Raw genomic sequence first — 50,265 nt, 5'->3', positions numbered from 1 at the left:
GCAATGGCACAAAACCCGGTCTAGTGTGACGGAATCTATGTTTAACCAACAAAATCAAGAACTTTCCGCTGGTCAAGAACAAATTCATTCCCTGTATCAGCAGTTAGAAAATGCTGTCCAAACAGTTCAACAACAAGAAATTTGTATTGAAAATTATCAAGCTAATTTGCAAGTTAGCCAACAGCGGTTAGCGCATTTGGAAAGAGAATGTTCTCTTTTGCAAGCTAACTACAGTCAAGAGTCTCAACAGTTATTACACTCGGAAAATACTTGTCGTGAATTGCGGTCTCGGCTAATGCGTCAACAACGACAAACTATGCAGTTTAAATCGGCTTTGGAAAAATGTCTAGATACTCCAATTCCTAGCCATGAAAATTTAGAAGATCATATCCATCATCCCCATGATGTGATTCACAAACAAACGCGATTCTCCAGAAAAGCCCGGTCTTTGTTTCCCAATGCTCAACCTATTCGACCTTGGACAGGAGAACCGGATTCTGTGAATGAGTCTGTAAATAATTCCTGGGTTAAGCCGACAGCAACAACTTCTGAAAATTATCCCCATGATCCAGAACCAGTAATCTCTCAGCCTACACAAGTTGATGAATCAACAACTCCATCAACAACTGAAGATGATTCTGGGGTATTATCCCTAGACCAGCAATTAGAAGGGATAATTCATCGGTTTTTTATTACACCATCATCTGACACAACGGAGGAGGGGACCCAGGCAAAAGTAAATATTCATCAAGGTGATATATCTGTTTTAGAAACTTTAGTATCTACTTCGGAAAATTATGCACAACCAGAAATAATAATTAAACAGGATTTGCAGATGGAAATTGATCCTTATGGTACTACTGAAAATTCTGGAAAGGAAGATTTTCCACTATCACTAATAGAGGAATTTCCAATCATTTCCACCGCTCTTAGCCATCAGATCAATACTGTGGAAATGGAAGATTATTGGTTGGATATTTCCCCGACAACGGAATCAAATTTACCCACTAATGATGTTTTGCCAAAGTTATTGGATGAAAATACATCTGACCATAAATCGCCTTCACCATTGATTTATCCCCAACGACCACCCAAGGGACGCAAATCTTTAGCATCTGTAGAATTGCCGAATTTTCAACCTAAGCACAAGTAGATGATTAAGACTTTATTTCTGGTCACGCATTTTATAAGTTAAAGTAGAAAACTAATTTCTAGAGATTTAGTTAAGATTTGGGTTTAATCTCAAATTCAAGTTTTGAACGATAGAAAGAAACATCAAATTCTAGAAAAAAGTTAGTTTGTCCAAGAATTAAGGGCGCATTTGGTCTACTTACCCATGCAAAAGCCAATTTAACTGAGGGAAATTCACCTATTTCAGCACGTGCAAAAAACGGTATGGCTGCCTGACTAAGATTACCTGCTAATTGGATAATAGCTTTATTTTCATCCCATACTCCACCTAATTGAAGCCCTATTTCATAAGGTAAAACATTGACGGTAGCACCACTATCAACTAAACCCAGTGCTTCTACGATTTTATCACCATGACATAAAACCAGTGGAACTCTAGGCAAACTATCAAACTCGTTTTGGCTGGGGTTATTTGTTGAATATTTGAACCGCATAAATCTTAATCACTAAAGGTTGATTGATTTAATGTTTCCATCAAAATTTCTCCAGCCCCGAAGTTATCATAAGGCGTTGCTAGGTGATATGTTTTGAAGGGTTCTAGTGGAGAAATATTTTCAGATGAATCTAAATTTTCTGCAAGAATGCGAATTAATTTGAGTTTTTCTGGTGCTGAGAGTTGTTGAATTGATGGGAGTAAATCGGTTAGTGTCATATTTTTCTCTTGATATATCTGAGGGATAGAGTCAAAATTACTTTATTCTATTTTATCTCAAAGCGATTTCTAGGTTGTGGTTTGTGATCACTCATTTTATCATGGTGGGATTAAAAAATAAGACTTGTGTAAAACTATACAAACATCACAAATATTATATAATAGCTGCGATATAGTGAGAACATTGTTTATAACTCAAAGTAGTTTACTATTTGATAATTAAACTAATGTTGCAGTCAATTGAAGGTAAGTACCTGGACAGAATTAATTACATATTATTTATTTACCAATCCTTTGTCCATTAGAGGGTGTTTGAAAAGTTATGGTTGATGTATCAAATATTTTTTACCCGGATTTTTATTGTTTCCCCCCTTTACAAGGGGAAAGGGGGGTAGCAATGTGATGAAAATTACGGAATACCACTTTTCAAACATCCTCTAAGGGTGCGGAAGGTGGGTTCTAAATCAAAACTTTTATCCGAGGATTATTCAAAAGCTCCTGACTATCTTTTATCAACTTATCACCCCAATTATTCTTTTTCAGAAACTCAATCTTTCCAAAACGTTTATCTAATTTTAAAGCCGTTTCTCCCGATTTCAAACCTGCTTCCTTATCGCCTTTGGCATACAAAGCTACACCTAAAGCTAGATGTGCTTCTGCAACATTGCTATTGATTTTTATCGCATTTCGCCAATAATTAATTGCTGTTTCTACTTCTCCCATTTCATAGGAAACTATACCCAAGTTCGTGTAAGCTTCGGTAAAGTCGGGTTTTAATTTAATGGCTTGATTCCAATCATTTATTGCTTGTTTATAGTCTTTTAAGAAATAGTGAGCAATACCCCGAACATAGTAGGCTTCGGTAAAGTCGGATTTTAATTTAATGGCTTGAGAGTAATCATCAATCGCTTGTTTATAGTCTTTCAATTGAAAGTAAGCATCACCCCTAGCACTATAGTATGTTGCATTTTTAGGGTCAATTTTAATAGCTTGAGTATAATCATCAATCGCTTGTTTGTAGTCTTTTAATTGAAAGTAAGCAAAACCCCTACCACCATAGTATGTTGCATTTTTAGGATCAAGTTGAATGGCTTGAGTATAATCAGCTATGGCTTGTTTGTAGTCTTTTAATTGTAAATAAGCAAGACCCCTAAAATCATAGTATATTGCCTTTTTATGGTCAATTTTAATGGCTTGAGTGTAATCATCAATCGCCTGTTTGTATTCTTTCAGGAAAGAGTAAATACCACCACGAATAGCATAATACTCGGCATTTTGAGGGTTAAGTTGAATGGCTTGAGTGTAATCATTAATCGCCAGTTTGTATTCTTTTAATGTCACGTAAGCACCACCTCTATCTGCGTAAGTCGTAGACATTATGGTAGTGTAAGAGATAAGGATGTCTTTATTATCTTTAAATTCAGAGTATCTGAAACCTCCTACAGTGTATGGTGCATTTTTAGGGTCACGACGAATAGTTTCTGTTAAATCAGATATAGCTTGTTTATAGTCTTTTAATTTTGAGTAAAGACCACCCCGCAAGGAGTAGTAGATTGCATCTTTAGGGTCAAGTTGAATGGCTTGAGTTAAATCAGCTATGGCTTGTTTATAGTCTTTTAATATTGAGTAAACACTACCCCGCAAGGAGTAGGATCTTGCATCTTTAGGGTCAAGTTGAATGGCTTGAGTGTAATCATCAATCGCTTGTTTGTAGTCTTTTAATTGAAAGTAAGCAAAACCCCTCACTAAATAGTATGTTGCATCTTTACGGTCAAGTTGAATGGCTTGAGTATAATCAGCTATGGCTTGTTTGTATTCTTTCAATCCTCTGTAAGCACTACCCCTGCTATAGTAGTAGAAAGCATCCTTAGGGTCAAGTTGAATGGCTTGAGTTGAATCAGCTATGCTTTGTTTGTATTCTTCTAATTGTCCGTAATACAAACCCCTTAGATTGTAATAGCCAGCGTCTTTAGGGTCAAGTTGAATGAACTGAGTAAAATCAGCTATGCCTTGTCGATATTTTTTTAACTCTCCATAGGACAAACCACGCCCAGAATAAGCCGATTTAAACAGAGGATCAATTTTAATAGCTTGATTATAAGCCTCAATTGCTTCAGGAAACCGCTTTAAGTAACGAAGCGTTAAACCTCGCAGGTAGTAAAGAGCAAATTGATTAGGACTTAGAGCAATGGCTTTGTCAAAAGATGTCAAGGCTTCGGAATATTTATCTAATCTAAACAGCGCTCTACCCCGCAATTTCCAAGCTTGAGCAAAGTTGGGATTAATTCTAAGAGCTTTATCATAAGCAGCAATTGATTCTGGGTATTTTTTCTCACTACGAAATATCATCCCCTTGAAATACCAAGCTTGATAAAAATCCGGTTTTTTCCCAATCGCTTTATCAACAGCTTTTCTCGCTTCTGCATATTTTTGAGAACGCCATAGTTGATTAGCATAATTTAGCCATGATATTTCATCATCGCTATTTTTAGGAACTTGATCCAATGGTAATAAATATTCACTAATTACATCCTCTTCCGATTTTTTTAGTGTAGCTGGTGTAGTAGTTTCGACTTTTAAATCTGAATCTATTCCTACCTGTTGAACCAAATTTAAAAATGTGCTAATGGGAATACCAGAACTACTACCTAAATTGATTTTACCATCAAAATCGAGTGATGTTTCACCTTCCACTCTGCCATGAATACCAATTAATCTTCCTTGGGTATCTAAAACCGCACCGCCACTCATTCCTCCTTTAGTAATATTACTATAAAGTAGATCATAACCATCACTTAAAACAGTTTGTATTCGCACAGGTATCAGAGAACTTTGATTATTAAAACTTAGATAAGTAGTCAACTTGATTAATTCTTGTCCACTCAAAACTCCCGCTGTTAAAATCCGGTGAGGTTTGTTTTTATTTTGTTGTTTATTACCAGGAAAACCAGAAACAAACACTTTTTGATCTTTAGTATTTAAACTATAATTTGCTAAAGTTGCAACTTGATATTTTTGATTACTGGTAAATTGAACAACGGCTAAATCAACTCCAGGCATTCTTTTCGCATTGCTGACATTTATAGCATATCTTTGATTATCTGGTGCGACTATTTCTAACTTATCTTTTAATTTTTTTTCATCACGATTCCAGATAACATGATCTGCGGTCAACACATAATAAATATTACCTTTCTGGGCAATAATTACCCCAGAACCGATATCTGTGGGGTTAGCATTAGGAATTAACACCGTAATTTCTTGGGCAATTTTATCAATATTTTGGATTAAACCTTTTTTCGCTATCAAAGCAGAATCATCACCCTTTCTAGGCGATTTAGCCACAAATTCCGGGACTATCTTAGCGACGGCGTAAATCGGTAAACCCCAACTATATTGACGCATTTGCTGACGTTCGGCTGCACTGGGTTTACTATTGTCAATATAAGTATATATTTTATCAGAAATAGGATAAGCATGAACGGCATTAATACCAATAACTTCACCTTGATAATTTAATATGGGTCCGCCACTCATTCCTGGTTGAACTTTATTGCTGTAACCAATGCGATAACCTCTTTGAAAACTCTTATCTGGTAATAGAGAAATTTGTCCTTCTGTGAAAACCAATTTAGCACTATCACTCACAAATCCAGCCGCGACAATTTTTTGTTCTACTGCTATAGGTGCGGAAATTCCTAAAGTAGCGATGGTATATTCTGCTGTTGATTGAAACTGGAATAAAACTACATCTTGATTTTTTAAAGATGGTGGTTTTTCTTTAATGACATTAGCAGGATATATTTTTCCATCAGGTGTTTGAATGCGATAAGATGCACCTGGATTCATCACATGATCATTAGTTAAAATAGTGTAATTATTACCATTTTTGGCAATTAAAGTTCCTGAAGCACTGCCATTTTTAGTTAATATTTTCACAGTGATAGATTTGGCTAAAGCTTGTAATTGTGCTGAGGTTAATAGTTTTTTTGTAGGTTATTTTGCGGTAACTGGTTGAGGAGAAATCAATAACAATTGCTGAGGAATAGTTAATAAAGCAGTTGTGCAAATGAGGGTAAAAAATAGGTGTTTCATGATCTTTTTTTGTTTGAGTAAATTAGGAGATGAATATAAGTAGGTTGGGTTGAGGAACGAAACCCAACACTTCTTGACAACTTCTTTAAGTAGGTTGGGTTGAGGAAAGAAACCCAACACTTCTTGATAACTTCTTTAAGTAGGTTGGGTTGAGGAACGAAACCCAACATTTCTTGATAACTTCTTTAAATTAGTTGGGTTTCACTTCGTTCTACCCAACCTACAATCTTTGAGAATCTGGTGCTTGAATGCGATAAGATTCACCTGGATTGATTACATGATCATTAGTTAAATAAGTAGGTTGGGTTGAGGAAAGAAACCCAACACTTCTTGATAACTTCCTTAAATTAGTTGGGTTTCACTTCGTTCTACCCAACCTACAATTTTTGAGAATCTTCTTTATTGCATTTTATTCGCTGGTGGTGTATTGAGGAATTGGCGAATATCAATGTAAAATTTATCTTCTCCAGAAGCTTGTGGAATAGGTTCTGTCTTAACACTACCAAACCAGAGTTTATTTAACCGTTTGAGAACATCCTTAGACTTGTCCTGAGGTCGCAATGTAAATAACACAGTATCACAACCACCATCAATTGAACTCACAGAACAAATTACTTTGCTCCCATTTTGAAAAGCATTGGTAACGTAATTAAGACTGCCGTTATTAAAAGCTGTTTGGAAGTTATCAGAAACTTTTTGACAACGTTGTTGTGGTTTAACTCCTCCTAAAACAGATGTCCAAGTCACCATTGCTTTTTGGAAATTTGGTGTCCAAAGAAAAGTGGTAGGAACAGACTTTCCATTTTCGGAGTAACGACTTGTAGAACAGATAAAGCGAATTTGATTATTAGCGTCTTCTTGAGCAAAAACAGGAGTAGATGCTAATGTGGTGGTTAAGAATAGTGTGGTTAATAATGTTAATTTCATCATTTCTTAAATCTCCTAATTTGGGAAAGGTACATTTAATTTCTGTGGGGTGGGCATCCTGCCTGTCCAGATAGACAAACTAGCTAGAAGCCTATACCAATCTAAATTCTCAACAGACTATTAGCGCCGTAAACGGGAAATATTTCCCTGACGAATTGCCGTTAAGAAAGGTTGTATTTTATTTACCAGGATGGCAATACTAATACCACTATTGCTGCCATTTCTATCAAGTTGAATAGCAGTATTTACGCCAATAACTTGGGCTTGGGAATTGAGAAGTGGACCACCAGAATTACCGGGATTAATTCTAGCATCATGTTTAATTATACCATCTTGCTCGTCAAGATTGCTCAAAACACCGGCAGTAAAATTATTTAGATTGCCATAGCCAAAGGGACTACCAATAGCATATACAGACTGTCCCACTTGGGCTGATTTTGCTAAAGATAATGTGGGTAAATTCTTCTGATTACGAATTTTAATGGCTGCTAAATCTACTCCATTTTTAGCAAAGCCAATCACGTTAGCAGGAAGCCGTTTCCCGTCTTCTAAAACTACAGTAACGGTTGCGGGTGCATCTTGCAAAACGTGAGCATTGGTAATAATTAACCCGTCAGAACTAACAATAAAGCCACTGCCGCTTGATTTACCTGTGTTGATATAAACTACGGCTGGACTGGCTTTTTGATTCACTCGAATGCGTGTTTGTTCCTCCGAGTTTTGGGCTATGACAGGGTTGGAATGATGATTTGGTTGGGGAAATGCCAAGCCATTTGGTGATGCTAGAGCCTGTATGGATAAAACAGCAAGCCCTGTAACTGCTATCAGATATGGTTTTCTGTTCATTGGTGAACTTGGTATAGACTAAGGTAGCTATGACAGTGTATTTAGAAGATTATCTAGGATAAATGACAAAATTCAACTGTCGTTACCATTTTTGTAACAGCCTCTTTGATGATGATTGAGAATTGATTATAACAAAACCCTTGTCCCGCAAGGGTTCTGAACAATTATCTCTATATTTCTGATCTAGAATTAGAATATCCAAAAAGGGCGCAGACCCTGCGCCCCTACGGAATGATTTTGATTAATATTTTCGCTCTTTTGGTGCAAACATTGTGATTGTCACGGGACGATATTGAATGTCAATTCCTGTTTGTGAATAATAAGCCATTGTGTGTTGTAAGAACTTATTATCGTCCCTTTCGGCAAAGTCTTCTCTAAAGTGTGCGCCGCGACTTTCTTGGCGGTTGAGGGCGGAAGTTAAAATGGTTTGTCCAACTACCATTAAACTTTGCAATTCTAAGGCTTCAACTAATTCTGTATTCCAGCTTTTTCCTTTGTCATCTAAATATATTTGTGAATATTTTTGTTGTAGTTGGGCGATTTTTTCCAATCCCTGACGCATGACTTCATCAGTGCGGAAAACGCCACAATTTTCAGTCATATTATCTTGAAAAGCTTGACGAATTTGATTAATTCTATACTGTCCTGGTTGGTCTATTAAGAGTTGTATTTGTTGTTTGGCTTCCTGAATATATCTGGCTTCATCTATGGATGGTAATTGCCGATTTTGGACATAATTAGCGATCGCTGCTCCAGTCCTTTTACCATAAACTACACATTCTAATAAGGAGTTACTACCGAGACGATTTGCACCGTGAACCGACACGCAAGCAGTTTCCCCAGCAGCAAAAAAGCCTTCGACAAAACTATCATTATTACTTCTAACTTGTCCGTCAGTGTTGACAGGAATACCACCCATACAATAATGATTGGTAGGACGCACAGGCATCGGTTGAGTCACAGCATCTACACCAAGCAAACGATGGGCTTCTTCCCAGCAAAAGGGAACACGACTCATGATTTTTTCCTTACCTAAATGGCGTAAATCCAGATAGACAAAGGGACCACCCGCGCTACCATCAGTATTTACACCGCGACCAGCCCGGATTTCATACGTAATCGCCCGTGAGGTAATATCACGAGGGGCTAATTCCATGCGACTGGGGGCATAATTAGCCATAAAGCGATCGCCATCGGCATTAATCAAATATGCCCCTTCACCGCGCACAGCCTCGGAAATCAGCACACCCACAGGATACAAACCGGTAGGATGAAATTGGACAAATTCCATATCTGCCAAAGGCAAACCAGCCAAAGCGGTCATTGCCAAACCGTCACCAGTGGAAGCATAATCATTGGAAGTCGTGTTATAAACGCGACCATAGCCCCCGGTGGCAAACATCACAGCCTTTGCTCGTAATACCTCAATATGTCCATCCAAGAGGTGAAACATCACCACACCCTTAGCCTGACCATCCTCCAAAATCAGGCGCATTACATACCATTCTTCGTAAATTTGCACACCATAACGGCGCAAATTATTCACCAACTCATGTAAAATTGCATGACCGGTTTTATCAGCCGCGTAACAAGTGCGGTTGTGAGAATGACCACCAAAAGCCCGTTGAGCAATGCGACCATCAGGTAAACGAGAAAATAACACCCCCAGATGTTCTAAATCAATCACCACATCTGGGGCTTCTTGGGTCAAAATTGCGACTGCATCTTGATCTGCCAAATAATCAGAACCCTTAACAGTATCAAAAGCGTGTGCTTCCCAAGAATCGGTATCATCCACATTCTTTAAAGATGCCGCCATTCCACCTTGAGCAGCCACTGAATGAGAGCGAATCGGGTGAGTTTTGGCAACTACCGCTACCTTTAAACTAGGGTCAGTCCTGGCGATTTCCAGCGCAGCCCGACATCCAGCTAAACCGCCACCAACAATAATTACATCATGTTCGAGCATTATCAACCACCGATTATAAAAAAATTCCCCATCTACAAGACAGGGTAATAGAGAAATTGATAAAATTCCTTTTAGCTAGTTGCTTGGACTGGGTTTTGTTGGGGAATATTATTTGAGATTGATTCTGTCTTTGTTTTTGGCTCTACAGCATTGAGTTCAATATTATTTAATAAAGTCGTCACAAAGGCAAAAAGTAAAAAAGGTAGAGATAAGAGAACAACAAGACCTACTGTAGCTAAAGCGTATACTGGTCTTTTTGCACCCATCAGTGCTAAAGCTGAAGCCAAGCTAATGGTAATCGTAATTAACCAAATAATAATTTGACCGTAAATATCACCAAAAGTTAAGGTACAGACAAAGCGATAGTTTTGAATATTATTTGTGTTCATTTTAAAACTGGCCTGAATTTTGTCCTCTAGCTTCTACCTTAAATCTATGTTTGCCTCCAGAACAATTTCTCAATATTTTTCCAAGGTTTGTAATATTACTTTACAAAAAACTAATTTTTCAGTCACATCTTCTGCAAAATTGTCAATCTGTATATTTGATCATATTTGCAGGATAATTGATTTACGCCTCTAAATACCTGTGTTTTTATCTGACTTTTTAAAGATGCAGAGTAGTACACAACAGCGTAAATCAACCACCCATCCTCTCAATCAGCAATCTACAAAATAGCAAAAAAGCTAGATTAATTAGCTGCTTGACTAAGACATACTTTCATCATTCCTCAGCAAAAGCGAACAGCAATTAACATCATTTAAACAGACTTTACCCCATTCTAAAGCCCAACGCACCAAAGCCACACGGTTATCAGTTTTTGTCTTGGTGAGAATATTACTGATGTGGTTATCAACTGTCCGTTTACTAATTTCCAGTTTGACCGCAATTTCTTGGTTAGTTAAGCCTGTGGCCACTAAGTCGATGATTTGCAGTTCTCTGTCTGACAGACTAACACGGGTCCCAGGCTCACTAGTAGCCATGACTTACTATTTCTCCCTTAGTATATGTACTCAAATCTTATTCCTCATTCTAGAAGATTCTTTCCGAGGTAGATAGTTTTAAATGTTACTAATAATACTAATATCAAGATTTTCTTTTAATTTTAGGTTTGTAGTCACAGATGCTACAGATTAAAGGTATTCATTTTAACTTTACACGTAATTTATCTGCGTTTATCTGCGTTTATCTGCGTTAAATAATTCTGGAAACCTGATGATCTGGAGCTTCATTTTCAATTAGTGTCAAACTAAATTTAGATCATGCCCCATCGAAAATCAAAAATGCAATGAGTAATCCCTCTATTTTATGTCTTGGTGAAGCCTTGTTTGATTGTTTAGCTGATCAATTGGGACTTGAGTTAGATGCAGTGAAATCATGGACTCCCTACCCCGGAGGAGCGCCTGCTAATGTGGCTTGTGCTTTGGTGAAGTTGGGAACATCAGCGGGATTTATTGGTGCTGTGGGTGAGGATGAAGCAGGGAATACACTGGTAAAATTATTAGAAGATGTTGGTGTAGATATAATAGGTGTACAACGTCATTCTATAGCACCAACTAGACAAGTATACGTGGTTAGAGATTTGGGGGGCGATCGCACTTTTGCAGGTTTTGGTAAATATGATACTTCCGAATTCGCTGATACCCGTCTAGAATCTGCAAAATTGCCACCGGCGCTTTTTAATGAAGCTGATTTTTTGGTAGTGGGAACTTTAGAACTAGCCTATCCTGAAAGTGAAAAAGCTGTTTTGCGGGCTTTAGACTTAGCAGAACAATATGACCTAAAAATTATTCTCGATGTCAATTGGCGACCAGTATTTTGGCAAGATGAAAATACAGCTAAAAGCAAAATTCTGGCATTATTAAAGCGATTTGATTTTCTCAAACTAACCAAAGAGGAAGCACATTGGCTATTTGATACTACTGATCCAGGAGCAATTACTTATAGACTCAATTCCTTGGAAGGGGTTTTGGTCACAGATGGTGAAAATGGTTGTGCCTATTGTTTAGGGGAAAATGAAGGTAAAATCCCGGCGTTTTCCATGTCTGTAGTGGATACCACTGGTGCAGGAGATAGTTTCTTGGCTGGGTTTATTCATCAATTACAACAAGTTGGGATTCACAGCCTTAAAGACGGAGATACAGCAAACAGGATTGTCACCTATGCCAGTGCTGTGGGAGCATTAACTACTATTAAACCAGGTGCGATCGCATCCCAACCCACTGCGGCGGAAGTTGAGGCTTTTCTTGCTTCCCATAGACTTTAAATACTAGCACATTCAACGGGAATATCAGTTACAATCACAATCGGCTGATATTCCTGCGGCATCTCATCTAAGTGCATACCGCTATCTTAACAAGATTAATATTGTGCATTGTGATTGACATTGTAGTCGCATATACCTTAGAGTAAAAAAAGTAAATTTTTAGAATTTCTGTTGTAGGTATGATTAATCTGAATCCAGAGTACGAAATTAGTTGCCAACATTTTGCTGATTTGAAGGAGAAATACCAAGCTGCTAAGTATGAATATTCTTCTCCTTCTAGTCCACTGTATTTCATTCTCAGAAAAGCTGATTTAGGAATTGAACTTACTGATTTAGAATCTATTTATTTGCAGAAAGAACAACTTTCAACAACTTTCAATATTATTCAAAAAGAACAGCAACAGAGAAATAAAGAAAGGATAAGTTTAGGTGTTGAATTTACGAAGTTAAAATCTAAATATAAAGTTGAGAACTATAATATTTCTTGGATAACAAGCGATTTATATTTTATTCTCTGTAAAATAGATTCAGGTAATTTTCTCACTGAAAAAGAATTTAATTGGTTACTATCCCATGGTTGGAAAGCAACAACATCAATTGCTATTGAAACTCAAAAAGTTACTAGCTTAAAGTCTAAGTACAAAGCTACTCGATATCAAGATTTTCATCCTGATAGTCCACTTTATCCTATTCTCAAAAAAATAGATAGATCAGAACGTTTAAATGAGACAGAATATAAATGGTTAATAGAAAAGGGACTTTTAGAAACTTTAGAATTTGTCAAGCAGCAAGAAGCAGAAGAACGAAATGAGTTTATTCAGTTAAAGGAAAAATATCAGGCTACTAAATATAAAAGTGAATATTTATCAAGTCCATTATATGCAATTCTGCAAAAACTGGAAGCGGAAGAAACGTTAATGGATACGGAAATTAACTGGTTGCAAGAACAAGAACTGATTGAAACTATTGCTATTGCTGAAGAAAGAGAACAAATAAAGGAATTTGCAGCCTGGAAGATTAAGTACAAAGCCACCGAATATGAGGATATATCCCCGAAATGTCATCTTTATAAAGTTCTGAAAATAATTGATTCCGGTAATTTTTTAGGAGAACAAGATATTAACTTTCTGAAAAAGCGTAAATTCCTGGAAACAATTAAAGTAGCTCATGATCAATATACCAAGCATTTGAAATCTAAAATTGAAACCGATGAATTATTGACTAATTCAGAAATTCAATGGTTAAAAAATAATGGACGTGAAGATATTATCATTTTAGTTCAAGAACGGCTATTTTCTATTTTAAAATCAAAATATGCTGTTTTAGATGATAAATATAAATCACCAAGCAGTCCTTTGTATTCTATCTTACAAAAATTAGAACAAGATGAAAGAATAGAACCTCAAGACGTTGCTTGGTTACAAGAAAATGAACTTTTTTATGATAAAATTCGGACTAAATACCATATTATTGAAGCTGATTTTTATCAACAGGAATTAAAGCGCACAGGTAATCAATGGAATTTGGTAAATGCTAGTAGCCATTTACGCAAAGCTGATAAATCAAAATTAGCATTACAGTTAACCAATAACTTACCATTAAACAAGATTGAAGATAATAAACTCAAATCAGCCTTATTAACTACTAGAGGTGGAGCATTTCGAGATTTTGATAAATTAGATGATGCGGAAATTTGCGCTCGTCAAGCAATGAAGTATCAACCAGATAGTCATCACCCTTATACATTAATGGGAGCTATTTGTTATCAACAAGGTAAGTATTTTGAAGGCGATAAATGGTTTAGTGAAGCAATCAAACGAGGTGCTAAACCTTTAGATATGGATTCAGAAATTAAATCAGTTTTGAAAAAGACAAACGATCAAAAACAGCGTCAAGAGTTAGTTAATTATCTCTTGAAAAAAGATTCATATCGTTATGCTTGGGCTAAAGATTATCTAAAAAAACAGAAGGATAAAAAATAAAAGGTTTGAATTTAACACAAATGTCTCTACAATGTGTTAAATTTGAATAGAAAACAGGAAAATCTCAACCTTTGCTCCTTTGTACCTTTGCGCGTTCGCGCAGCGTGCCGTAGGCATAACATAATTCATACCACGATTATAAAGTATTGCGAAGTTATTAAAAAAAAGATTTTGTTTAGTATATATATATGAAGAATATGGGCAAAGAGATCATCACAGTATTAAAGTGCAGATATCACCAATTAAAAGACTTAAAAAAGGGGCTATAGTATTATGACTATCTCCAAAATGTTTATTGATATGGCTCAGTTTATTTCTGAAGCCTTCATGCGGATTTTCACCCCTGCTAATGATGCCTATCCTGTGACTGGGGTACAGCCTTTTACAGGTAGTATATATAAAAAAGGTAAAGCAGCTTGGTAAGTATTGACTTGAGAAAAGTCATACCATTTCTTTGGGTGGCATTCCCAAGGTTTTAACAAGGAACTGGCAAATAACGAGTTCTAGATTTGGTGAATAAAAAGATCCCCGACTTCTTGAAGAAGTCGGGGATCTGAATCCTATGAGCTGCTTTTAACCGCCTATTTCTTGCAGCATTGTTTGTATTCTGGCAGCGCCTTCTGTGTCATTTCCCCGCTGATATAAATCTAATGCTTTCCTGAGAACTTTATTTGCTTGTGGAGTTTGCCGTTTTTGTTTGAACATAGAACCAATTAACTCATAGGTGCGGGGATTATTTTTATCTAAATTAACTGCTTGTTCATAAGCCCACAGGGCTGATTGATAATCACCTAAGCTAGTTTGAGCAACTCCTAATCCTAAATAGGCGTTGACATTATTGCGATTTAACTGGATAGCCCGACGGTAAGCTTCTTTTGCACCTTTGTTATCTCTCGTACTGCTTTTAAGATAACCCACAGCATAGTAAAAATCACTATTATTAGGATTAATGGCAATAGCTCGACGATAAGCATCTAAGGCTGAGGTAAAATTGCCTTGTTGAGTATATAAGTAGCCAATACCAGCATGAATTCTCTCATTTTTGGGATCTAATTTTGCTGCTTGTTGATAAACAGCGATCGCTCCATTATAATCTTTAGAATCTACCAGTCTCTTCCCCTCATCTATCAAGTTTTTTAACTCTGGATTATTCGCCTGTGTCACTAAGACATCAGCTTTCGCTACTACAGGTGTACTAATAAATAAACATCCTAATAATAAAGCAGTTAACAGAAGTGATGTTTTTTTGTACATAGTAAATTTTCCTAAATTCTCTTAAACCGTTTTTATTCGTACATTAAAACAAAAATATTAATCTTTGTAATCTGTATTTATTCACATTTATACAATATTAATAATTTCTTAAATCACTTGACACCTTCGGAATTATAGCAATAAATTAATCTTTTCGCCAATCGGTACTGATAAATTACACAAAATTACAGGTATAATGAAGTATGAACGGATATTTGTCCCTAAATTTGGCCATAATTACCTATTTTACCTAAATTTATGCTTTTAACTACTACTGATGTTATTCAAGGTGCTGTAATTCAATCATACTTAGGTATTGTTACAGCCGAAGTTGTCTATGGTAGCAACTTCCTGCGGGATTTTTTAGCGAGTATTCGAGATATTGTCGGTGGCCGCACTGGTAGCTATGAGCGTCTCTTTGAAGAGGGACAACGGAAAGCAATGGAAGAATTAGAACAAAGAGCGCAACGTTTAGGCGCAGATGCGGTTGTCGGTATTGCCGTTGATACAGGCACAATTAATGTTGATCAATCTGGTGTTTTATTAGTCATTACAGCCACAGGAACAGCCGTAAAAATTCGTTAATATTTCGTTAATATTTTGCTGATTTTGTAGCAATTTATGACCAAAGAAAGAGTAAACAACTCTTGCGGTTAATAATTCTTGATTTGACAATTTTTAATGTTTCATTTTTCAAGTTTTGGGAAAATTTGTGGAAATTCTCCTTGATTGAGAGTTGCAAAATACATTTCAATTTCAATATCAGAATAGCGACTGCGAATTGATGAATACGCTTGATTTAAATAATCTGTATGTACTTGCAACTCTCGTTCTGGATCTTTACTTAAATTAGGATCAATCATCATTGCATAAGCCCCACAATCTTGATGATCAATAATAATAACTTTGTTGATATGATGGAGTTTGTAGGAGATATCTAACTGATCCCAAAATGCTTCAGCATCAGATGGGTGGGGGAATCCTGTTAAAGCTAATGAAGCACCTGCTAAAGCTGTTAAATCATATTTATCTGTGAGATTTTTATTCCTTAAAAAAGACTGTTCTGCTGTTAAAAACCGAAAGTCAATACAACTGAGAACTAACGCTTTTGTTTGATGAACTTCGGCCTTAGCTGATTGCGCTGATTGCAGGACAGTAAAGGCTATTACTCCCGGAAGAAAAGATATCAGAAAATGACGACGACTAGAACAACAAAGACACTGATTGATATTTTTATTCATATTTGATTAGTCATTTAATTCCATCAATTCTTTTGATTTTAAATCAGTTGCGCCCGGTTGCAAACATCCGACAATCTGGGGAGAAATAGAACAAATAGCATCTGTGGTTGTTTCAAAACAATTTGATAAACCAATAGTTTCTAACAATCCTGAACGTTCTAGCAGTTGTTTAACTTCCGGTTGTAAACCTGTGAGAATTAAACAGCAATTATGGCGTTCTAAGTCGTGGTAAATATCCTCTAACGCTACTAACCCAGTGGTATCCATATTTGGCACAAACCGCAACCGCAGAATTAAGTATTTTACCTCTGGTTCATCTCGAATAAAGGTAGCAAATCTCTCCGCAGCCCCAAAAAATACCGGACCATCTACTCGATAAACAGCAATTTCTTTCCCTAATTCTAGCGAAGTTCCGGGGGGGAATACTTCGGTTTCGGGAATCTTCACTAAACTTAAATCACTCATGCGTTTGATGAACAAAGCGCCGGCAGCAATTAATCCTACCTCGACAGCGAGAACTAAGTCAAATAAGATTGTTACCAACCAAGTCAGAATCATCACCGCAAAGTCAGAATAGGTAGCCCGCATTAATAAACCAATGGCTTCCCATTCAATCATTCGCACACTAACTACCATCAGGATTCCCGCTAATGCCGCTAGGGGAATCTGTGCCGCTAGGGGTGCTAAAGTTAGCACAATCATGGCTAATGCAGCACCGTGAATTACTCCAGATAGTCGGGTTTTTCCACCAGAACGGACATTAACAGCAGTTCGCGCAATTGCCCCCGTGGCAGGAATACCAGCAAAAAATGGGACAATGATATTTGCTAACCCTTGACCAATTAATTCGCGATCGCTATTATGTTTCTCACTAACAGTCATCCCATCAGCCACCACCGCTGATAATAAAGATTCAATACTTCCCAATGCTGCCAAAGCCAAAGCTGGATTAATTAGTTCTCGAATTACACTAAAATCATTCCAGTGGGGAATCCCTTGGGGCATGGGTAAAGATTGGGGAATCGCGCCAATTGTGGGAATATTCAGATGGAAATAAGTAGCTATTCCCGTCGCTAACACCAACCCCACCAAAGAACTGGGTATGGTATTATTAATCTTCGGCCACAAAACTGTAGTGACAATTACCACAATTGCCAGTCCCACTGCTGACCAATTTAAAGCTTCTACATGAGTTAAACTTTGCCAAACTCCCGGCAAAAAATGTTCACTTCGGGGTAGTTTTAAACCAAAGAAATTATTTAATTGACCACAAAAAATAATAACAGCAATCCCATTAGTAAAACCTGCTGTCACTGGGTAGGGAATAAACTTCACTAGCTGTCCAAGTTTGGCCACACCCAAAGCAATTTGGATCATACCAGCCATTACTCCAGCAATCCAAACTTTCTCAATCCCGTATTTAGCAACAATTCCCACCAAAACCACGGCCATTGCCCCCGTTGGTCCGGTAATCTGGACTGGAGAACCGCCAAAAATGGCCGCCACAATTCCCGCGACAATAGCGGTATAGAGTCCCGCTTTTGGTTCGACTCCACTGGCTACAGCAAAAGCTAAAGCCAAAGGTAATGCTACTACTGCTGCTGTTAATCCTCCCGTCAAATCGCCACGCAAGCTACTAAACCAGCGTCCTAGACGGGAAAGTTTTGATTCTTGCAGGGTATCAGAGATTGCCATATTGTTATTTCAACTCTTATACAAAATTAGTTGATACACGCAGTAATAGTTATTTACTTGTTAGTAAGGTTTAATTTTGCTCTCTAAAACATCGCTGTCTACCAAACACGCGATTTCTTATGGTATTTATTACAAGATAGTTCTTCCTTATCGAAACCATCATAGCAAATTTTAAATCAATTGTCAACCCCCAATACTTTATATTGGCGTTGAACAGTGAAAAGATTACTGCAAGACACAACTTACCACTTCAAAAACGCTTCCTCAATCCCTTTCTCTCTTCTAATTTTGGCATCAATCTCAAACCAGGTAATAATTTGCTTTGTCGTCAATTCCTCAATAGAAACATCATATTCCTTGGCAATATGTTGTAAAATCCGCAAAGAGGAAATTGTCAATCTACTTAAAAACTTTTCAGGAGAAGATAACAAAGCCGCGTCAACTTGGGCTGATTCTTCTGAAGATAAAAATTGAGTTGATGATTGATTAGGGGCGATATCCATAAAAATTCAAAATTCTGTTTAATTGCCTTTCTACCATTAAATCATATTATTGTAATCCCTGAGCAATAAAGATTGACCAATAACGGGGATGTGCAAAGGAAAATTCTCCTTTTAATTTTTGGATATGATTATATTTAAGCTTAGAGGGTGTTTGAAAAGTTTTGAATGTATAAACAAACCCCTCTTGTAAACCTCTCCCCGAAGCGGGGAGAGGCTTTGAAACCCCCCTTCCCAGCCTTCGGCACGCTGCGCTAACGTAGGGAAGGGGGGCAGGGGGGTTAGGTTTTTGGAGATTATCGGTTTCATCTAATACTTTTAAAACATCCTCTTAAATATTCCTGTGCTATGCTAAAATGGCATATATTTACTTCTGTTGCTTATCAAATAAATTCTGGCTCTACCGCTCCCTTTATGATATTTTCGGTAAAATATCCCTGAAACCCCTACACCGATTGGAGATCGCTTATTAATTTAGATTAAACCCATGTACACCAATGGTTTTGGATATATTAAAAGGATGTTTGATCATAAGGGGAACGGTAGAACCTAAATTCTTAAATTATGCTATATTAAATCTAGTTGAGTTAATTTGAGGTTAATATATCAATGACACAGGAATTAATAGACCTCAGAAATAGTATTTTAGAACAGCGTTATAGTGATGCTTTAGCTATTGTGGATGATTTGGAGGGGATGAGTAAAAAAGCAATCATACAACAAATAAAGTCTTTTTTAAAGATTTTATTAATACATCTAATTAAAAATCAAATTGAACAACGGCTAACTAACTCTTGGGCAGCTTCTATCAGAAATGCAGTGGTAGGAATTCAGGATATCAACTTAAAAGAAAATAAAAAATCTTATTATATTAATGTTGATGAATGGGAAGATTTAATTTTAGAGGAAGTGATAGAGAAAGCTATAGCTGATGCTAGTGATGAGGTTTTAAATGGTGCGTACAATCAATTTCAATTAGAGGAAATGATTGATAAAATGGAGTTGATAGCAAAAGGGTATCAATTTTTAACTTTGACTTATGAACATTCAGCTAAAAGTTTACCGAAAGCTACAACGGAAGTTTTAATACAGTTACCAGGTGGGGAAAGTTGGTTTAATCGCAAGTAGTTAAATATCCCCGACTTCTTAATTTAATCAGGAAATTTGTGTTTTTAACCAACTCCGAAAATTCTTAATCATTGATACCTCACCCACTTGTAAACTAGAAGCCAAAAACTGAGGAACTTCTGTATTTAAAGGTAAATTCGCAAAGGTTGGTGAACCATTGCAAGGAATATATTTATCCTCAGATAAACTATAAATTTGCATCACAGGTTCTTCATAACGCCAAACTTCAGGAACACCTAAAGCTAAATAAATCGGTAATTTATCAATAGAAGAACTAGCATAATCAACTTCTATGACTAAATCAGGTGGGGGATCTTGAGTTAAATCTAAACTGGTTTTATTTCTCATAATTGGTTCATTTTGAATATAGAAACTAGAATCAGGTTCTACACCTCTAGCTAAATCTTCTCTTTTACAAGTTAATGAACCAGTGCTTTTGACATTGAGATTTAACTCTTCAACTAAAACAATAATTAGATTTTGTAACAAACGGTTATTGTGTTCATGGGGCATTAATGGAGTCATAATTTCTAAGATTCCCTGATTATAAGTAAACCTGTTATGGCGATCATCACCTGTTTCTAATAAAATTCGTTCAAAAGTATTCCAAGAAATATTATGGAGGATAACGCTATTGGTGTGAGTGTCGCTGTAAGTAGGTGTTAGAGTTACCATAGAAATTCACCTCGCAGTTTTAATTATTCTATTATATCACTATCATCAATTTCAATTAGAGAAAATGATTGATCAAGCGGAGTTGATAACAAAAGGTTGTCAATTTTTAACTTGATATTATTGTAATCCCTGAGCAATAAAAGCCGACCAATAACGGGGATGTGCAAAGGGAAATTCTGCTGTTGATTTTTGGATGTAATTAATTGTATTTAGTATTTTTAGGGATTTTTTATGTTGGAAATCGCACTCTAAATATTCTTTTGAATCTTCTGGGTATTGTTTTTTTTGATTTCTAGCTTGTTTACGCTGATTTTCTACTGCTTGGGATATTTCTTCTAAATCTGCTTTTCTTAGTTCCCGCAGTTTAATTTGTGCTTGTTTTAGTGCTTCTGGACGATTTTTACCTTCTTGTCTTTGTTGATAGTAAAATATAGAAAATAGCGCAGTGGCTAAATCATCAACCTGCCATAAGGAACTAATTACACTTATCGCACCAGCACATAAAAAACCAGTGGAAAGTGTGAGTAAATTATCAGTTATATCTGGGTTATCTAAATTAGTTTCGCAACAAGAAAGAAACACATCTATAAGATTAGGTAAACGCCACTCAGGAGACATCAATTGACCTAAAGTAATACTACCATCACCTAATTTTAACTGAGATTCTAAAGGATTATATAAACAAGATTCAGCATGGTGACAACTGTGAAGAATTTGCACCTGTTCAGCTAATTTTCGGTAATTTTGAACTGTAGCTTGACTACTACCTATTAACCTTTTATCTGCTGGAATATTAAACATTTTAGCAATTTGTTCATCTTCCCATCTGGAAAAAGGTAGAGGGTCATTATCTACGGTGTCTGCCACTATACCATATTGTAAATCTTGAATATCTAAATTTAGGCGTTTCTTATTTTTGTTTTGATGACAAAAATCTAAAATTTGACAACTGGGAGTATAACGAATTAAAAATCTATCTACCAAATATTCTTGATATTCTCCTGTAGGTAAAGCAGCAAAAGGTATTTGATGTAATAACAAATGAGGTTCTATAATTAATTCTTCTATGTCTTGAAGATATTGATAGATTATTTTTGATAATTGTAATCTCTCTCCAAGTTCATGGAGAAAATGTTCCATTTCGTTTTTCCATTTTTCAGGATGATGGATATAGTTTAATAACCAATTTTGTGCAATCCAGTTTTGTAATCTTTCTAAACCTTCACCCATACAGGTATGCAGATAAATTGAATTTTGGGTAATCATAAAAATATGGGTGTCAGAGTTGGTAGTGTAGAAACTGAGGATAGCGGTTTTGGGATAATCAATCAATTGCTGAATTTCTGATAAACTTAGAGGTTTAACTTGAATTTCACCTGCTAAAATGGGATCTTCTTTTCTGAGTTGTTCCCAAATTTCTTGTTTTGCAATTTCTAATGATTTGATTTTTTCATTATTGTCTGCTTTCCAAATAGCGCGGGTTTCACTACGCTTATTTTCTGATTTATGATTTTGGCGTTCTATGTCAATTTGTTGTTGTAATTCTTCGTATTTTTGTAATAAATCTTGGACTTTTGGTGGTATATTTTCACCTTGGGAGATATGAGAACTCGCCATTAATTCTACCAGACGTTGAGAACGGAAACGTTCTGAGTATTCAAAAGCTTGATCTAGTTGTCCAATATTGATGCTGGCTTCTACAATGTTTTCGTAAATGTCTATAGTTCCATGTAAAATCTGTTGACGACGAGTTTCTGATCTACTCCAAGAACGTATTTGTTCCACTGATTGCACAGCAAAATTATATCCTTCAATGGCTTCTTTCCAATATTGTGAGGCAAAACATACATCTCCAAAATTACCACCATAATCAAGGCAATCTGTAGGCAATGTCGTAGGTGTACACACTTTTAGAGATAACCGGAAACAAGCTATTGCTTGCTTAATATCTCCTTGTTCAAAATAAAACATACCTAAATTATTTTGAACTCTTGCCCAGTCTTCTGGAAAATCTTCCAGTTTATAAACTTCTAAAGCCTGACTATAGTGATAAAATGCCTGTTCTAAATAATTTGTTCCTTTTTCTTTACTCAAATCAACATAAGTATTACCCAGACTGTCTTGTATTCTAGCCCAGTCTTCTAGGTAAACTTCATCACGTTTATATATCTCTAAAGCAGAGTTATAATAACTGATAGAAGATTCTAAGTTATCTTGTTTATCCTCTTCTTTTCTATTTCTATGAATAGAACCTAAATTATTCATAGCCCTTGCCACATCTTCTTGACAATTTTCAAGAATATAAATTTCTAACGCATTTTCACAACATAATTTCGCTTTTTCTATATTTGCTTCATCAATAACAACTAAATCAGAATACGCAGTTGCTAAATTATTTTGAATATCAGCCCACCTTGGTTGAAAATCCTTACGATTATAAAATTCTGAAGCACTTTCAAAAGCTTCAATTGCTTTTTTTCTATTTATTACCCAATCATCACCTCTAATACGGTCACAGTAAGCATTACCCAAATCGTATTGTATATTAGCCCTTATTTCAGAATATGAATCTTGAATCAAACTAAGTAGTGCAACTTCATAACCAGCAATAGTAATTTCAATATATATAGCCTTTTTGACTGGGTTATTTTCTGGAATTTCTTGTATTATTTTGCTGAAATCAGCAATATTTAAAGCTCTTTCATCAGCTTTATCTGCTTCTAGCTGCGGCAGAGTTTCAGTTGCCCAATCTCTGAATATAGATAGAAAATTCTGATCTAGTTTATCTAAATTATCCTCTATTATTTTTCTTGCTACATCAGCTTTATTATCTCTAATTGTCCCTAAACTTTGGTGTAAAAAGTCTAAATAATCTCTGCGCTTTAACTTACATCGTTTTTGTTTTTTACCAAATCCATTAGCCATATTTATTGCACCTTAATTAAATAAAAATTAACCCAAAATCTCCTTCAACCTCTCCATCAAATCCTCCGCCAACGCCAACAACTCAACCTCATCAATATAACTACTATTACCAGAAGCGCGACAACTTTCAGAAACCACAACATCACCAAATAAAAAATCCTTAGCAGCAAAAATTCGATCCTCTTCTTTTAACTGACTCAAACAATATTCTAAACCACCAATAATTTCATCAAGAGACTTATCCTGTAACCGTTCCCGTACCTCCACCGCAACCACATCATCACTTTCTAAGAAAGTAGTAAGTTTCTCAATATAACCGGGTTCATCGTCATCATCCCCCCAAGTTTCCAACCAATCACCATCTATATCTTCAAAATATAAATCAGCCGCTTCTAACCCATATTTCATAATATCATCTTCTAATTGACGGGCTGATTCTAAATGCTGTAAAAACTGTTCTAGTCTTTTTTGATGTTCAGTAATTTCTTGGTTAATCATAATTACCTCCGTGAGAATTTTTGCTATACACAATCAAACTAACCAAACACTATAAATTTATTTTTTGATAAATACCATTATTCAGATTATCACTCTTATCTAGTGCTAAATTAACTATTTGATTGATAAAATCACTTTCACCAGGATTAAAACTTAAAAATAATCCTCTTGCTATTCCCCAAGAAATCAAAGTATTTTCCCAATCATCAGATTTTGCTTGTGTAAATTCTTGAGATTGGCTAGTTAGTTGAATACAAAGGGGTTGTTCTTGAATACTACTAACTATTATATCACTTGCCATAGATAAGTCTATAATATAGCGTTGTAAGGCTTGACCACCATTCCGTTTAATCACATCAGCAATCAAATTAATTAATTTTTCATCCTCCTGATTGAACTCACCAGACATTAATTTTTTTCTCCAAATATGAAATTTGGGATCATTTTTACTTAACCATCTAGGAAACAATTCACCATACCAGTATCTTTCAGAAGGTGTCATTAATTCATAAACGTCTTGTCTTTCTGCTTCAGAAGTTAAACGTTTTATATCAAGTCTAATTTCTGTATCTCGAATAAATTGTTGTAAAAACAAAAGCACAAAACGTTTAGACATCAGTGTACCAGGTCTAACATCTTTAATCCAGTTATTAATCTGATTTAACCTAATTGCTAAACTGGGATCTATGGTTGATGCTTCCTCAATTAATAATTTGAGTTGTTCCTTAATCTGTTGTGGATGCAAAATATATACCTGAAAAATAATAAAATTTTTTATTTAGTTTATATATTTTTAATGGTTTTGTAAAGTAACAATTTATTTAGTTAACCAGAGTACGTTTTAACGTACTTAAACTATTAGCCCGGAAATTGATTTCCGGGTGGGTATAGAAGCACACAAATAACCCCCACCTAACTTTTTTCCACCAAATAACCACAACGATGTTCACCATGAATCAACCAGTGAGTCCGTTCCACAGTACAATCTGGGAGAATAGCCGCAAACATCTCCAATTCATGACCACAAACGCTGGGAAAAGATTCCGCAACATCAGAAATAGCGCAGGTATGTTCCACAAAAATGAATCTTTCCGCACCACTAGCATCTGATTCCACAGCGTGAAACTCCGCCATAAAACCTTCAGCCTTTCGCAATTCTATCAAATTTGCGACCCGTTCCTGCAAAGAACCATTACCCACCCGTTCATGATATTCTTGGGCTTTACGTTCCCACTGTTTCCGTAAAATAGACTTTACTTGGTCACGTCCCACAGTTTCCGCTAAGGTATCCAAGAGAGAAACCGCAAACTCACCATAACCATCACCTAAGCGGTTAGCACTTTTTTGCAAATGTGATCTTCCCCCCCGACTCAAATGATAAACGTGCTGGGGTCTGCCCATACTCGGTTGTTCTGATACCGAATATATAACTAGCTCCTCCGTCTCTAAATCCTTTAAATGACGGCGAATCGCTTGGGGACTCACATCCAAAAAGTTAGCCAACTCGACAGCCGTTGCTTGTGATTGTTTCAATAGATACTCTAGGATATCCTGCTTAGTTGAGGTCTGCTGGGTAGTCGCCATCTTCTCTACTAGACGCTTCGCAAACGTCCCAAAATAAAAAACTTTTTTTTCTGAAAATTTAACTTAAACAACATTGTTGTTGTTAATCTATCGTACAATGAAAATAGATTAAACAACAGCCGAATTGTTTTAGTCGTTAAACCTATTCTAGCAGTCCTGTTAGGAATTGGTAACAGAAAACGGGAATTAGCTTTGTGCAACCCGTCGCCCGTCCTTTAAAGAGAACAGAAGAGAACCGATGAGCGCATCCGTCACCACCTTAGTCAACCAACCTTACAAGTACGGCTTTGTTACCGATATTGAAGCCGATACTATTCCCCGTGGGTTAAGCGAAGATGTTGTCCGCCTAATTTCCGCCAAAAAGAATGAGCCGGAATTTATGCTGGAATATCGTCTCCGAGCATATCATCAATGGCTGAAAATGACAGAACCAACTTGGTCTCATGTCCAATATCCGCCTATTAATTATCAGGATATTATTTATTATTCCGCACCGAAACAAAAGAAAGCAAAACTCAACAGTTTAGACGAAGTTGATCCAACTTTATTGGAAACCTTTGCAAAATTAGGTATTCCTTTAAATGAACAAAAGCGATTAACGAATGTTGCTGTTGATGCGATTTTTGATAGTGTTTCTGTTGCGACTACATATAAAGAAAAACTTGCCAAAGATGGCGTAATTTTCTGTTCTTTTTCCGAAGCTTTACAAGAACACCCAGAACTGATTAAAAAATATTTGGGTAGCGTTGTTCCCATTGCTGATAATTATTTCGCAGCTTTAAATGCGGCTGTGTTTAGTGATGGTTCTTTTGTTTATATTCCCAAAGGCTTAAAATGTCCAATGGAATTGTCTACATATTTCCGCATTAACACCGGCGATACAGGACAATTTGAACGGACTTTAATTGTCGCCGAAGCAGGAAGTTATGTTTCTTATTTAGAAGGTTGTACAGCACCAATGTACGACAGCAACCAATTACACGCTGCGGTTGTCGAATTGGTAGCTTTAGATAATGCGGAAATTAAATATTCTACTGTACAGAACTGGTACGCTGGTGATGTTAATGGTAAAGGCGGAATTTACAACTTTGTCACCAAGCGTGGTTTGTGTCAAGGTGTCAATTCTAAGATTTCTTGGACTCAAGTAGAAACCGGTTCTGCTATTACTTGGAAGTACCCTAGTTGCGTTTTGATTGGTGATAATTCCGTCGGTGAATTTTACTCGGTTGCATTAACAAATAATATGCAGCAAGCTGATACTGGAAGTAAGATGATTCACGTTGGGAAAAACACCCGCAGCACTATTATTTCTAAAGGAATTTCTGCTGGTAAATCTAGTAATAGTTACCGGGGTTTGGTGAAGATTAATCCCACTGCAAAAGGTGCGAGAAATTATTCTCAATGTGATTCGATGTTAATTGGAGATAATGCTCAAGCTAATACTTTTCCTTATATTCAAGTTCAGAATAATACGGGAAAGGTGGAACATGAAGCTTCTACTTCTAAAATTGGTGAAGATCAATTGTTCTTTTTTGCTCAACGGGGTATTTCTTCGGAAGATGCTATTTCGATGATGATTAGCGGTTTCTGTAAGGATGTTTTTAATCAGTTACCTATGGAGTTTGCTGTTGAGGCTGATAAGTTGTTGAGTCTGAAGTTGGAAGGTAGTGTGGGTTAAGAGAAACGAACCACGAAGACACGAAGAGCGCGAAGAAAGAAAGAAGAAGAAGGAAGAGAGAGAAAAGATGATTATTGAGAATAGTGATTTGATTTTGTCGGTTAAGGATTTGACGGCTGATGTTGATGGAACTCCGATTTTAAAGGGGTTGAATTTGCAGGTTCGCGCTGGGGAAGTTCACGCGATTATGGGTCCGAATGGTTCTGGGAAGAGTACGTTTTCTAAGGTTTTGGCGGGACATCCAGCTTATACTGTTACTGGTGGTGAGGTGGTTTTCCAAAACCAAAATCTTTTGGAAATGGAAGCAGCAGAAAGGGCTAGGGGTGGTGTGTTTTTAGCTTTTCAATATCCTCTGGAAATTCCTGGTGTGAGTAATTTAGATTTTTTACGAGTTGCTTATAATTCTCGCCAGAAATCTAGAGGTTTGGAGGAGGTTGATGCTTTCGATTTTGATGATTTGGTTGAGGAAAAGTTGGATATTGTGAAGATGAATTCTTCTTTTCTTAATCGCAGTGTGAATGAGGGTTTTTCTGGTGGGGAAAAGAAGCGGAATGAAATTCTGCAAATGGCGATTTTAGAACCAAAGTTGGCGATTTTAGATGAAACTGATTCTGGTTTGGATATTGATGCTTTGAAAATTGTTGCTAATGGAGTTAATCAGTTAACCAATGCTGAAAATGCCACAATTATGATTACTCACTATCAGCGTCTTCTTGATTATATTGTTCCTGATTTTGTTCATGTTATGGCGCAAGGACAAATTATCAGAAGTGGTGGTAAAGAGTTAGCACTTGAGTTGGAATCTCGCGGTTATGATTGGGTTCTCGAAGAAGCTTTGGGAGTGGGTGTGTAATGTCTATTCCAGTTTCTCTTACTTCTATTCCTAATTCTCTATTAGATAGAGATCCTTTTTTAACTGGTTTGTTAAATCAGGTAACTGTATCGGAAAAGGATGATTGCTTAAAACAACTTCGTGACGGTGCTGCTAAATGGGTTCGTCATTCTGTTATTCCCAATACCCGCGAGGAAGAATGGCGGTTTACTGATTTATCATCTTTGAAACAGGTAGATTTTAAGTTAGGGATGTTTCAGGAAACATCTTTAGAATCTGATATTTTACCTGAAGTTTCTCAGCAGTTAGTGTTTGTTAATGGTGTGTATTCACCTGATTTATCTAATACTGAAAATTTACCTGCTGGGTTAATTGTTGGTAATTTGGATGTTTTATCCAGTGAGATTGTAGGGGAATATTTAGCTCAAGCGGAAGGTGCGAAGGAAGTTTTTACGGCTTTAAATACTGCGGCTTTAAATGATGTCGCTGTTGTATGGGTTGGTAAAAATGTGGTGGTGGAAAAACCAATTCATCTATTATTTATTTCTGTTTCTGGTGAGTCTGCGACTATTTCCCAACCTCGCGTTTTAGTAGTAGCTGAAAGTAACTCTCAAGTAACTTTAATTGAAGAGTATATTGCATCTTCACAAAATGAGGGTGTTTACTTCACTAATAGTGTGACGGAAATTTGGGTAAATGAAAATGCTCAGGTGAGTCATAATAGAATTGCGCGAGAAGGTGCTGCGGCTTTTCATGTTGGGAAAACTGCTGTTACTCAGGCGCGATATAGTCGTTATAGTTGTAATGCTGTGACGGTTGGGGGTAAAATCTCTCGTCACAATTTGGAGATTTTGCAAACTGGTGAACAAACGGAAACGACGCTGAATGGTTTGACTGTGATTGCTAATAATCAATTGGCTGATACTCACAGTGCTTTGTCTTTAAATCATCCCCATGGTGTGAGTAAACAGTTACATAAGTGCATTATAGGCGATCGCGCTCATGGTGTCTTCAATGGTAAAATATTTGTTCCCAAACTGGCGCAATTAACTAACGCATCTCAATTAAATCGCAATTTGCTATTATCATCTAAGTCCAGAATTGACACCAAACCGCAATTAGAAATCACTGCTGATAATGTTAAATGCGCTCACGGTGCTACTGTCAGTCAGTTGGAAGATGATCAAATATTCTACCTGCAAAGTCGCGGCATTGATGAAAATAATGCTCGCAAATTATTAGTTAATGGTTTCGCAATGGAAGTTATTAACTTTATTCCTGTTGCTTCTTTGCGTGAGAGTTTGTTGAGAACTGTTACCAGTCTCATGAATAAATAAATGCCTTGCACTAAAGTACAAGTCTAATAGCTAAAGTTCGTTAAAACGAACTAAATTTCTGAATAATTAATAGTCGGTTAAAACCGACTTCTGCTATTAGCCAGGGAATTCATTCCTTGGCGGTTTAAAATTCTCCTGAACTCTTTATTAAAAATGGTCATCACTTCTACCAAATCTCTCGCTGATAAAGTTCGTTCTGACTTCCCTATTTTACATCAGGAAGTCCACGGTAAACCCCTGGTTTATCTCGATAATGCGGCTACTTCTCAAAAGCCTTTATTCGTATTAAATGCTTGGCGTGATTATTACGAACAATATAATTCTAATGTCCATCGTGGCGCACATTTTCTCAGCGGAAAAGCTACTGATGCTTATGAGGGTGCGCGTGATAAAATCGCTAAATTTATTAATGCTAAATCACGCCAAGAAATTGTGTACACCCGCAACGCAACTGAGGCTATTAACCTAGTCGCTTACAGTTGGGGAATGAACAATTTACAGCGAGGAGATGAAATTATTCTTTCGGTCATGGAACACCATAGTAATATCGTTCCTTGGCAATTTGTCGCTCAAAAAACGGGTGCAATATTGAAGTTTGTCGAATTAACACCAGAAGAAACTTTTGATTTAGGACAGTTTAAAAAACTGATTTCTGAAAAAACAAAACTGGTGTCTATCGTGCATATTTCTAATACTTTGGGTTGCATAAATCCAGCTAAAGAAATAGCCGAAATTGCTCATAAATACGGTGCGAAATTCTTACTTGATGCTTGTCAAAGTGTCCCCCATACTCCTATTGATGTTCAAGAACTTGACTGTGATTGGTTGGTAGCTTCTGGACATAAGATGTGCGCTCCCACTGGCATTGGCTTTTTGTATGGTAAGTTGGAATTACTGGAAGCAATGCCGCCATTTTTCGGTGGTGGTGAGATGATTGCAGAGGTATTTTTAGACCATTCCACCTATGCAGAATTACCCCATAAATTTGAAGCTGGTACTCCGGCTATTGGGGAAGCGATCGCCCTTGGTGCAGCCATAGATTATCTTACTAATATCGGTATGGATAAAATCCATGCTTATGAAGCGGAATTAACGGCTTATTTATTCGCGCAATTAGCACAAATACCCCAAATTAGAATCCACGGACCAAAACCCAATGCTGAAGGGGAAGGGAGAGCCGCATTAGCAGCTTTTACGGCAGAAGGTGTTCACGCTAATGATTTAGCAACTTTGTTAGATCAAGAAGGTGTGGCAATTCGTTCTGGACATCATTGTACTCAACCATTACACCGTCATCTAGGTTTAGCAGGAACTGCACGGGCAAGTTTATCTTTTTACAATACCCGTGAGGAAATTGATGTTTTCATCAAAGCTTTGAAGGAGACTTTGGACTTTTTTGCTGGTGTGTTTGCTGAGTAAATGTAGGGTGGGAAGGCTTAATTATTTGATTTAAGCGGGTAGGGGTTTAGCAATGCTAAACCCCTACAAATCTAGGTTTTTCGTGATTTTACAAAAGTCCATGTCTGTCGCTTGCCAAATTATTTGACCACTTGACAAATTAATGTCCACAAAAATATTAACGCCTAAAACCTTGCTATGTAAGGGTTTTGTTATTTTAGCCTATATTGAGCCTCTTCAACATCAATTGACAAAATAAGTGTCCGAGTTTAAAAACTTGACAAATTAGTTGTCCTATATTAAAAATCATGCTTTTTCCAACCTTGACTTTACTTGACAAATTAATTGTCCTCCGATAGAGTATAATTCAACTATGTTTTTAATAAACATATATGCTAGAAACACAAAATGATAAACCCAATGACGATGAAGTAGAAGATAGCGAGATCCAGTTTAATCTCAGAAGAAGACTTGCGTATTTGTTTGATGAAACAAACTCGACGCTCGATTTACAGGGGTGGATATCTGCAATTTGAAAATCTTACCTATCGGGGTGAAAACTTGGCTGGTTACGCTGGGGAAAGCGTAGTGTTGCGATTAATTGCAAGTCTTGTATCTATACTGATGATGTATCAGTAGGGGCTGGGGCAATTATTTTTAATAGTAAATGGTGACATCTAAAGTTCACCGGATATAACTTTCCTGAAGGAACTACTCGCTGGTGATCCGAGGTTTTGTGATCACGAGTTGGAAAATCTGGATGATCATTTAATGTGCATGGTACTTTAGTCTCAATATTGGTAAAAGCTTTGTTAGGATCACCGGAAAAAATATAACCGAGCATTCCTCCTTCATAAGAAAAGGGTGCATACTTGCAAGTTATAAAATTTTCATTTATCTCTTTTACATATTCACCTACTGCGCCATCTGTTTTTAAAACTTTAGCTTCTAAAGGCCATATAATCCTTCTATTCTTTCTAAGAATAAATGCAATGTCATACTCTTTTGGTTGTGCTGGTGCAACTTGACGAGTCTCCCTTTCATAAGAACCATGTTGAACATAATATGGCTCATCCCCTGTCATAACGCTGCGAATTTCTGGCTCAAGCAGTTGAGTGATATCTCTTTCAATATCATCTTCAGCTTGACTACAATCAATTTCTGAGAATACCTCGTTTACTAATAAATCATATCCTTTCCACACAAAAGTAAGTATATTGATTGATGCTGTTTCACACCAATCCTTAGAAATCGCCATGAATTCATCTGTCTCTGGCCATCTTAATTCCGAAATTGTCTGCCGTCTTCTAATCAAAATTTAACTCCTGTACTACTAATATTTTGCGTTTAAATTTAGTTAATTAATCTCAGATATATATCTAAGTCATAATATCTGCGGCTACTTCGTCAGCATCTCTTAAAGCCATAGAGCGAGTCCAATAACGAATTTTGTCAGGTTTGATTAAATAAATAGTAGGAATTTTTACTCCATTCAATTCTACAGAATCATAAATCCTGGCAACACGCTGATAAAAGATGCCACCGTCTTCTATACTTCCTCTTTCTAGATACAACTTATTTAAATTTTCTAAGCGTTCCATTAAATCAGGGGAGTCAATAGGTTTAATATGAACACCTTCAGAATCAGGCTTATTAAGATAAATAGCCACTAAGCGAATAGGAAGAAGAGTGTTAGTTTGTTCCTGAAATATGGTGGCACAAACTTGTTTATCTTGTCCAAATCCTGCTTTAAGAACTCGCAAGAAATACTCACAATATGCCGTAAGTTCAGGTTCAGTATTATTCTGAGATTGACTATTATCTATACGGTGAGTTCTTTTGCGTCCTGGAGAAGCACCATCTCCTTTAAAGTCTGGCAGGGTGTAATTGAATAGATCATTAATTAGCACCCATTCACTATCTTTGAATTCAAAAGCTTGTCGTATGCGCTCATCTATATCATCAATTGTTTTTATATTATGTAATTCTCCTACTGATAATTCAGGTATTGGCACATCCAGTAAATCGCTTGGTTTTATTTCAGGAATATATGATGCAAAACGACCATTAGAAAGTAGTAGATAGTAGACAGCTAACTTACTGTTGTATACTAGACAAGCAGAATTTAATTGTAAAATATACTCTTCGTCAATATGTATGCTCACATAACTTTCAGAGCAGATAATTCCTTGATTTGTACTCTCAGGATCAATTATTACTGAACGAAATCTGCCGCTACTTTTCTGCCAACTTTGTTTTACAATCATTTGTGGAAGTTGGAATGCAGATAGGCTACTTAAACCAGTACCAGAGTGAATGTATGGATCATTATTTATAGGAAGTATTTGAGCATTGAGGTAGAGAAAACTGCTATCAAGTGGTTTAGACGATTTCAGAATTCGTTTATTCACTAGACTATTTTCTACTTTTCTTCTATCACCTTTTGTTACTCCTTGGCGTGTTTTAGCAATGCCACGGGATTTAAGTTTTTCAATACTTAATTCTTGATTCAATCTTCTTACCAAGGATAGATCACGTTTACCACCCCACATTAAAGCTGTCCAAACTAATGGGTTTGCGATCGCTTCTTGTGGGTAAATTGTATTAACATAATCTGGCTCAATTACTATATGATAGTCATCCTCATTTGTCATAACGGGCTTGGGACAAATGTATGTCAAAGGCTCACCATCAGGAGGTATTATGGACATTGTAATGATACAAGCAGGAGAAATAGCATCTTTGAAAAGTCCAAAACGTAATGCAGACAAATTAACTATCTCTTCAATTTTGAACTCTGAAAAAAGCCTAGCTCGAAATTCTTGAGCAGTGCCAACCTGATTAAAAATCAAAGCCATTGCAGGTTGCATCATTGCTACTTGTCCACCAGATTTAGTTAAAGTAGCAGCTTTTGGCAGAAAAAGTGGACCGATATTACCGTAAGTTATTGTCCAAACATCTCCAGCCCAAGATTTTGCTGCTGGAGTAACAGTATTTCTACCCCAAGGTGCATTACCAACGACTAAATCATATTTACCAGCATCTTGAACAGAACGAAAACCTTCTTTATCTTCTTCAAAAAAATCAGCAGCAATTAGTTGACGTTCACGTAATCTAGGAAAGCGAAACTCATTCTCCCAATAATATTGAGGTTCAACTTTATCAAGCATGGTTAAATAAAGACTAAAAGATGCTACTCTTACTGCTTGTGCATCTACGTCAACACCAAATAAATTATTTTCTAATAAATATTTTAAATCACTTGGCTGAATTGTTTTCGGATGAGCTTGTTCCCATCTATGAATTAAACGCTGAAATGCTTTAACCAGAAAAATTCCTGAACCACAAGCAGGATCAAGAATCTTGATATCCCATTCTTGACTATCCCAAGGTAAAACACCATCTAGTACAAAGTCAACTATATGTTCTGGTGTGTAATGAACTCCTGTGCCAGATTCTTTACTAACAAACTCCTCATATATACTGCTAATAAACTCTAAAGGTATAACGTCAAAATGGTAGTATGGCCATAGACTTAATTGTCCAGTTTCAATGTCTACATGACCACTGACAAAATCAGCAAGTATATTTAGATGAGGTTGTTTAACTTTTTGTTCTTCTGTTTGCCATTCAGCTTCACGTTCTTCTTCTGTAGCACCTTTACCTGGGAACAAATCACCATTGAACTTGCCGTTGAGCCAACGGAAAAACTGATAAGTATCTATATGATTTCTTAATATGTCAGCTAAACGAGAGTATCTAGCCGATAATAATTTCTCAGTTATATATAAATAATCCAGTAAAGTTGTATTTAAGCCCGGATTACCTTCAGAATCTTGACGGTCAAAAAGGAATTGAATGAAAATAATTCTTGCTAGTAAATCATGAATTGTATCATCATCAAGTTTATTTTTTTGAAGTCTTTTCCGAACACTTTTCAGATTTTTCAATAGCATCTGGTCAGCAGCTTGACTACGTTGAAATCGCTGGCTATGTTCTTGAAAAAATTGACCTGATACTAAATCAGCCCAGTGTAACCGCAAAGTTTCAGCAGCTTGACCTGAAAGAGATACCTGATTAAATGACTCAATTTCCCGTTTAGAAACATCAACTACAGGATTGATAATATCATCTTTGTTTGGAGGTTCTTCATAGCACGTCCAAATTCTTAAGCGATTAGGTTCTGTTGTAATTAGTGATGGTGTACGAGAAAAACTCCAAGCAAGTTGATAAGTTTTCTTTAATGTTTCCTCTGATACTTCTCCTGGAAAATCGCACACTAAGGCAATAGGTGTTTCTGTTGAGTCACCTTGAGAATTTCCAGCCAGCACGCCTATTTGCACACCATGACCATCTGAAAGTTTGCTGATAGTTCTACCTAATTTTTCTTTAGCAATTTGTGCATAAACACTTGGACCAGCACCAGATGGCTCCAAAATTTCTTTTGGAGTTGGCCAGTGAAGCTTTTCATGTGCTAGTTCAAGTAGTCCAGACTGTGACATTCCGTTTTTTATGCTGCATTAAAGTATAGTTTCACATTTCAACCATCACATTGTCATGATATTGATTGATATTCTTCAAGAGTACAGGAGTATTATCCACTGCTGCAATAATAATATTTAAATATAGTTCATAAAATTTTATTTAGAGCGATAGCGAAGCGCTCCGTAGGAATCGCACTTTCATTAAAAGCAAGCGATTGGCAGAGAAAAACACCCCACTGATTAACGAACTACTGAGTCAAATTGGTAAACACCCAGAATTTGAAACATGGCGACAAAAAGGTAAACACCCCACAGGTATAGTCAAAGAACTGTGTGAACCCTTGAAAATAGATCCGCGCTTCATCGGGCAACCTGCAAGGTTTTACACCAGTGCCACAGCATCAGTAAACTATATTTATAAATCCTGGTTTGCCTTAATGAAGCGGTTTCAGTCCCAACTAGACGGCAAACTGCGCTGGTTAGAAATGCTCAATAGTGATACTGAATTAGTAGAAGCCAGTGGAGTCTCCTTGGATATACTTCAGACTAAATCTGCCGAAATTTTGGCTCAATTTGCTCCCCAAAATCCTGCTAAAACTCAGCCATAGTTTAGGTATACAAAAAAGACGCTTAGTAGCGCCTGTTCTGTATGTCTAATAAATTCTATAATTTCTAGAAACTAATTTGAGAAATCAATTCATTGTTTTGGCGTAGCAAAAATCTTTGTTCTTACTAAATGAGGAAGAGGTTCATTAATTTTCTTCATTGTCTCCGTAGTTCGCCGAAATTGTTCCTGGTGTATCTTCTCTGTCGCTTTCTGAATTTCCACCGTTGTGGCTGTTTGTGTCATCGCTAGAATTTTTCTCATTTTCTCCACCTTCACTGTTGTTAAACGTTGGGTCAATCCATTCAACTATCCTATCAGCAGGTAAAGGCCATCGCGTCAAGGGCAAGAGCAGTTTTTCCAAAGACTGTTCGGTTTCTGTCAGTTCTCTAACCTCTGTAAATAAGTCCTTTGCTTCTTCATAGTCTATTACAAAACTGTGTGAATGATATCCGGAGGTTAATGTAGCGATAGTCTTATGTGTTTGAGGATTTGAGTTTCTGATACTTAATCTTTGACCGTAATCACGGGCTACTTGCAAGTCTCTGTGGGTCTCACCAAGGCGCAGAGGATCAATCTGTGCCGTAATAGGCGCAAGTAAACCTACAGCCATAGAGCTTGCTATATCTGCTGCTGTTTTGATAGTAATTATCCCATCACTACCTTCAAGAATTTTAGCAAAGCAGTATTCATAAACTATATATGCCTGAATACCAATAACGTGCAAGGATTGATGTATATCTAGTCCAGATGAACGCGCAAACTCGTCACTTTTGTAAATTTGAACATCCAATGGGCCAAATTCGCCAAAGTCTGACATTACTATTTCGTCAGCACCTAAAGCCATTAGTGTTCCTGCGCTTTTGCAAAAGCCAAATACGTACAGTATTACCTTTTCATATTTTCTTTGCAGGAAGCGCATTATTCTAAAAGCAGCATCTGCATTTCCTCCAGGTGTTGTTAGTATTAAGGCGGCATTTTCTTGTTTTTCAGGGATTTTGCGGGCTTCTTCTATTAAGCTATCTGCTGTTTGATTTGATATTTCTGCGTTAAATAGGAAAAAGTCCGCTTCTAATTTTGCAGATAATACACCAACTATTTTTTTAATTTGTTCGATATCTACGGTCAAGCTGCACCACACCTGTATATTAGTTTTTGCAATGGATTAATACCTTCTCCATGTTGGAGAAAATTAACCTTCTTCTAGTTTATAAGATTTACAACTACTTTGTGAAAATTATTACTCAACAGACAACGACAACAAAAACACCTGTTATCCCACGAACGCCATATCGCTCAAAGGATGTCAGCACCAAATCAATTTGGCGATTCAGAGTTAGGAGAGTATATAGATAGATTACTAGCAAAAGAAATTATTGCAGTTGCCCAAACATATAAAGCTGGCAGTATTGTTATCCCAAAATTGGGAGATATGCGAGAGCAAATTCAGAGTGAAATTCAATCTAAAGCAGAACAAAAATCAGATATAATAGAAGTTCAAAAAAAATATGCCAAACAATACCGAGTTAGTGTCCATCAATGGAGCTACGGTAGATTAATAGCCAATGTTCAAAGTCAGGCAAATAAAGCAGGAATCGCTATAGAGGAGGGAAAACAACCAATTCGAGCGAGTCCACAGGAGAAAGCCAAAGAATTAGCGATAAATGCCTATCAATCCCGAAAAGCCTGATTGACAAAATACCGAACCTTGATAATAGAATAGGAAATAACAATAGCGCCGCAGTTCATGTTTTTTATAAACCTCTGTCCTGTGACAGCGTTAGTGCAAAGATACAAAAAATATTTAGGTGGGTTGAAAGATCGGAAGGTCGTCGGTTTAATTTGGACGGAGCTTATAATAGTAAACAAACTATTGACCGTGAGGGACAATAATTTGGCAATGCGGACACCAATTTGTCAACGCGGTCAAATAATTTGGCAGGTGACATTCGTTTTGAGTCTAATAATAAAGGCCAGCAGTTGGATTTGAACCTACGACCTTCCGATTACAAGTCGGATGCACTACCACTGTGCTATGCTGGCGATTTTGGTAAGAACGTTTTTGATTGCCTCACCGATTCCATATTATAACATGAGGACATGATTTGTCTAGGGGGTAAGCAAAATATTTTTCTGATTGCCAAAAATCGGCAAAACTAGCCGCTAGGTTGTAGATTGATGCAAAAATATTTGGTACAGTGCAATTGGAGTATTCCTGGTGACACGGTTATACAAAGGCGCAGAAACATTTGTTCTTTATAGATAATCAAGCATGGCAGCATTGATAGGCAGAGATTTATTAAGTCTAGCGGATCTGAGTTCTGGGGAACTGCAAGAACTTCTGGAATTGGCTACTCAACTAAAGTCGGAAAAACTCAAGTTGCATTGTAATAAAGTTTTGGGTTTGTTGTTCTCCAAAGCTTCAACACGCACTAGAGTGAGTTTTACAGTCGCAATGTATCAACTGGGGGGACAGGTAATTGATCTTCATCCTCATGTCACTCAGGTAAGTCGAGGAGAACCTATCCAGGATACTGCTAGGGTGTTAGATCGTTATTTGGATGTTTTAGCCATTCGCACCTTTGCTCAACAGGAGTTGGAAACTTTTGCGAAGTATGCGAAAATTCCTGTAATTAATGCCCTCACAGATTTAGAACACCCTTGTCAAATATTGGCTGATTTACTCACCATTCAAGAAAAATTTGGAACTTTGGCAGGTTTAACTTTAACCTATGTCGGTGATGGTAATAATGTCGCTAATTCCCTGATGTTGGGTTGTGCTTTGGTGGGAATGAATATCAGAATAGCTTTTCCGTCAGGATATTCCCCAGATGCGGAAATTGTGGAAAAATCTCGAGAAATAGCCAATAAAAAAACTGAAGTTCTCTTAACCCATGATCCCGAAGCAGCAGCTAAAGGTGCATCTGTACTTTACACTGATGTTTGGGCAAGTATGGGACAAGAAACACAGGCAAATAACCGGTTCCCTGTTTTTCAACCTTATCAAATTTCTGAACAATTATTAAGTCTTGCAGATCCAGAAGCAATTGTTTTACACTGCTTACCAGCCCACCGTGGTGAAGAAATTACTGAAGAAGTAATTGAAGGTTCACAATCACGGGTTTGGGACCAGGCAGAAAATCGTCTCCACGCTCAAAAAGCTTTACTTGCAAGTATTCTTGGGGCAAAATAACGGTATTGGGGATTGGGCATTGGGCATTGGGCATTATTCAGTTGTTATTTTTTCCCTGTTACCTATTACCTATTAACATGAATATTTAATTAAAGCTTGTTAAGGGAAGATTTTTGTAGTACCAATGTTCTATGGGCATTTATTATTTACTTCCCGAAAAAAATATGGAACGTCTCACAGATCCTCAAAAAGAACTATACGAATGGTTGGTTGAATATATCAGGTTGAATCAACATTCTCCCTCGATTCGCCAAATGATGGAAGGGATGAATTTGAAATCTCCAGCACCCATTCAAAGTCGGTTGGAACATTTACGCAATAAGGGTTACATTGGTTGGAATTTAGGTAGGGCCAGAACTTTGCGGATACTTCATCCTGTTAAACAAGGTGTACCAATTTTAGGAACTATTGCCGCAGGTGGTTTGATTGAACCGTTCACAGATGCCGTCGAACATTTGGATTTGGCTAATTTATCATTACCACCTCAAAGCTATGCTTTAAGAGTCGCTGGGGATAGTATGATTGAAGATTTGATTGCAGATGGTGATGTGGTATTTTTGCGTCCTGTTGCTGAACCTAACCAGTTAAAAAATGGGACTATCGTGGCTGCGAGAGTGGAAGGACACGGTACAACTTTAAAACGTTTTTACCGCCATGATGATCTTGTTACTCTCAAACCTGCAAATCCTAATTACAATCCCATAGAAGTATCGGCTATGCAAGTAGAAGTGCAAGGTTCTTTGGTGGGTATTTGGCGTAATTATAACTAAAGGATGTCGGTTGTCAGTTGTCAGTTGTCGGTTGTTAGTAGGGGCGAAGCATTTGGAAGATAAATTATCGATCATTGCCAAAAATAGTTCTCCAAATGCTTCGCCCGTACAGTTGTCGGTTGTCAGTTGTCGGTTGTTAGTTGCAAATAAAAAACAAGTAACTACTGATTCTTACCAATTACTAATTTATGTACCTAACGCGAAATGCAGTACCGAAATTGCCTACTTTTAAACTCAAGTTACCTTATGCGGGGGAGAAAAAGGGCAGCTATCAAGTTAAGCAACCATTACCGGGATTTCCGAAAATGCCTTTATCTCTGCAATTGCGGGGATATCAACGTCAAGCTGTGACTAGCTGGTTTGCTAATCATGGTCGGGGGACATTAAAAATGGCTACTGGTAGTGGTAAAACTATTACTGCATTAGCGATCGCTTGTGAATTGTACCAGCAAATTGGTTTACAAGTCTTGTTGGTGGTGTGTCCCTATCGTCATCTTGTTACCCAGTGGGGCAGAGAATGTGAGAAATTTAACTTACAGCCGATTTTAGCCTTTGATAATTTACGCAGTTGGCAAAGTCAACTTTCTACACAAATCTATAATCTGTGTTCTGGTTCTCAAGATTTCGTGACGATAATTACCACTAACTCGACTTTAATTGGTGATGGTTTTCAGACACAACTTAAATATTTTCCGCCGAAAACGTTGATTATTGGTGATGAAGCTCATAATTTAGGCGCACCGAAACTAGAGGAAAGTTTACCCCGAAATGTGGGTTTACGTCTAGCTTTATCAGCCACACCGGAAAGATATTTTGATGATGATGGTACAGAATCTTTATTAGATTATTTTGGTCATATTCTCCAACCTGAATTTAGTTTACAGGATGCGATTTCTCAAGGTGCATTAGTTCATTACATCTATAATCCGGTATTGGTAGAATTGACAGAAACGGAGAGTATCGCTTATTTAAAATTAACCAAAAAAATTGGGCGTTCTCTTCTTTATCGAGATCGAGATATGGGGGAAATGGGGGATTTTGAAAACAACGAAGATATCAAATCATTGTTAATGCAAAGGGCGCGGTTAGTTGGCACTGCGGAAAATAAATTAACAGCCTTACAAGAGTTAATGGCAACTCGTCGAGGAACTACCCATACACTGTTTTATTGCAGTGATGGTTCTCAAGAAATTGGACAGCGTTATTCTTTGCGTCAACTCAAAGCAGTTGCTCAAATTTTGGGAGGAGAATTAGGTTATAAAGTCAGTACCTACACAGCAAATACTTCTTTGGAAGAAAGAGAAATTTTACGTCGTCAATTTGAAAGTGGAGAATTACAGGGTTTAGTCGCAATTCGGTGTTTAGATGAAGGTGTGGATATTCCCGCTATTCAAACCGCAGTAATTTTGTCAAGTTCGGGAAATCCCCGGCAATTTATCCAACGTCGGGGACGGGTTTTGCGTCCTCACCCTGGTAAAGAACGAGCCACGATTTTTGATATGATTGTTTTACCGCCAGATTTGGATAGGGAAACTATTGAAGTAGAACGGAATTTATTAAAGAAGGAATTACGGCGGTTTGTGGAATTTGCTGATTTAGCTGATAATGCTGGGGAAGCAAGAATGAAGTTATTAGCATTGCAAAAAAGATATGGGTTATTGGATATTTAACAAAGTTAAAAAACTCCCCAAAAAAAAACCTCAACAATTCGCAATATTTAGTGGAAGCTTGAGGTAAGTGAGGTTAAAATTACAAGCAATGTCTAAATCTGAAGTAGAACTATGAAGACGGCTGAAAAACTGGCTGCTGGTTGGTTACTCACACTCGGATTCATGTTTTTGGCGATATCAGTATCAGAAATAATAGATAAATCGGCGCAGTCAGGAGTAACGGTATATCCTGTGGAGGGGGAACAGGTATTTTCACCTCCCAATGCGGCTCAAGAGAGTAAAGATACGATTGTGGGAGGGATAATTTTTGGTGTTCCTAGTGCGATATTGGGGAGTTGGTTAGCATTAGGATTGTATAAACAAAGTCAACAAGAGAAAAAAGCCTTAAAGCAGCAAAACAGCGAACAATTGCAAGCGCAGTTTTATCAAATGTTACTAGAAAATCAAGGACGAGTAACTTTGTTAAGTTTTGCTATGCAGTCTCAATTACCAGCAGCGGAAGCTAAACAATATTTAGATAAGAAAGCTAAAGAATTCAATGCGAATTTTCAAGTAACCGAAGAAGGGGCTGTATCATATCATTTTGATGTTTAATAGGTGAGATGACACAATTTTTCTTAACTATAGCCGCCATTTTTGGCGGTTTGTCTGTTGCTGGTGGTGCTTTTGGCGCTCATGCTTTGCGGGAAAAAATTAGCGAGCGCTCTTTAGAAATATTTGACACTGGCGCTCGTTATCAAATGTACCACGCTCTGGCACTTTTGTTAGTCGCCATGCTCATCAGTCGTTTAGACAGTCCACCGACGACGCTTTTAGTCAGTGGTTGGTTATTTATTATTGGTGTGGTGATTTTTTCCGGTAGCTTATATGCTCTCAGTTTAACAGGTATCAAGTCTTTAGGGGCAGTTGCACCATTGGGAGGATTGGCATTAATGCTGGGTTGGGCTGCTTTAGCTGTAGCTGGTGCAACCATCAAGTTTTAATCAGTAGCAAATGGGAAAATGAGTCTAAATTATCACTTAAAATTCCCCGTTTCCTCTTGCCTGTTACCTTTTCTCTCTTATCTATTGAAAAATAGTATCATCGGTTGGTGACATCAAGTAGGTAGAATATTACCACAGTCTTATGAAATAGGTGTAGCCAGCACGTGAAGATATTTATATATCACACTCCCGAATTGACCCCAAATGATACAGTTCCAGAATGTGCGATCGCCGTTGATGTTCTGCGAGCAACTAGTACAATGGCCACAGTATTAGCCGCTGGAGGTGAAGCTGTACAGGTTTTCAGCGATTTAGATCAACTGATGACAGTGAGTGAACAATGGCCTTCAGACAAGCGACTTAGGGCTGGAGAAAGGGGTGGTGCTAAAGTAGCTGGTTTTGAGTTGGGTAACTCACCCTTAGATTGCACAGCCGAATTAGTTGCGGGAAAAAGGTTATTTATTAGTACCACCAATGGGACAAGGGCTTTACAGCGGATACAAAACGCCCCCATTGTTCTCGCAGCAGCTTTGATTAATCGGGCAGCAGTAGTTAAATTTCTGTTAGAAAAGCAACCGGAAACAGTCTGGATTGTTGGTTCTGGCTGGGAAGGAAGTTATTCTTTAGAGGATACAGTATGTGCGGGGGCGATCGCTCATAGTATTTGGCAACAAACTAATTGTTCCCTAGAAGAAATTAGTGGTAATGATGAGGTGGTTAGTGCGATCGCTCTTTATTCCCAATGGCAAAATGACCTATTAGGATTATTACACAAAGCTAGTCATGGTCAACGATTATTACGCTTAGAATGTTTAGAAGACCTGAAATATTGTTCCCAAACTGATACTTTAGATATTTTACCGATTCAAACAGAACTAGGAGTATTAAAAAGTTACACCAAATAACCAAAAAATTCTTTTTGGATAAGGAGTCAGGAGTCAGGAGAAAGGAGAAAGAAGAAAGAAAGAAGACAGAAGACAGAAGAAAGAAAGAAAGAAAGAAAGAAAGAAAATTTCTTCACCTCTCTCTTCTCTGTTAGATCAAACATAATAATCTGGAATATTTCATCCTGTTAATCCTTAAATCCTGGACATCCTGATTCAGACAATTAATCCTTAAATCCTGGACATCCTGATTCAGACAATTAATATTACTGAATACTCGACAAAGGTACACCTAACCACCCGGCAAAATTCTCCATTTCTGTGAAAGAAGGATTTTCGACAACTTTAAGTTGATACTTACTAGGAATTGATGCAGCTAGAGTCACAGAATAAGTCCGCAATTCATCTTGATGAAAAACAGTAACTTGAATAGAATCATTTTCCTGGTAATCCTTCAAGCGTTCATTTAATTGATTTCCCACCCTAATCCTATCAATCGCTAACAATTCATCCCCAGCATCAATTCCCGCAAATTGTGCCGGTGAACCCGCTTCCACAAACTTAATTATCTCCCGTCCATTTTCAGTATTTATCCTCACACCCAAATAAGGTTCTTCATTCTTTTCCTCAACTAATTGCAAACCAAAAGGTTGTAAATATTGATTAAAAGGTAAATCTTCCAAACCATGAAGATAGCGTTTAAAGAAATCTCCTAAATCCATACCCGCTACAGACTCAATCACACCCTCTAATTGTTCAGGAGTATAACCAACTTCATCCTTGCCAAACTTCTCCCACATTTGCCGCATCACATCATCTAAAGAAAGCTGATTCCCGTGATGAACGCGAATTAATAAATCTAATAAAAGTGACACCATTTCCCCTTTGATATAATAGGAGATTTGAGAATTACCACTATTAGCATCTGGACGATAAAGTTTAATCCAAGCATCAAAACTTGACTCCGACAAAGGTTGAACTTTTCGTCCTGGAGTCATCAAATATCTGGTAATTTCCTTACTCAAATAGTTTAAATATGCCTTGGTATTATAAATACCTGCCCGTAAAGGAATGATTAAATCATAATAACTGGTTGTTCCCTCGCAAAACCACAAAGATGGTGTATAATTTTCCTGATCATAATCAAACACTTCTAACCCCAAAGGACGAATTCTTTTAACATTCCATAAATGAAAGAATTCATGGGCTACCAATTGCAAAAATGGCTCATATTTATCCACAGTCCGAAATCCAAACTTTTGATAAATTAAAGAACAAGAATTTTTATGTTCTAAACCACCAAAACCCTGCTGAAGCAAATGCAGAAAAAATACATATCTGTCATAAGGTAAACCACCAAACATTTGTGATTCTACCTCAATAATTTTTTGGCAATCAGCAATCATTTGTTCTGGTTGAAAATTTCCTTTTCCCCAAACTGCTAATTCATGGGGTTTACCCAAAACTTCAAAATTATATAATTGATGACAACCAACTTCAAAAGGACTATCAACTAAAGTATCAAAATCTGCCGCTAAAAAAGTATTTACTGTTTCTGCGAATGTTGGTAAACTAGTAGTTACTTGCCATTGAGGGTTAGCAGGAATTACCCTTATCTGCATGGGAAAATTTTCCCAACCAGGGATTCTAAAAAACAAAGCTGCCCCATTAAAGTAACCGTGAGTAGCATCTAAATGATTTGTTCTTACTGTTAATTCATTAGCAAATACACGGTAATGAATAGTTACTTCTGAAGTATTGCCTTTTTCTACTTGCCAATGATTTTTACTAACTTTATGCCAAGATAAGGGTTGATTATTCGCAAAAGCTGCAAAATCCTGTAAATGTCTGCCATATTCCCGCACCAAATATGAACCAGGAGTCCACACTGGCATTTTTAAATCGAGAACTGCTGACGGATAGTTAACAATGTGTAAAGTCACCTCAAATAAATGGGTTTCTGGTTGAGACATTCCCACCAAGTAATGAATTTGTGGAGAGAGTTCTAAAATCATTTTGTGTGTTGAGTTTTGATTTACTTATCCATAATCAACAGTCTATCGTTAATCGTCAAGTATAGGCATATAAAATTAATAATATGATGTGTTTATGGTGATTTCATGTAAACCAAGATTATTGACTGATTTGTAAACCTACAATACTCTTAGAGTGGAGTCTTTGCTGATTGTATCTAATCACAAAAGGATATTTTTTGTATAAGTTGTTAAAACAGTACCATCTTTTATGCAAGATTTGGGAAAAAACAAGCCAAGGAGTTATTAATTATGACAGTACCTTATGACGAACTGGTTTTTCAATCACCATATTTAGCTGTAGTGAAAGCAAAACAACTGCTAGAGGAGGGGAAAATGAAAGAAGTTGATGATATTTTAGAGAGTTTAGCCGAGTCTATGGGGCGATCAGAAAAAAGAGCAGTAATTAATCGCCTAACTCGATTGATACTGCATATAATTAAGTGGAAATGTCAACCGGAAAAACGTAGCGCTAGTTGGGTAATTTCTATTCGTTCAGCTAGGGCAGAAATTACTGCCAGTCAAGAAGAAATGCCAAGTCTCAATCGAGATTTTTTGGAATCAATTTGGAACAAGTGTTTTCTGGCTGCAAAACAGGATGCTAGAGATGAAATGGGTAAAAAACCAGATATTATTGCTTTAAGTTGGGATGAGGTTTTTAACGAAACTTATACACTTTGGGAGGATTAGAAAATTTCTATTTGGGAAAAAATCAGGTTATTTATCTTGATTTTTGGCTGTTCCCTCTTTCCCAATCATTACACTTCATTGCGAAATTAGGCAGTTAAGTAAAAAAAATGATAACTTCTGATCTAGTCTAGTAAAGCAATTACACCAAATTTATCAAGGAGAACCCAGTGGCAATGGAATCAAATGTACTAACGGGCGCAACTGTAGACAACCAAGATATAAGTGAATACGTTGCTCATCTACAAATGCACATGGCACTACAAGCTCGAAATCTGGTTCCCAACTTGGTTCCCAACTGCAAACAAGCAATTTCAGATAGTCGTCAACAATTACTTCATCAAACCCAAGCCGACTTTGAAAAATTCGCTTCTCGCCAAGGTCTATAGATTTAAAAGTATTTTGAGTAGAATTATCCTAGAATAGAAGCAGGTATTGTGGTTTTCACCTCAAAGGTATACTCACGGTTTCTGCTTTTTATATTTTTTTTTACGTGGTCACTTAAAAAAATCACTCTTTGGGAGCAAGACCTAAGAGAAAAAAAGCCGTTAAAATGATTGCAGCATCACATCACCAATCCTATTTTTTAAAGGTTAAATGGCGGCTTGAATCAAAATGACTTCACTACTCCCTCGAAACCTCAGCGTTGTTATCCGACCAGTCCAACATAGGGATTTGGACGGAATTGATTGCTTAACTCAAGAATCATTGTCCCATCTTTCTCCCCAAGAAGCTGGTGCGGCCATGCGGCAAATGCAATGGCTACGACGCTGGTATGGGTTACTCAAATTCTTAAGTTGGTTTCCCAACCCATTACAGTATCGCTTCTGGGGCTATGTTGCCGAACAGGGACGGATACTACTGGGAATGATTCAAGTATCACCATTTAACCGAACCCGCAGCACTTGGCGAATTAATCGGGTGATGTTAGCAGGGACTGGCGACAGAATGGGAGTAGGTTCACAACTACTGCGCCATTGCTTTGAATCAATTTTAGAAGCGCGAACATGGATACTAGAAGTTAATATCAATGACGTTGATGCTTTAGCACTGTATCGCCACAATGGATTTCAACGGTTAGCAGAAATGACATACTGGGAAATTAGTCCCCAGTTATTAGCGGAATTAATTCAAACTGAACCAGATTTACCCAACCTCTTACCGGTGAGTAATGCTGATGCTCCGTTGCTATATCAACTGGATACAGCATCAATGCCACCTTTGGTAAGGCAAGTATTTGATCGACACACCCACGACTTTAAAACGACTTTGTTTGGGGCTATTATTGATGCTCTCAAGCAGTGGATGACAAAAACTGAAGTTGTGAGTGGTTATGTCTTTGAACCCCAGCGGAAAGCAGCCATTGGTTATTTTCAGGTGCAACTTGATCGCACAGGTGAAAATCCTCATGTAGCAACTCTTACAGTTCATCCGGCTTATACTTGGTTGTATCCTGAATTATTGTCTCAATTAGCCCGCATTGCTCAAGATTTTCCTCAACAAGGATTACAATTAGCTTCTTCAGACTATCAACCAGAAAGAGAAGAATATTTAGAGCGGATTGGGGCTAAACGCAAAGAACATACCCTGATCATGTCTCGCTCAGTTTGGCATAAACTGCGAGAATCGAAATTTGTCTCCTTAGAGGGGATTCAGTGGCAAGAAATGTTACAAGGACTACAACCAACCCGGAAACCTATCCCTGGGGGGATGTCATGGATGCCGCAAACTCAGCAAGTGCATCCAGAAAGGGCTATACCAATGCAGTCAGAAATTGTGGCTTCTACTCATCAAAATTCTAACATGGATATACCCTGTCCATCAGATTCAGCCGCAGATGAATCCCAGGAGCAACAATAGCGTGATCTCTCAACAGCAATCAAAATCATTTATTTCCGCTTTGGGTGTGGATGTTGGTAGTAAACGCATCGGTTTAGCTGGATGTGATGGGACTGGGTTAATTGCTACGGGTATAACCACAATTGAGCGCAAGTCTTTTGTTGAAGATGTAGAGAAAATTCAGCAAATAGTCAATGAGCGACAGGTACAAATTCTCGTTGTTGGTTTACCTTATTCAATGGACGGTACTATCGGGTTTCAAGCCCGTCATGTCCAGAAATTTGCCGCTAGATTGGCGGATGCGCTGAAACTTCCTTTAGAATATATGGATGAACGATTAACTTCTTATCAAGCAGAACAACTGATAATAGCTGAGAATCGTTCCCCATCAAGGAATAAGGGTTTAATTGATCGTAAGGCTGCTGCATTGATTTTACAACAATGGCTAGATGCTAGGCGCAGTTCAGTGACGAGATCGGTAACATTTACTGGTGAGTGATCCCTTTTAACATGGTATTCTAAAAACTATTACTTCTATCTCTCAATTTATGGTTGACATCGGCTGTCATTTAGCGGTTCAATGATTTCCATATATAAGAGTATTGTTACAGTTACATAATTCAGCTATGTATTCATCTCCACTTCCTGAAGACAATGATCACGATTCCGAAAGTTCTCTGATTTTAACAGATGAGCTAAAACGGACACTAGAATGTTACATTGAGCATACGCTTGATGTAGAGGGGGAAAAATATGTTCTCCTTCTGCCTATAGATGCACCAATAGAAATTTTTGCTTGGCAAGTTGATGGCGACGAAGAAGAAGCCGTCTTGGTGGAAGATGATGAGATCATTGACGAAATTTTCGGCACTGCTCAAGCGGTTCTTTCTGAGCAAAACTTGATTCTCAAGAATACTGCTTATGCCTTAACTGTAGCAGGTGAGTTGCCTCCTGAAGATGAATCAAAATTCTTTACTTTAGAACTTGAAGATGAAGAAAACGGTTTAGAACCAGAGCAATTAATGGAAATTGCCACTTTTTATCATGATGAACAGGAGTATGCAATTTATACTCCCCTTGATCCCCTGCTCTTTTTTGCGAGAATGACTAAAACGGGTGAACCAGAATTACTTTCCCCCGAAGAGTTTCGTAAATTTCAACCCCTCTTAGAAGAACATCTGTTTAATGAGCTTGATTAATTGGTAATTGGTAATTGGTAATTGGTGATTGGTAATTTAATTAATTACTGTTGCCTTTTACCTTTTGCCTTATTCAAAAATCTAAATTTAATTAGAGTTTGCTTAATAAATCTAAACTTCAAATTTTTCTTTCTGACTCCTGACTCCTGAATGGGCGTAGTCCCTGCGCCCCTACCTCCTAGCCTTCACAAAAAATTATGACTCGCAACCATCTATTAGAGCCTAACTTGATTTTATCAGGTTCAGTATTAACGCTGACACCAGGTGTCATCCAACAATATGGGCTGAAAGGGCTAGTATTAGATGTGGATGAAACTTTAGTACCCATGACAACGAGTTCTACTTTCCCAGAATTGCAAGCATGGGTGGCAGAAATTCGGATTTGTACAGCACTATGGTTAGTTAGTAATAATTTAAGTGAAGCGCGAATTGGTGGTATTGCCCGTTCTCTAAATTTACCTTATTACTTGGGTGCGGCCAAACCCTCCCGGCGGAAAATTCGGGCGGCGTTGCAAGAAATGAATTTACCTGCACATCAAGTAGGTATGGTAGGCGATCGCTTGTTTACTGATGTTTTAGCCGGTAATCGCTTGGGAATGTTTACAATTTTAGTCGAACCAATCATCCATCCCGATTTTACAGCCCTCCGTTCCCATCCTATCCGCAATATTGAAGTTTGGATATCTGAGATATTAGGCGCATCTATTACAATTAAAAATTAAAAATTGTCAGCGAAAATTAAAAAATCTCGGCACGTCTGAGGATATTTCTGAAGCCAGAAAAAGATATTATCGCTTGATCAAAAATCCCCGACTTCTATTAATCTCAAAAGTCTATCATTTTAATTTCAAAATAACGTAGTATACTGGGGTTAATCGTATTTAACCGGAAGATGAAATACTTAACCCCAGAACAAGTTTATAAACAATGTAGTAAGTCTAGAATATGAAACGTATTGTAAAGAATCAGTTAACCGTTACGAGAATCGCTATTTTAGGGACTGAAAAACTAAATACTTGGAAATCTGACGAACTTGATTTGATTGCTTTACGTTTAGGACAACTACGCTCTGATTTATGGAACGAATTTGGCTCTTTAAAAGCTTGGGGTGTTTCTAAATTTGAGATTGATAAACAATTACGTAAATCTAAGGATAAGTATCAATTACCTGCTAAGTTATGGGATTCAACCCTCTACGATGTAATTGATGATATCCACTTGGTTCAGGCTGCTTGTGTCGAAAAGG

At 37.2% G+C, this 50,265-nt stretch carries 46 protein-coding genes, 1 tRNA gene and 2 pseudogenes; 27 read left to right on the top strand and 22 right to left on the bottom strand.

Going from position 1 to position 50,265, the window contains the following annotated elements; translation table 11 throughout:
• The coding region (locus AN490_RS21675) for a hypothetical protein (protein WP_300006928.1) at window positions 1-1,153 on the top strand (1,153 nt) is incomplete at its 5' end.
• 70 nt (window positions 1,154-1,223) lie between these two features.
• Here AN490_RS21675 and AN490_RS21670 read toward each other — a convergent pair.
• From AN490_RS21670 to AN490_RS21635, 8 genes are all read right to left on the bottom strand, one after another.
• On the bottom strand, window positions 1,224-1,625 hold the full coding sequence (locus AN490_RS21670) for a hypothetical protein (RefSeq protein ID WP_300006926.1): 402 nt from the start codon (window positions 1,623-1,625) through the stop codon (window positions 1,224-1,226).
• Between the two features lie 5 nt (window positions 1,626-1,630).
• Window positions 1,631-1,843 carry a hypothetical protein gene (locus AN490_RS21665; protein ID WP_168632136.1) on the bottom strand — a complete coding sequence of 71 codons (213 nt, stop codon included), beginning with the start codon at window positions 1,841-1,843 and terminating at the stop codon, window positions 1,631-1,633.
• Window positions 1,844-2,302: 459 nt separating this feature from the next.
• Window positions 2,303-5,782 carry a serine protease gene (locus AN490_RS21660; protein ID WP_300006924.1) on the bottom strand — a complete coding sequence of 1,160 codons (3,480 nt, stop codon included), beginning with the start codon at window positions 5,780-5,782 and terminating at the stop codon, window positions 2,303-2,305.
• A gap of 555 nt (window positions 5,783-6,337) precedes the next feature.
• Window positions 6,338-6,868 (bottom strand): COP23 domain-containing protein, encoded by a 531-nt coding sequence (locus AN490_RS21655; RefSeq protein ID WP_300006922.1) that lies wholly within the window; start codon window positions 6,866-6,868, stop codon window positions 6,338-6,340.
• A 117-nt stretch (window positions 6,869-6,985) separates the two neighbouring features.
• The gene (locus tag AN490_RS21650; RefSeq protein ID WP_213798419.1) at window positions 6,986-7,711 is read right to left on the bottom strand and encodes a trypsin-like peptidase domain-containing protein; all 726 of its coding nucleotides are present in this window, start codon (window positions 7,709-7,711) and stop codon (window positions 6,986-6,988) included.
• Window positions 7,712-7,952: 241 nt separating this feature from the next.
• Window positions 7,953-9,680, bottom strand: coding sequence for a succinate dehydrogenase/fumarate reductase flavoprotein subunit (locus tag AN490_RS21645; RefSeq protein WP_300006919.1), 1,728 nt, complete (start codon window positions 9,678-9,680; stop codon window positions 7,953-7,955).
• A 71-nt stretch (window positions 9,681-9,751) separates the two neighbouring features.
• Window positions 9,752-10,069, bottom strand: coding sequence for a hypothetical protein (locus tag AN490_RS21640; protein WP_168632141.1), 318 nt, complete (start codon window positions 10,067-10,069; stop codon window positions 9,752-9,754).
• 318 nt (window positions 10,070-10,387) lie between these two features.
• Complete coding sequence (locus tag AN490_RS21635) at window positions 10,388-10,663, bottom strand: LuxR C-terminal-related transcriptional regulator (RefSeq protein ID WP_148761575.1); 276 nt, start codon at window positions 10,661-10,663, stop codon at window positions 10,388-10,390.
• Between the two features lie 305 nt (window positions 10,664-10,968).
• Here AN490_RS21635 and AN490_RS21630 point away from each other — a divergent pair, with 305 nt between their 5' ends.
• The 3 genes from AN490_RS21630 (at window position 10,969) to AN490_RS21620 (ending at window position 14,351) form a co-directional block, all read left to right on the top strand.
• On the top strand, window positions 10,969-11,946 hold the full coding sequence (locus tag AN490_RS21630; protein WP_300006916.1) for a carbohydrate kinase: 978 nt from the start codon (window positions 10,969-10,971) through the stop codon (window positions 11,944-11,946).
• Window positions 11,947-12,125: 179 nt separating this feature from the next.
• A complete protein-coding gene (locus tag AN490_RS21625) occupies window positions 12,126-13,928 on the top strand; it encodes a hypothetical protein (RefSeq protein WP_300006914.1) in 1,803 nt (600 codons plus the stop codon).
• Window positions 13,929-14,201: 273 nt separating this feature from the next.
• Window positions 14,202-14,351, top strand: a complete 150-nt coding sequence (locus tag AN490_RS21620) for a nicotinate phosphoribosyltransferase (protein ID WP_168695838.1) — start codon at window positions 14,202-14,204, stop codon at window positions 14,349-14,351.
• A gap of 150 nt (window positions 14,352-14,501) precedes the next feature.
• Here the strand turns inward: AN490_RS21620 and AN490_RS21615 are convergent, their stop codons facing one another.
• Window positions 14,502-15,182, bottom strand: a complete 681-nt coding sequence (locus AN490_RS21615) for a tetratricopeptide repeat protein (protein WP_300006912.1) — start codon at window positions 15,180-15,182, stop codon at window positions 14,502-14,504.
• A 258-nt stretch (window positions 15,183-15,440) separates the two neighbouring features.
• Between AN490_RS21615 and AN490_RS21610 the strand changes: the two genes are divergently transcribed.
• The gene (locus AN490_RS21610; RefSeq protein ID WP_027402424.1) at window positions 15,441-15,767 is read left to right on the top strand and encodes a YbjQ family protein; all 327 of its coding nucleotides are present in this window, start codon (window positions 15,441-15,443) and stop codon (window positions 15,765-15,767) included.
• A gap of 101 nt (window positions 15,768-15,868) precedes the next feature.
• Here AN490_RS21610 and AN490_RS21605 read toward each other — a convergent pair whose 3' ends face one another.
• The 3 genes from AN490_RS21605 to AN490_RS21595 form a co-directional block, all read right to left on the bottom strand.
• Window positions 15,869-16,423, bottom strand: coding sequence for a carbonic anhydrase (locus AN490_RS21605; protein WP_300006908.1), 555 nt, complete (start codon window positions 16,421-16,423; stop codon window positions 15,869-15,871).
• Between the two features lie 6 nt (window positions 16,424-16,429).
• Window positions 16,430-18,118, bottom strand: coding sequence for a SulP family inorganic anion transporter (locus AN490_RS21600; protein WP_300006906.1), 1,689 nt, complete (start codon window positions 18,116-18,118; stop codon window positions 16,430-16,432).
• Between the two features lie 242 nt (window positions 18,119-18,360).
• The gene (locus tag AN490_RS21595) at window positions 18,361-18,621 is read right to left on the bottom strand and encodes a hypothetical protein (protein ID WP_271821960.1); all 261 of its coding nucleotides are present in this window, start codon (window positions 18,619-18,621) and stop codon (window positions 18,361-18,363) included.
• A 606-nt stretch (window positions 18,622-19,227) separates the two neighbouring features.
• Between AN490_RS21595 and AN490_RS21590 the strand changes: the two genes are divergently transcribed.
• A complete protein-coding gene (locus tag AN490_RS21590) occupies window positions 19,228-19,746 on the top strand; it encodes a DUF29 family protein (RefSeq protein ID WP_300006904.1) in 519 nt (172 codons plus the stop codon).
• Between the two features lie 27 nt (window positions 19,747-19,773).
• Here the strand turns inward: AN490_RS21590 and AN490_RS21585 are convergent, their stop codons facing one another.
• The 5 genes from AN490_RS21585 to sufR all read right to left on the bottom strand — a co-directional run bounded on the left by AN490_RS21585 (window position 19,774) and on the right by sufR (window position 25,428).
• Window positions 19,774-20,421 (bottom strand): Uma2 family endonuclease, encoded by a 648-nt coding sequence (locus tag AN490_RS21585; protein WP_300006902.1) that lies wholly within the window; start codon window positions 20,419-20,421, stop codon window positions 19,774-19,776.
• 117 nt (window positions 20,422-20,538) lie between these two features.
• Window positions 20,539-23,346: a CHAT domain-containing protein gene (locus AN490_RS21580; RefSeq protein WP_300006900.1), complete on the bottom strand. Its 2,808-nt coding sequence runs from the start codon at window positions 23,344-23,346 to the stop codon at window positions 20,539-20,541.
• 27 nt (window positions 23,347-23,373) lie between these two features.
• Entirely contained in the window at window positions 23,374-23,844 is a 471-nt protein-coding gene (locus AN490_RS21575; protein ID WP_300006898.1) for a hypothetical protein, read from the bottom strand.
• Between the two features lie 49 nt (window positions 23,845-23,893).
• Window positions 23,894-24,589: a hypothetical protein gene (locus AN490_RS21570; protein ID WP_300006896.1), complete on the bottom strand. Its 696-nt coding sequence runs from the start codon at window positions 24,587-24,589 to the stop codon at window positions 23,894-23,896.
• 167 nt (window positions 24,590-24,756) lie between these two features.
• Window positions 24,757-25,428, bottom strand: coding sequence for an iron-sulfur cluster biosynthesis transcriptional regulator SufR (gene sufR / locus AN490_RS21565; protein ID WP_300006894.1), 672 nt, complete (start codon window positions 25,426-25,428; stop codon window positions 24,757-24,759).
• A gap of 238 nt (window positions 25,429-25,666) precedes the next feature.
• Here sufR and sufB point away from each other — a divergent pair, with 238 nt between their 5' ends.
• The 5 genes from sufB (at window position 25,667) to AN490_RS21540 (ending at window position 31,312) form a co-directional block, all read left to right on the top strand.
• Entirely contained in the window at window positions 25,667-27,106 is a 1,440-nt protein-coding gene (sufB, locus tag AN490_RS21560; protein WP_190383586.1) for a Fe-S cluster assembly protein SufB, read from the top strand.
• Between the two features lie 67 nt (window positions 27,107-27,173).
• Window positions 27,174-27,959, top strand: coding sequence for a Fe-S cluster assembly ATPase SufC (gene sufC / locus AN490_RS21555; protein WP_300006891.1), 786 nt, complete (start codon window positions 27,174-27,176; stop codon window positions 27,957-27,959).
• Entirely contained in the window at window positions 27,959-29,275 is a 1,317-nt protein-coding gene (gene sufD, locus AN490_RS21550) for a Fe-S cluster assembly protein SufD (protein ID WP_300006889.1), read from the top strand. Before sufC ends, sufD begins: the two co-directional genes overlap by 1 nt.
• Window positions 29,276-29,428: 153 nt before the next feature.
• On the top strand, window positions 29,429-30,694 hold the full coding sequence (locus tag AN490_RS21545; protein WP_300006887.1) for a cysteine desulfurase: 1,266 nt from the start codon (window positions 29,429-29,431) through the stop codon (window positions 30,692-30,694).
• Window positions 30,695-31,159: 465 nt separating this feature from the next.
• Window positions 31,160-31,312, top strand: coding sequence for a Mu transposase C-terminal domain-containing protein (locus tag AN490_RS21540; RefSeq protein ID WP_300006885.1), 153 nt, complete (start codon window positions 31,160-31,162; stop codon window positions 31,310-31,312).
• Here the strand turns inward: AN490_RS21540 and AN490_RS21535 are convergent.
• Together AN490_RS21535 and AN490_RS21530 are read right to left on the bottom strand one after the other, a co-directional pair.
• The gene (locus tag AN490_RS21535; protein ID WP_300006883.1) at window positions 31,290-31,931 is read right to left on the bottom strand and encodes a hypothetical protein; all 642 of its coding nucleotides are present in this window, start codon (window positions 31,929-31,931) and stop codon (window positions 31,290-31,292) included. The genes AN490_RS21540 and AN490_RS21535 overlap by 23 nt on opposite strands.
• Window positions 31,932-32,052: 121 nt before the next feature.
• A complete protein-coding gene (locus AN490_RS21530) occupies window positions 32,053-35,175 on the bottom strand; it encodes an N-6 DNA methylase (protein ID WP_300006881.1) in 3,123 nt (1,040 codons plus the stop codon).
• A 197-nt stretch (window positions 35,176-35,372) separates the two neighbouring features.
• Between AN490_RS21530 and cas12k (AN490_RS21525) the strand changes: the two genes are divergently transcribed.
• Window positions 35,373-35,765, top strand: coding sequence for a type V CRISPR-associated protein Cas12k (cas12k, locus tag AN490_RS21525; protein WP_300006879.1), 393 nt, complete (start codon window positions 35,373-35,375; stop codon window positions 35,763-35,765).
• Between the two features lie 144 nt (window positions 35,766-35,909).
• Here the strand turns inward: cas12k (AN490_RS21525) and AN490_RS21520 are convergent, their stop codons facing one another.
• A complete protein-coding gene (locus AN490_RS21520) occupies window positions 35,910-36,890 on the bottom strand; it encodes an ATP-dependent Clp protease proteolytic subunit (protein ID WP_300006876.1) in 981 nt (326 codons plus the stop codon).
• A 111-nt stretch (window positions 36,891-37,001) separates the two neighbouring features.
• Between AN490_RS21520 and cas12k (AN490_RS21515) the strand changes: the two are divergent.
• Window positions 37,002-37,451, top strand: a pseudogene (gene cas12k / locus AN490_RS21515) (type V CRISPR-associated protein Cas12k); the annotation flags it as partial.
• A 281-nt stretch (window positions 37,452-37,732) separates the two neighbouring features.
• Here the strand turns inward: cas12k (AN490_RS21515) and AN490_RS21510 are convergent.
• Window positions 37,733-37,804: transfer RNA gene (locus AN490_RS21510), tRNA-Thr, on the bottom strand.
• A 229-nt stretch (window positions 37,805-38,033) separates the two neighbouring features.
• Here AN490_RS21510 and argF point away from each other — a divergent pair.
• The 7 genes from argF to AN490_RS21475 all read left to right on the top strand — a co-directional run bounded on the left by argF (window position 38,034) and on the right by AN490_RS21475 (window position 43,282).
• Window positions 38,034-38,954 (top strand): ornithine carbamoyltransferase, encoded by a 921-nt coding sequence (gene argF / locus AN490_RS21505; RefSeq protein ID WP_015080838.1) that lies wholly within the window; start codon window positions 38,034-38,036, stop codon window positions 38,952-38,954.
• Window positions 38,955-39,118: 164 nt separating this feature from the next.
• Window positions 39,119-39,724 (top strand): transcriptional repressor LexA, encoded by a 606-nt coding sequence (gene lexA / locus AN490_RS21500; protein ID WP_015080837.1) that lies wholly within the window; start codon window positions 39,119-39,121, stop codon window positions 39,722-39,724.
• A gap of 10 nt (window positions 39,725-39,734) precedes the next feature.
• Complete coding sequence (locus AN490_RS21495; protein WP_300006873.1) at window positions 39,735-39,956, top strand: hypothetical protein; 222 nt, start codon at window positions 39,735-39,737, stop codon at window positions 39,954-39,956.
• The gene (locus tag AN490_RS21490; protein ID WP_015080836.1) at window positions 39,913-41,394 is read left to right on the top strand and encodes a DNA phosphorothioation system restriction enzyme; all 1,482 of its coding nucleotides are present in this window, start codon (window positions 39,913-39,915) and stop codon (window positions 41,392-41,394) included. Before AN490_RS21495 ends, AN490_RS21490 begins: the two co-directional genes overlap by 44 nt.
• A 111-nt stretch (window positions 41,395-41,505) precedes the next feature.
• Entirely contained in the window at window positions 41,506-41,988 is a 483-nt protein-coding gene (locus tag AN490_RS21485) for a hypothetical protein (RefSeq protein ID WP_168651516.1), read from the top strand.
• 8 nt (window positions 41,989-41,996) lie between these two features.
• Window positions 41,997-42,377, top strand: coding sequence for a DUF423 domain-containing protein (locus tag AN490_RS21480; RefSeq protein WP_300006869.1), 381 nt, complete (start codon window positions 41,997-41,999; stop codon window positions 42,375-42,377).
• 164 nt (window positions 42,378-42,541) lie between these two features.
• On the top strand, window positions 42,542-43,282 hold the full coding sequence (locus AN490_RS21475) for a 2-phosphosulfolactate phosphatase family protein (protein WP_300006867.1): 741 nt from the start codon (window positions 42,542-42,544) through the stop codon (window positions 43,280-43,282).
• A gap of 245 nt (window positions 43,283-43,527) precedes the next feature.
• Here AN490_RS21475 and AN490_RS21470 read toward each other — a convergent pair whose 3' ends face one another.
• A complete protein-coding gene (locus AN490_RS21470) occupies window positions 43,528-45,276 on the bottom strand; it encodes a M61 family metallopeptidase (protein WP_271821786.1) in 1,749 nt (582 codons plus the stop codon).
• Window positions 45,277-45,546: 270 nt separating this feature from the next.
• Here AN490_RS21470 and AN490_RS21465 point away from each other — a divergent pair, with 270 nt between their 5' ends.
• The 7 genes and pseudogenes from AN490_RS21465 to AN490_RS21435 form a co-directional block, all read left to right on the top strand.
• Entirely contained in the window at window positions 45,547-45,984 is a 438-nt protein-coding gene (locus AN490_RS21465) for a DUF29 domain-containing protein (protein ID WP_015080831.1), read from the top strand.
• 173 nt (window positions 45,985-46,157) lie between these two features.
• Entirely contained in the window at window positions 46,158-46,370 is a 213-nt protein-coding gene (locus AN490_RS21460) for a hypothetical protein (RefSeq protein WP_213717529.1), read from the top strand.
• A gap of 226 nt (window positions 46,371-46,596) precedes the next feature.
• Entirely contained in the window at window positions 46,597-47,841 is a 1,245-nt protein-coding gene (locus tag AN490_RS21455) for a GNAT family N-acetyltransferase (protein WP_300006864.1), read from the top strand.
• A gap of 1 nt (window position 47,842) precedes the next feature.
• Window positions 47,843-48,319, top strand: coding sequence for a Holliday junction resolvase RuvX (ruvX, locus tag AN490_RS21450; protein ID WP_300006862.1), 477 nt, complete (start codon window positions 47,843-47,845; stop codon window positions 48,317-48,319).
• Window positions 48,320-48,446: 127 nt separating this feature from the next.
• Window positions 48,447-49,019 (top strand): DUF3727 domain-containing protein, encoded by a 573-nt coding sequence (locus AN490_RS21445; protein WP_015080827.1) that lies wholly within the window; start codon window positions 48,447-48,449, stop codon window positions 49,017-49,019.
• A 197-nt stretch (window positions 49,020-49,216) separates the two neighbouring features.
• The gene (locus AN490_RS21440; protein WP_015080826.1) at window positions 49,217-49,741 is read left to right on the top strand and encodes a YqeG family HAD IIIA-type phosphatase; all 525 of its coding nucleotides are present in this window, start codon (window positions 49,217-49,219) and stop codon (window positions 49,739-49,741) included.
• 223 nt (window positions 49,742-49,964) lie between these two features.
• A pseudogene (locus AN490_RS21435) lies at window positions 49,965-50,265 on the top strand (addiction module component); the annotation flags it as partial.

Source organism: Anabaena sp. AL09, assembly GCF_001672255.1.
Classification (GTDB): Bacteria; Cyanobacteriota; Cyanobacteriia; order Cyanobacteriales; family Nostocaceae; genus Dolichospermum; species Dolichospermum lemmermannii.
This window is presented reverse-complemented; position numbering and strand designations above follow the sequence as displayed.

Bases quoted from the DNA above. Each gene is read 5' to 3' on its own strand.
- AN490_RS21670 (WP_300006926.1), bottom strand. From the start codon at position 1,625: ATGCGGTTCAAATATTCAACAAATAACCCCAGCCAAAACGAGTTTGAT.
- AN490_RS21665 (WP_168632136.1), bottom strand. From the start codon at position 1,843: ATGACACTAACCGATTTACTCCCATCAATTCAACAACTCTCAGCACCA.
- AN490_RS21655 (WP_300006922.1), bottom strand. From the start codon at position 6,868: ATGATGAAATTAACATTATTAACCACACTATTCTTAACCACCACATTA.
- AN490_RS21650 (WP_213798419.1), bottom strand. From the start codon at position 7,711: ATGAACAGAAAACCATATCTGATAGCAGTTACAGGGCTTGCTGTTTTA.
- AN490_RS21645 (WP_300006919.1), bottom strand. From the start codon at position 9,680: ATGCTCGAACATGATGTAATTATTGTTGGTGGCGGTTTAGCTGGATGT.
- AN490_RS21640 (WP_168632141.1), bottom strand. From the start codon at position 10,069: ATGAACACAAATAATATTCAAAACTATCGCTTTGTCTGTACCTTAACT.
- AN490_RS21635 (WP_148761575.1), bottom strand. From the start codon at position 10,663: ATGGCTACTAGTGAGCCTGGGACCCGTGTTAGTCTGTCAGACAGAGAA.
- AN490_RS21630 (WP_300006916.1), top strand. From the start codon at position 10,969: ATGAGTAATCCCTCTATTTTATGTCTTGGTGAAGCCTTGTTTGATTGT.
- AN490_RS21625 (WP_300006914.1), top strand. From the start codon at position 12,126: ATGATTAATCTGAATCCAGAGTACGAAATTAGTTGCCAACATTTTGCT.
- AN490_RS21620 (WP_168695838.1), top strand. From the start codon at position 14,202: ATGACTATCTCCAAAATGTTTATTGATATGGCTCAGTTTATTTCTGAA.
- AN490_RS21615 (WP_300006912.1), bottom strand. From the start codon at position 15,182: ATGTACAAAAAAACATCACTTCTGTTAACTGCTTTATTATTAGGATGT.
- AN490_RS21610 (WP_027402424.1), top strand. From the start codon at position 15,441: ATGCTTTTAACTACTACTGATGTTATTCAAGGTGCTGTAATTCAATCA.
- AN490_RS21605 (WP_300006908.1), bottom strand. From the start codon at position 16,423: ATGAATAAAAATATCAATCAGTGTCTTTGTTGTTCTAGTCGTCGTCAT.
- AN490_RS21600 (WP_300006906.1), bottom strand. From the start codon at position 18,118: ATGGCAATCTCTGATACCCTGCAAGAATCAAAACTTTCCCGTCTAGGA.
- AN490_RS21595 (WP_271821960.1), bottom strand. From the start codon at position 18,621: ATGGATATCGCCCCTAATCAATCATCAACTCAATTTTTATCTTCAGAA.
- AN490_RS21590 (WP_300006904.1), top strand. From the start codon at position 19,228: ATGACACAGGAATTAATAGACCTCAGAAATAGTATTTTAGAACAGCGT.
- AN490_RS21585 (WP_300006902.1), bottom strand. From the start codon at position 20,421: ATGGTAACTCTAACACCTACTTACAGCGACACTCACACCAATAGCGTT.
- AN490_RS21580 (WP_300006900.1), bottom strand. From the start codon at position 23,346: ATGGCTAATGGATTTGGTAAAAAACAAAAACGATGTAAGTTAAAGCGC.
- AN490_RS21575 (WP_300006898.1), bottom strand. From the start codon at position 23,844: ATGATTAACCAAGAAATTACTGAACATCAAAAAAGACTAGAACAGTTT.
- sufR (WP_300006894.1), bottom strand. From the start codon at position 25,428: ATGGCGACTACCCAGCAGACCTCAACTAAGCAGGATATCCTAGAGTAT.
- sufB (WP_190383586.1), top strand. From the start codon at position 25,667: ATGAGCGCATCCGTCACCACCTTAGTCAACCAACCTTACAAGTACGGC.
- sufC (WP_300006891.1), top strand. From the start codon at position 27,174: ATGATTATTGAGAATAGTGATTTGATTTTGTCGGTTAAGGATTTGACG.
- sufD (WP_300006889.1), top strand. From the start codon at position 27,959: ATGTCTATTCCAGTTTCTCTTACTTCTATTCCTAATTCTCTATTAGAT.
- AN490_RS21545 (WP_300006887.1), top strand. From the start codon at position 29,429: ATGGTCATCACTTCTACCAAATCTCTCGCTGATAAAGTTCGTTCTGAC.
- AN490_RS21540 (WP_300006885.1), top strand. From the start codon at position 31,160: ATGAAACAAACTCGACGCTCGATTTACAGGGGTGGATATCTGCAATTT.
- AN490_RS21535 (WP_300006883.1), bottom strand. From the start codon at position 31,931: ATGGCGATTTCTAAGGATTGGTGTGAAACAGCATCAATCAATATACTT.
- AN490_RS21530 (WP_300006881.1), bottom strand. From the start codon at position 35,175: ATGTCACAGTCTGGACTACTTGAACTAGCACATGAAAAGCTTCACTGG.
- argF (WP_015080838.1), top strand. From the start codon at position 38,034: ATGGCAGCATTGATAGGCAGAGATTTATTAAGTCTAGCGGATCTGAGT.
- lexA (WP_015080837.1), top strand. From the start codon at position 39,119: ATGGAACGTCTCACAGATCCTCAAAAAGAACTATACGAATGGTTGGTT.
- AN490_RS21490 (WP_015080836.1), top strand. From the start codon at position 39,913: ATGTACCTAACGCGAAATGCAGTACCGAAATTGCCTACTTTTAAACTC.
- AN490_RS21485 (WP_168651516.1), top strand. From the start codon at position 41,506: ATGAAGACGGCTGAAAAACTGGCTGCTGGTTGGTTACTCACACTCGGA.
- AN490_RS21480 (WP_300006869.1), top strand. From the start codon at position 41,997: ATGACACAATTTTTCTTAACTATAGCCGCCATTTTTGGCGGTTTGTCT.
- AN490_RS21470 (WP_271821786.1), bottom strand. From the start codon at position 45,276: ATGATTTTAGAACTCTCTCCACAAATTCATTACTTGGTGGGAATGTCT.
- AN490_RS21465 (WP_015080831.1), top strand. From the start codon at position 45,547: ATGACAGTACCTTATGACGAACTGGTTTTTCAATCACCATATTTAGCT.
- AN490_RS21460 (WP_213717529.1), top strand. From the start codon at position 46,158: ATGGAATCAAATGTACTAACGGGCGCAACTGTAGACAACCAAGATATA.
- AN490_RS21455 (WP_300006864.1), top strand. From the start codon at position 46,597: ATGACTTCACTACTCCCTCGAAACCTCAGCGTTGTTATCCGACCAGTC.
- AN490_RS21445 (WP_015080827.1), top strand. From the start codon at position 48,447: ATGTATTCATCTCCACTTCCTGAAGACAATGATCACGATTCCGAAAGT.
- AN490_RS21440 (WP_015080826.1), top strand. From the start codon at position 49,217: ATGACTCGCAACCATCTATTAGAGCCTAACTTGATTTTATCAGGTTCA.